54 protein-coding genes and 1 pseudogene (2 of these 55 cut by a window edge) are annotated in these 54,729 nt (G+C 65.6%); 24 read left to right on the forward strand and 31 right to left on the reverse strand.

The window, feature by feature from the left end; translation table 11 throughout:
* The 3 genes and pseudogenes from ACE3RX_RS06095 to ACE3RX_RS06105 all read right to left on the reverse strand — a co-directional run.
* Window positions 1-401 carry the 5' portion of a CZB domain-containing protein gene (locus tag ACE3RX_RS06095; RefSeq protein ID WP_374481573.1) on the reverse strand. The gene continues 16 nt to the left of window position 1, outside the view, so 401 of the gene's 417 nt are visible here — the first part of the coding sequence; the start codon lies at window positions 399-401; its stop codon lies off the left edge, out of view.
* Window positions 396-1,079: pseudogene (locus tag ACE3RX_RS06100) on the reverse strand (methyl-accepting chemotaxis protein); the annotation flags it as partial. The gene ACE3RX_RS06095 and the pseudogene ACE3RX_RS06100, both read right to left, overlap by 6 nt.
* A gap of 108 nt (window positions 1,080-1,187) precedes the next feature.
* Entirely contained in the window at window positions 1,188-1,646 is a 459-nt protein-coding gene (locus tag ACE3RX_RS06105) for an Rrf2 family transcriptional regulator (RefSeq protein WP_374481379.1), read from the reverse strand.
* Window positions 1,647-1,762: 116 nt separating this feature from the next.
* Between ACE3RX_RS06105 and ccoG the strand changes: the two genes are divergently transcribed.
* Window positions 1,763-3,175 carry a cytochrome c oxidase accessory protein CcoG gene (ccoG, locus tag ACE3RX_RS06110; RefSeq protein WP_374481381.1) on the forward strand — a complete coding sequence of 471 codons (1,413 nt, stop codon included), beginning with the start codon at window positions 1,763-1,765 and terminating at the stop codon, window positions 3,173-3,175.
* Window positions 3,176-3,193: 18 nt separating this feature from the next.
* On the opposite strand, the gene ACE3RX_RS06115 is transcribed toward ccoG, so the two are convergent.
* Window positions 3,194-3,682, reverse strand: coding sequence for a nucleoside deaminase (locus tag ACE3RX_RS06115; protein ID WP_374481383.1), 489 nt, complete (start codon window positions 3,680-3,682; stop codon window positions 3,194-3,196).
* Between the two features lie 161 nt (window positions 3,683-3,843).
* Here ACE3RX_RS06115 and ACE3RX_RS06120 point away from each other — a divergent pair, with 161 nt between their 5' ends.
* Window positions 3,844-4,923, forward strand: a complete 1,080-nt coding sequence (locus tag ACE3RX_RS06120) for a BMP family ABC transporter substrate-binding protein (protein ID WP_374481385.1) — start codon at window positions 3,844-3,846, stop codon at window positions 4,921-4,923.
* A gap of 79 nt (window positions 4,924-5,002) precedes the next feature.
* Here the strand turns inward: ACE3RX_RS06120 and ACE3RX_RS06125 are convergent, their stop codons facing one another.
* The gene (locus tag ACE3RX_RS06125) at window positions 5,003-5,620 is read right to left on the reverse strand and encodes a PEP-CTERM sorting domain-containing protein (RefSeq protein WP_374481387.1); all 618 of its coding nucleotides are present in this window, start codon (window positions 5,618-5,620) and stop codon (window positions 5,003-5,005) included.
* 167 nt (window positions 5,621-5,787) lie between these two features.
* Here ACE3RX_RS06125 and ACE3RX_RS06130 point away from each other — a divergent pair, with 167 nt between their 5' ends.
* The 3 genes from ACE3RX_RS06130 (at window position 5,788) to ACE3RX_RS06140 (ending at window position 8,482) form a co-directional block, all read left to right on the forward strand.
* Complete coding sequence (locus ACE3RX_RS06130) at window positions 5,788-6,810, forward strand: adenosine deaminase (RefSeq protein WP_374481389.1); 1,023 nt, start codon at window positions 5,788-5,790, stop codon at window positions 6,808-6,810.
* A gap of 239 nt (window positions 6,811-7,049) precedes the next feature.
* Window positions 7,050-8,228 carry a glycosyl hydrolase gene (locus tag ACE3RX_RS06135; protein ID WP_374481391.1) on the forward strand — a complete coding sequence of 393 codons (1,179 nt, stop codon included), beginning with the start codon at window positions 7,050-7,052 and terminating at the stop codon, window positions 8,226-8,228.
* The gene (locus ACE3RX_RS06140; protein WP_374481393.1) at window positions 8,225-8,482 is read left to right on the forward strand and encodes a MoaD/ThiS family protein; all 258 of its coding nucleotides are present in this window, start codon (window positions 8,225-8,227) and stop codon (window positions 8,480-8,482) included. Before ACE3RX_RS06135 ends, ACE3RX_RS06140 begins: the two co-directional genes overlap by 4 nt.
* A 178-nt stretch (window positions 8,483-8,660) precedes the next feature.
* Here ACE3RX_RS06140 and aldA read toward each other — a convergent pair whose 3' ends face one another.
* From aldA to ACE3RX_RS06165, 5 genes are all read right to left on the reverse strand, one after another.
* Window positions 8,661-10,097, reverse strand: coding sequence for an aldehyde dehydrogenase (gene aldA, locus ACE3RX_RS06145; protein WP_374481395.1), 1,437 nt, complete (start codon window positions 10,095-10,097; stop codon window positions 8,661-8,663).
* A gap of 44 nt (window positions 10,098-10,141) precedes the next feature.
* Window positions 10,142-10,612: a DUF1097 domain-containing protein gene (locus tag ACE3RX_RS06150; protein ID WP_374481397.1), complete on the reverse strand. Its 471-nt coding sequence runs from the start codon at window positions 10,610-10,612 to the stop codon at window positions 10,142-10,144.
* Window positions 10,613-10,643: 31 nt separating this feature from the next.
* On the reverse strand, window positions 10,644-11,510 hold the full coding sequence (locus tag ACE3RX_RS06155; protein WP_374481399.1) for a transporter: 867 nt from the start codon (window positions 11,508-11,510) through the stop codon (window positions 10,644-10,646).
* A gap of 101 nt (window positions 11,511-11,611) precedes the next feature.
* On the reverse strand, window positions 11,612-13,330 hold the full coding sequence (locus tag ACE3RX_RS06160) for a methanol/ethanol family PQQ-dependent dehydrogenase (protein ID WP_374481402.1): 1,719 nt from the start codon (window positions 13,328-13,330) through the stop codon (window positions 11,612-11,614).
* A gap of 56 nt (window positions 13,331-13,386) precedes the next feature.
* Entirely contained in the window at window positions 13,387-14,004 is a 618-nt protein-coding gene (locus ACE3RX_RS06165) for a ubiquinol-cytochrome c reductase iron-sulfur subunit (protein ID WP_374481404.1), read from the reverse strand.
* A 429-nt stretch (window positions 14,005-14,433) separates the two neighbouring features.
* Between ACE3RX_RS06165 and ACE3RX_RS06170 the strand changes: the two genes are divergently transcribed.
* Together ACE3RX_RS06170 and ACE3RX_RS06175 are read left to right on the forward strand one after the other, a co-directional pair.
* Entirely contained in the window at window positions 14,434-16,395 is a 1,962-nt protein-coding gene (locus tag ACE3RX_RS06170) for a sigma-54-dependent Fis family transcriptional regulator (RefSeq protein ID WP_374481406.1), read from the forward strand.
* 55 nt (window positions 16,396-16,450) lie between these two features.
* Complete coding sequence (locus ACE3RX_RS06175) at window positions 16,451-16,600, forward strand: hypothetical protein (RefSeq protein ID WP_374481409.1); 150 nt, start codon at window positions 16,451-16,453, stop codon at window positions 16,598-16,600.
* Window positions 16,601-16,773: 173 nt separating this feature from the next.
* Here ACE3RX_RS06175 and ACE3RX_RS06180 read toward each other — a convergent pair whose 3' ends face one another.
* The gene (locus ACE3RX_RS06180; RefSeq protein WP_374481411.1) at window positions 16,774-17,772 is read right to left on the reverse strand and encodes a LysR substrate-binding domain-containing protein; all 999 of its coding nucleotides are present in this window, start codon (window positions 17,770-17,772) and stop codon (window positions 16,774-16,776) included.
* A gap of 496 nt (window positions 17,773-18,268) precedes the next feature.
* Between ACE3RX_RS06180 and ACE3RX_RS06185 the strand changes: the two genes are divergently transcribed.
* Together ACE3RX_RS06185 and ACE3RX_RS06190 are read left to right on the forward strand one after the other, a co-directional pair.
* Window positions 18,269-19,147: a hypothetical protein gene (locus tag ACE3RX_RS06185; RefSeq protein WP_374481413.1), complete on the forward strand. Its 879-nt coding sequence runs from the start codon at window positions 18,269-18,271 to the stop codon at window positions 19,145-19,147.
* 77 nt (window positions 19,148-19,224) lie between these two features.
* Window positions 19,225-19,791 (forward strand): papain-like cysteine protease family protein, encoded by a 567-nt coding sequence (locus ACE3RX_RS06190; protein WP_374481415.1) that lies wholly within the window; start codon window positions 19,225-19,227, stop codon window positions 19,789-19,791.
* 183 nt (window positions 19,792-19,974) lie between these two features.
* Here the strand turns inward: ACE3RX_RS06190 and lipA are convergent, their stop codons facing one another.
* The 4 genes from lipA to ACE3RX_RS06210 all read right to left on the reverse strand — a co-directional run bounded on the left by lipA (window position 19,975) and on the right by ACE3RX_RS06210 (window position 23,070).
* Window positions 19,975-20,922, reverse strand: coding sequence for a lipoyl synthase (gene lipA, locus ACE3RX_RS06195; RefSeq protein ID WP_079434726.1), 948 nt, complete (start codon window positions 20,920-20,922; stop codon window positions 19,975-19,977).
* A gap of 5 nt (window positions 20,923-20,927) precedes the next feature.
* On the reverse strand, window positions 20,928-21,557 hold the full coding sequence (gene lipB / locus ACE3RX_RS06200; RefSeq protein WP_374481418.1) for a lipoyl(octanoyl) transferase LipB: 630 nt from the start codon (window positions 21,555-21,557) through the stop codon (window positions 20,928-20,930).
* Window positions 21,554-21,823, reverse strand: coding sequence for a YbeD family protein (locus ACE3RX_RS06205; protein WP_374481420.1), 270 nt, complete (start codon window positions 21,821-21,823; stop codon window positions 21,554-21,556). The genes lipB and ACE3RX_RS06205 overlap by 4 nt, the downstream gene beginning before the upstream one ends.
* A 122-nt stretch (window positions 21,824-21,945) precedes the next feature.
* Entirely contained in the window at window positions 21,946-23,070 is a 1,125-nt protein-coding gene (locus ACE3RX_RS06210) for a D-alanyl-D-alanine carboxypeptidase family protein (protein WP_374481422.1), read from the reverse strand.
* 128 nt (window positions 23,071-23,198) lie between these two features.
* Between ACE3RX_RS06210 and ACE3RX_RS06215 the strand changes: the two genes are divergently transcribed.
* From ACE3RX_RS06215 to ACE3RX_RS06235, 5 genes are all read left to right on the forward strand, one after another.
* Complete coding sequence (locus tag ACE3RX_RS06215; protein WP_374481424.1) at window positions 23,199-23,516, forward strand: hypothetical protein; 318 nt, start codon at window positions 23,199-23,201, stop codon at window positions 23,514-23,516.
* Window positions 23,517-23,657: 141 nt separating this feature from the next.
* The gene (locus ACE3RX_RS06220; protein WP_374481426.1) at window positions 23,658-24,863 is read left to right on the forward strand and encodes a TolC family protein; all 1,206 of its coding nucleotides are present in this window, start codon (window positions 23,658-23,660) and stop codon (window positions 24,861-24,863) included.
* A 14-nt stretch (window positions 24,864-24,877) separates the two neighbouring features.
* A complete protein-coding gene (locus ACE3RX_RS06225; protein ID WP_374481428.1) occupies window positions 24,878-26,074 on the forward strand; it encodes an efflux RND transporter periplasmic adaptor subunit in 1,197 nt (398 codons plus the stop codon).
* Window positions 26,075-26,083: 9 nt separating this feature from the next.
* Complete coding sequence (locus ACE3RX_RS06230; RefSeq protein ID WP_374481430.1) at window positions 26,084-29,185, forward strand: efflux RND transporter permease subunit; 3,102 nt, start codon at window positions 26,084-26,086, stop codon at window positions 29,183-29,185.
* 57 nt (window positions 29,186-29,242) lie between these two features.
* Window positions 29,243-29,581, forward strand: coding sequence for a P-II family nitrogen regulator (locus ACE3RX_RS06235; protein WP_374481432.1), 339 nt, complete (start codon window positions 29,243-29,245; stop codon window positions 29,579-29,581).
* 12 nt (window positions 29,582-29,593) lie between these two features.
* Here ACE3RX_RS06235 and ACE3RX_RS06240 read toward each other — a convergent pair whose 3' ends face one another.
* Entirely contained in the window at window positions 29,594-31,618 is a 2,025-nt protein-coding gene (locus ACE3RX_RS06240; RefSeq protein WP_374481434.1) for a TonB-dependent receptor plug domain-containing protein, read from the reverse strand.
* A 196-nt stretch (window positions 31,619-31,814) separates the two neighbouring features.
* Window positions 31,815-33,320 (reverse strand): DegQ family serine endoprotease, encoded by a 1,506-nt coding sequence (locus tag ACE3RX_RS06245; protein ID WP_374481436.1) that lies wholly within the window; start codon window positions 33,318-33,320, stop codon window positions 31,815-31,817.
* Between the two features lie 201 nt (window positions 33,321-33,521).
* Between ACE3RX_RS06245 and ACE3RX_RS06250 the strand changes: the two genes are divergently transcribed.
* Window positions 33,522-34,439, forward strand: a complete 918-nt coding sequence (locus tag ACE3RX_RS06250) for a hydrogen peroxide-inducible genes activator (protein WP_374481438.1) — start codon at window positions 33,522-33,524, stop codon at window positions 34,437-34,439.
* Here ACE3RX_RS06250 and ACE3RX_RS06255 read toward each other — a convergent pair.
* Window positions 34,429-35,046 (reverse strand): 5-formyltetrahydrofolate cyclo-ligase, encoded by a 618-nt coding sequence (locus tag ACE3RX_RS06255; RefSeq protein ID WP_374481440.1) that lies wholly within the window; start codon window positions 35,044-35,046, stop codon window positions 34,429-34,431. The genes ACE3RX_RS06250 and ACE3RX_RS06255 overlap by 11 nt on opposite strands.
* A gap of 41 nt (window positions 35,047-35,087) precedes the next feature.
* Between ACE3RX_RS06255 and ACE3RX_RS06260 the strand changes: the two genes are divergently transcribed.
* From ACE3RX_RS06260 to ACE3RX_RS06275, 4 genes are all read left to right on the forward strand, one after another.
* Window positions 35,088-37,052: a transglycosylase SLT domain-containing protein gene (locus ACE3RX_RS06260; RefSeq protein WP_374481442.1), complete on the forward strand. Its 1,965-nt coding sequence runs from the start codon at window positions 35,088-35,090 to the stop codon at window positions 37,050-37,052.
* A gap of 70 nt (window positions 37,053-37,122) precedes the next feature.
* The gene (locus tag ACE3RX_RS06265) at window positions 37,123-38,076 is read left to right on the forward strand and encodes a complex I NDUFA9 subunit family protein (RefSeq protein WP_374481444.1); all 954 of its coding nucleotides are present in this window, start codon (window positions 37,123-37,125) and stop codon (window positions 38,074-38,076) included.
* The gene (locus tag ACE3RX_RS06270; protein ID WP_374481446.1) at window positions 38,073-39,359 is read left to right on the forward strand and encodes a multifunctional CCA addition/repair protein; all 1,287 of its coding nucleotides are present in this window, start codon (window positions 38,073-38,075) and stop codon (window positions 39,357-39,359) included. The genes ACE3RX_RS06265 and ACE3RX_RS06270 overlap by 4 nt, the downstream gene beginning before the upstream one ends.
* 49 nt (window positions 39,360-39,408) lie before the next feature.
* Window positions 39,409-41,442: a transglycosylase domain-containing protein gene (locus tag ACE3RX_RS06275; RefSeq protein ID WP_374481448.1), complete on the forward strand. Its 2,034-nt coding sequence runs from the start codon at window positions 39,409-39,411 to the stop codon at window positions 41,440-41,442.
* Here ACE3RX_RS06275 and ACE3RX_RS06280 read toward each other — a convergent pair.
* Complete coding sequence (locus ACE3RX_RS06280) at window positions 41,407-41,604, reverse strand: DUF2905 domain-containing protein (RefSeq protein ID WP_374481450.1); 198 nt, start codon at window positions 41,602-41,604, stop codon at window positions 41,407-41,409. The genes ACE3RX_RS06275 and ACE3RX_RS06280 overlap by 36 nt on opposite strands.
* Before the next feature lie 190 nt (window positions 41,605-41,794).
* On the opposite strand from ACE3RX_RS06280, the gene ACE3RX_RS06285 reads away from it, so the two are divergent.
* Together ACE3RX_RS06285 and ACE3RX_RS06290 are read left to right on the forward strand one after the other, a co-directional pair.
* Window positions 41,795-42,598: an alpha/beta hydrolase gene (locus ACE3RX_RS06285; protein ID WP_374481452.1), complete on the forward strand. Its 804-nt coding sequence runs from the start codon at window positions 41,795-41,797 to the stop codon at window positions 42,596-42,598.
* A gap of 216 nt (window positions 42,599-42,814) precedes the next feature.
* Complete coding sequence (locus ACE3RX_RS06290) at window positions 42,815-43,021, forward strand: hypothetical protein (RefSeq protein WP_374481454.1); 207 nt, start codon at window positions 42,815-42,817, stop codon at window positions 43,019-43,021.
* 60 nt (window positions 43,022-43,081) lie between these two features.
* Here ACE3RX_RS06290 and ACE3RX_RS06295 read toward each other — a convergent pair whose 3' ends face one another.
* Window positions 43,082-44,242 (reverse strand): class I SAM-dependent methyltransferase, encoded by a 1,161-nt coding sequence (locus ACE3RX_RS06295; RefSeq protein ID WP_374481456.1) that lies wholly within the window; start codon window positions 44,240-44,242, stop codon window positions 43,082-43,084.
* A 113-nt stretch (window positions 44,243-44,355) separates the two neighbouring features.
* On the opposite strand from ACE3RX_RS06295, the gene ACE3RX_RS06300 reads away from it, so the two are divergent.
* From ACE3RX_RS06300 to ACE3RX_RS06310, 3 genes are all read left to right on the forward strand, one after another.
* Window positions 44,356-45,105, forward strand: a complete 750-nt coding sequence (locus ACE3RX_RS06300; protein WP_374481458.1) for a pteridine reductase — start codon at window positions 44,356-44,358, stop codon at window positions 45,103-45,105.
* A gap of 67 nt (window positions 45,106-45,172) precedes the next feature.
* Complete coding sequence (gene ttcA, locus ACE3RX_RS06305; protein WP_374481460.1) at window positions 45,173-46,108, forward strand: tRNA 2-thiocytidine(32) synthetase TtcA; 936 nt, start codon at window positions 45,173-45,175, stop codon at window positions 46,106-46,108.
* A gap of 88 nt (window positions 46,109-46,196) precedes the next feature.
* Window positions 46,197-47,060, forward strand: coding sequence for an FHA domain-containing protein (locus tag ACE3RX_RS06310; protein WP_374481462.1), 864 nt, complete (start codon window positions 46,197-46,199; stop codon window positions 47,058-47,060).
* An 82-nt stretch (window positions 47,061-47,142) separates the two neighbouring features.
* Here ACE3RX_RS06310 and ACE3RX_RS06315 read toward each other — a convergent pair whose 3' ends face one another.
* From ACE3RX_RS06315 to thiL, 11 genes are all read right to left on the reverse strand, one after another.
* Window positions 47,143-47,445 carry a PsiF family protein gene (locus tag ACE3RX_RS06315; protein WP_374481464.1) on the reverse strand — a complete coding sequence of 101 codons (303 nt, stop codon included), beginning with the start codon at window positions 47,443-47,445 and terminating at the stop codon, window positions 47,143-47,145.
* 125 nt (window positions 47,446-47,570) lie between these two features.
* The gene (gene hprK, locus ACE3RX_RS06320; RefSeq protein WP_374481466.1) at window positions 47,571-48,506 is read right to left on the reverse strand and encodes an HPr(Ser) kinase/phosphatase; all 936 of its coding nucleotides are present in this window, start codon (window positions 48,504-48,506) and stop codon (window positions 47,571-47,573) included.
* Window positions 48,475-48,960 carry a PTS IIA-like nitrogen regulatory protein PtsN gene (gene ptsN / locus ACE3RX_RS06325; protein WP_374481468.1) on the reverse strand — a complete coding sequence of 162 codons (486 nt, stop codon included), beginning with the start codon at window positions 48,958-48,960 and terminating at the stop codon, window positions 48,475-48,477. The genes hprK and ptsN overlap by 32 nt, the downstream gene beginning before the upstream one ends.
* 159 nt (window positions 48,961-49,119) lie before the next feature.
* Window positions 49,120-49,443: a ribosome hibernation-promoting factor, HPF/YfiA family gene (gene hpf, locus ACE3RX_RS06330; protein ID WP_374481471.1), complete on the reverse strand. Its 324-nt coding sequence runs from the start codon at window positions 49,441-49,443 to the stop codon at window positions 49,120-49,122.
* A gap of 16 nt (window positions 49,444-49,459) precedes the next feature.
* Window positions 49,460-50,920: an RNA polymerase factor sigma-54 gene (locus tag ACE3RX_RS06335; RefSeq protein ID WP_374481473.1), complete on the reverse strand. Its 1,461-nt coding sequence runs from the start codon at window positions 50,918-50,920 to the stop codon at window positions 49,460-49,462.
* Window positions 50,921-50,935: 15 nt separating this feature from the next.
* On the reverse strand, window positions 50,936-51,658 hold the full coding sequence (gene lptB / locus ACE3RX_RS06340) for an LPS export ABC transporter ATP-binding protein (protein ID WP_374481475.1): 723 nt from the start codon (window positions 51,656-51,658) through the stop codon (window positions 50,936-50,938).
* On the reverse strand, window positions 51,645-52,097 hold the full coding sequence (gene recX, locus ACE3RX_RS06345) for a recombination regulator RecX (RefSeq protein WP_374481575.1): 453 nt from the start codon (window positions 52,095-52,097) through the stop codon (window positions 51,645-51,647). Before recX ends, lptB begins: the two co-directional genes overlap by 14 nt.
* Window positions 52,098-52,122: 25 nt before the next feature.
* Entirely contained in the window at window positions 52,123-53,154 is a 1,032-nt protein-coding gene (recA, locus tag ACE3RX_RS06350; protein WP_374481477.1) for a recombinase RecA, read from the reverse strand.
* A 215-nt stretch (window positions 53,155-53,369) separates the two neighbouring features.
* Window positions 53,370-53,855: a nicotinamide-nucleotide amidase gene (gene pncC / locus ACE3RX_RS06355; RefSeq protein WP_374481479.1), complete on the reverse strand. Its 486-nt coding sequence runs from the start codon at window positions 53,853-53,855 to the stop codon at window positions 53,370-53,372.
* Window positions 53,855-54,334, reverse strand: a complete 480-nt coding sequence (locus ACE3RX_RS06360) for a phosphatidylglycerophosphatase A (protein ID WP_374481481.1) — start codon at window positions 54,332-54,334, stop codon at window positions 53,855-53,857. Before ACE3RX_RS06360 ends, pncC begins: the two co-directional genes overlap by 1 nt.
* Window positions 54,331-54,729, reverse strand: the 3' end of a protein-coding gene (gene thiL, locus ACE3RX_RS06365; protein ID WP_374481483.1) for a thiamine-phosphate kinase. 570 nt of this gene lie beyond the right edge of the window; only the last 399 of its 969 coding nucleotides appear in the window; its start codon lies beyond the right edge, outside the window — the gene reads right to left on this strand; it ends in the stop codon at window positions 54,331-54,333. The genes ACE3RX_RS06360 and thiL overlap by 4 nt, the downstream gene beginning before the upstream one ends.

Genomic DNA, 54,729 nt, shown 5'->3' on the forward strand with positions numbered 1-54,729 from the left:
AGGATGCGCTCCATGCCGGCCATCACGGTCAGGTTGGCTTCCTCCATGCGGGCGAGGGCATCGAGGGCGCCGCTGAGGTCGCCGCCGCGGTAGCGTTCGACGGCCTGGCGGGCGAGGTCATGCACTGCCTTGTGCGGGGCTTCCATGTCCCGGTAGCCGGGCAGGCGGGAGAATTCCGTGCGCCCCTCGCCCTCGTAGTACCAGCGTCCGAGGCGGCACTGGGTCTCGTCGGGCAGGTCTCGCGGCTGCAGGTCGGAGAGGCCCAGCAGCACCTTGTACACCTCCAGCTTGAGGGTCAGCTCCTCGATGTTGGCCAGTTCGGCATTGGCCAGCTGCGATGACCCGGCGATGCTGTCCTGCATGTGGCGGGACAGTTCGAACAGGCGCTGCATGCTGTGCATCGCCGTTTCGCTGTCGGCGCCGTGGCTGGCCGCATCGCCGGCACCGATCTCCATGATCTTGCGAGCTTCAGTGGTTTCCGCCTGGATGCCGGTGACCAGGCCACCGATCTCCGTGGTGGCCTTGGCGGTGCGTTCGGCGAGCTTGCGCACTTCGTCGGCCACTACCGCGAAGCCGCGCCCGGCTTCGCCGGCCCGGGCCGCCTCGATGGCCGCGTTGAGCGCCAGCAGGTTGGTCTGCTCGGCGATCTCGCGGATCAGCTGGACGATGCCGCCGATCTCCGTGGCGCGCTGGGAAAGACCGGCAACGCTTTGGCCGGCGGCCTGGATGCGCGCAAACATCGTGCGCAGGTTATCGGCAATCTTCCCGAAGGCGGCCCGGTTGGTCTCGGCTTCGCTGGCGGCACTCAGCGCGGAGGCCTTGTCCTCGCCGAGCCGTTCCGACAGGCCGGCAAAAGACTGGCGGATGCCGCTCAGGGATTCGCCGAAGCGCGGGATGTTGCCGGCCACGCCGTCGAGCAGGCTGTGCCGGGCCTGGAGCTGCTGCCGGCCATCCTCGGCGTCGCCGAGGCGCCGCTGCAAATCGGCCAGCTCGTCGCGCAGGGCCTGGTTCTGGGCCTTGAGGGCGGCGTTGTCGGCGAGGGCGGTGGCCAGTTCCCGCCGGGTTTTCGAACCGAGCATTGCGTGTACTTTCTGCTGAGTTAATGTTGAGTAATTTGCTCGGGTATTGGATTGCAGGCCTTGATCCGCATCAAGGCGGCGCGGAGATCGCTGGTGCTTCGTGCGGCCTCAGGCGTCGCCGGTGGCGGCCGGCGGAAACAGGTGGATCGTCTGCCACTCGCCGCGGGGCCCGCATCGGATCAGGTCCGCCAGGGTGTAGCCGTCCATGACCTTGAGCAGCGCGGCCAGGGCCTCCTGCAGGATGCCCTGCAGCTCGCAGTTGCCGCCAAGGCGGCACGAGGATGCGTCGCCCATGCATTCGACCAGCGCAAAGTCGGTCTCGGTCTGGCGGATCACTTCGCCGAGGACGATCTGCCCCGGATCGCGGGCCAGCCGCATGCCGCCGCCCTTGCCGCGCTGGGTGTCGATGAAGCCGCTGCGCGACAGGTGGTGGGCCACCTTCATCAGGTGATTCTCGGAGATGCCGTGGGCCTGGGCGATCTCCCCGATGGTCACCAGGCGCTCGCGTTCCGCGCCCACGTACATCAGCGTACGCAGGCAGTAGTCGGTGAAGGTGCTCAGTCGCATCGGCGTTGTCCGTCGGGCGGTTTAAAAGATGTACGCAGGATGTTGATTATCGCCCAAGCGGTTGTTAGCATAAAGCTGTACAAAACATACATCTTTATAAGGCGCCGGTTATATTCATGTCCGATCAGCCCCAACCCCAACGCGTCATCCCGATCCAGCCGCTGTTCAAGGCGGAGCCGAAGGTCTATCCCCGTTCCATCCAGGGTTTCTTCCAGCGTTGGCGCTGGGGTTTCGTGGCCCTCACCCAGCTGATCTTCTATGGCCTGTGCTGGTTGCCCTGGCACGGTCGGCAGGCCGTGCTGTTCGACCTGGAGGCGCGCCGCTTCTACCTGTTCGACCTGGTGCTGTGGCCGCAGGACACCATCTACCTGGCGCTGCTGCTGGTGCTGTCGGCGCTGGCCTTGTTCCTGTTCACCGCGGTGGCCGGGCGATTGTGGTGCGGCTACACCTGTCCGCAGACGGTCTATACGGAGATCTTCCTGTGGATCGAGAAGCAGATAGAAGGTGACCGCCAGCAGCGCATGAAGCTCGACGCGGCGCCGATGAGCGCCGCCAAGTTCGGCCGCAAGACGGCCAAGCACACGATCTGGCTGGTGCTGTCCCTGTGGACCGGTTTCACCTTCGTCGGCTATTTCACGCCGATCCAGGATCTCGGCCACGAGGCGCTCACCGTATCGATGACCGGCGCGGAGATCTTCTGGATACTGTTCTACGGTGCCGCCACCTACGGCAACGCCGGTTTCCTGCGCGAGCAGATGTGCAAGTACATCTGCCCCTACGCCCGCTTCCAGTTCGTGATGTTCGACTCCGACACGCTGATCATCACCTACGACGAGCAGCGCGGCGACCCGCGCGGCAGCCGCTCGAAGAAGGCCGATCCGCGCCAGCAGGGGCTTGGCGACTGCGTGGATTGCGGTATCTGCGTGCAGGTCTGCCCGACCGGCATCGACATCCGCAACGGTCTGCAGGTGGAATGCATCGGCTGCGCGGCGTGCATCGACGCCTGCGACCAGGTGATGGACAAGATGAGCTACCCGCGTGGCTTGATCCGCTATTCGACGGAGAACGCCCTGAAGGAAGGCCTGGTGCGCAAGGACATCGTGAGGCGTGCCTTCCGGCCGCGCACGCTGATTTACTCGGCGGTGTTCCTGACCCTGACGGTGGCTACCGGCTGGTCGCTGCTGACCCGCCCGCCGCTGAAGGTGGACGTGGTGCGCGACCGTGGCGTGATGGCCCGTGAAGCGGACGACGGCAGCATCGAGAACGTCTTCCAACTGCAGCTGATCAGCACCAGCGAGACCGAGCGCAGCTACACCGTCGGGGTGGCCGGCATTGACGGCATCCGCCTGGCTGCGCCGGTACAGGTGAAGGTGCCTGGCGCCGCCAGCACGGCGGTGACGGTCACCGTGCGGGTCGCGCCGGAAGCGGTGGAGAACCAGCACGGCTCGAAGCCGATGCACTTCGTCCTTACCGACAGTGCGGCGCCCGACGTGCGCATCGACGAGCCGGCCAAGTTCTGGCTCCCCTGAAGACTCCCGCAGCCGGCTTCAGCGTTTCCAGAAGCCGGCGTGGGGGGCTGCCGCCTCGGCCTCCAGCCACGGCCCGTGCACTTCGATGCGGCGCTGGCCGCGGGCGAACACCTCGCGGCACGGCAGCGAGAAGGTCGGGTTCTCCGGGTGATCGCCGGTGAGGCCGAGCAGCGCGTGCTCCGACAGCGCATACACCACGCGGCCGATGCCGCACCAGTAGATCGCGCCGGCGCACATCGCGCAGGGCTCGGCGCTGGAATACAGCGTGGCCTTGGCCAGCTCTTCCGGTGTCAGGCGGCGCGCCGCCAGCGCCGCGGCGACCAGCTCGGCGTGGCGGGTCGGGTCGCCGTCGGGGGGCAGTGAATCGTTGCCGGCCTCGGCGACGATGTTCCCCGCAGCGTCGACGACCAATGCGGCGAAGGGGTGCTTGCCGCTGTCGCGCACGCGGCGGGACAGCTCGATGGCGTAACGCAGGAAATGTTCGTCCTGGGACGTGGGAAAGGACATGCTCGTGCTCCGCTTGAAGGTGGGCGGATTATGGCCGCCGCCGCGAGCCGCTTTGTGCGCCGAACCATATACCGGTCATAACGGAACCGGGATGGGTTGCAGGATGTCCGGTTGTTACAGTGGCTCCCACGACGCACAACCCTGCCCACGGAGATTGCCCCATGTCCCTGTCCCGCTTCAAGACCGCCGCCACCTGTGTCTTCGTGACACTGGGGCTGGCCAGCCAGGCCTTCGCCGCCGATCCCGCCAAGATCGGCTTCGTGTACATCGGCCCGACCGGCGACCACGGCTGGACCTTTTCCCACGACCAGGGTCGCAAGGCTGTGGACGCCAAGTTCGGTGACAAGGTGAAGACCACCTTTGTCGAGAACGTGCCGGAAACCGCTGACGCCGAGCGGGTCTTCCGCGACCTGGCCCAGCAGGGCTACAAGATCATCTTCGGCACCTCCTTCGGCTACATGAACCAGGAGGTGAAGGTCGCCAAGGCCTTCCCGAACACCAAGTTCATGCATGCCACCGGCTACAAGACGGCCCCCAACCTGGGCGTCTACGACGTGCGCACCTACGAGGGCGCCTACATGCTCGGCGTGGTGGCCGGCAAGATGAGCAAGACCGGCAAGCTCGGCGTGGTGGCGTCGATCCCCATCCCCGAGGTGATCCGCAACATCAACGCCTTCACCCTCGGCGCCCGCAGCGTCAATCCGAAGGCCACCACCCGCGCGATCTGGGTGAACAGCTGGTTTGATCCGGGCAAGGAGCGCGAGGCCGCGCTGACCCTGATCGCCCAGGGCTCCGACGTGCTGATGCAGAACACCGATTCGCCGGCCGTCGTGCAGGCCGCCCAGGAGAAGGGCGTGCTGGCCTTCGGCTGGGATTCCGACATGACCAAGTTCGGCGGCAAGGCCCACCTGGCGGCCTCGGTGCTGCACTGGGACGTGATCTACACCAAGGCCGTCAGTGAAGTGCTCGACGGCACCTGGAAGTCCGGCGACATCTGGTGGGGCGTGAAGGAGGGCGCGGTGAACATCGAGTCCTTCGGCCCGGCGGTGCCCGCCGACGTCAAGAAGCTCGCCGAGGAGCGCCGCGACGCGATCAAGGCCGGCAAGCTGCATCCCTTCACCGGTCCGTTGAAGGCCCAGGACGGCAAGGAAGTGCTGGCCGCCGCCAAGACCATGGGCGACCCGGATCTGCGCAAGATGAACTTCTACGTGGAAGGCGTGGAAGGCTCGATTCCCAAGTAAGCGCTCCGGCGTTGTCACGTGCGGCCAGGCAGAGCCTTCGGGGCTCGTGGCCTGCCGCGCGGGGTGCCGCCCCGGCCGGTCAGCGTCGCCGCCGCGCCAGCAGGCCGGTGCCGGCCAGGGCTGCCAGGGCCAGGCTGCCGGGTTCGGGGACGCTCTGCAGCGACAGGGTCATCGGCGTGAAAGCCAGGTCGATGTTGCCGTTTGCATCCGAGGCCGTGCCAAAGGCGCTGACCGAGGCGATGCCCAGGGTGTCCGGACCTGCCGCGGCGGCTGCGGCAGGGTTGTTCGCGATGGGGGCGGCCGATATCGAATCCAGCGGATTGCCGTCAGCGTCGAAGTTGAACACCATCAGCATGCCGTCGGAAAGACCGTTCAACTCGGTTCCGAGCGTCGTCGAGCCAAGCCGGTAGATCAGCCCCCAGCCGATCGACACCGTTTGCAGGAAATCCGCATAGTCGACGCTGAAGGCGCCGACCGCGGCATTGCCGGTGAAGGACAGCTGGAAGCCATCGATTTCCCCGTGTGTGCCGACGAGGTAGCCGTCGCCGTTCAGGTCCGTTCCGCTGAAGTAGCCGCTCACTGCGCCTCCGCCGGTGTAACCTGCCTGGTGAAACTCGTAGGTGGCGGCATGGCTGAAGGTGGCGAGAACCAGCAGGCCAAGGCCTGCGACGGCACGGCGGAGCGTGAATTTATGCATGGTGAGTCCCCGGTTGATTAGGTGGTTGCAGCCCCGTGTGCACGATCCGTCTATGCATTCGGGGTTTTGGAGTGTATGCCTTGTGAATTTATGCGGGCGTCTTTGATTACCCGTCCCGGTCACCTGCCGATCTACAATCGAAGCGTTCCTGTAGTGGAGAACCGAAAATGACTGCGCGCGATGCCCTCTCCCTGGCCCTCGGCATGCCCAAGGCCGAACTGCACGTCCATATCGAAGGCACCCTCGAGCCCGAACTGGCCTTCGCGCTGGCCCGCCGCAACGGTGTCGCGCTGCCCTATGCCGACGAGGCGGCGCTGAAGGCGGCTTACGCCTTCGACAGCCTGCAGAGCTTTCTCGACCTGTACTACGCCTGCGCCGACGTGCTGCGCACCCGCGAGGATTTCCGCGACCTGATGCTGGCCTACCTGGAGCGTGCCGCGGCGGATGGGGTGATCCACGCCGAGATCTTCTTTGACCCGCAGACCCACACCGCGCGTGGCATTCCCTTTGTCACCGTGCTCGATGGCCTTGAGGACGGGCTGGCCGAGGGCGCGCGGCGCTGGGGCATCTCGGGGCAGCTGATCCTGTGCTTCCTGCGCCATCTCAGCGAGGACGAATGCCTGGCCACGCTGGCCGAGGCCGAGCCCCACCTGGCGCGCATCCACGGCTTTGGGCTGGACTCGTCCGAGCGCGGCCACCCGCCGTCCAAGTTCGCGCGCCTGTTCGCCCGCTGCCGCGAACTCGGCAAGCCGGTGGTCGCCCACGCCGGTGAGGAAGGCCCGCCGGAATACATCACCGAAGCCCTCGACCTGCTCGGCGCTCGGCGCATCGACCACGGCGTGCGGGCGGTGGACGACCCGGCGGTGCTGGCCCGCCTGGCCAGGGACGGCATTCCGCTGACCGTCTGTCCGTTGTCCAACACCCGCCTGTGCGTGTTTAAGGAGATGCGCGAGCACAGCCTGCCGCGCCTGCTCGCCGCCGGCGCCAAGGTCATGCTCAACAGCGATGACCCGGCTTATTTCGGCGGCTACCTCAACGCCAACATCCGCGCGGTGCATGAAGCCTTCAACTTCGACGCCGACACCTGGTATCGCCTGGCGCGCAACAGTTTCGAGGCAAGCTTCGCCAGCGACGCCGAAAAAGCCACCTGGATCGCTCGCCTCGACGCCTACTTCGCCGCCGCCCGCTGAAGGCTTCGGCGCCTTCCCCGTAGGGGCGAATTCATTCGCCCTCGGTCGCCTGCGCGAAGTCCGCGGGCGAATGAATTCGCCCCCACAGCCTCCTCCCGGCCCGCGAACTCCGCGCCGCCGGCGTGATCGAAGTCAGGCATTCCCGTACCTACGGGGCTGCCGGCGGCCCTGACACGCGCAGCGGACGCGTGCCGCAGCCGCTCTCCCGCCACAGCGGCGGTCTTTTGGAGGAGCGAGCGATGGCAAGCGAGATCGACAAGGGGGCCGCGCAGTGCGGTCCTGGCAGCGTCCTGGTGCTGGTGGCCACGCGCAAGGGCGCCTGGCTGTACCACGGCGATGCGACCCGCCAGCACTGGCGGGTGGAGGGCCCCCACTTCCTGGGCCACATCATCAACCACCTGGTGCTTGACCCGCGCGACGGGCGCACCCTGCTGGCAGCGGCCAAGACCGGCCACCTCGGGCCGACGGTGTTCCGTTCTACTGACCTGGGGCGCAGCTGGCAGGAAGCCGCCCGGCCGCCGGCCTTCGCGCCGGCCCCCGAAGGCCAGGGCGGGCGCTCGGTGGACCACACCTTCTGGCTGACCCCCGGCCACGCCGACCAGCCCGGCGTGTGGTACGCCGGCACTTCGCCGCAGGGCCTGTTCCGCTCGGAGGATGGCGGCGTCAGCTGGGCGCCGTTCTCGCCGATCAACGACGATCCCCAGTACCGCAAGTGGATGGGCACCGTGCAGGACGGCACGCCGGACGGCCCCAAGCTGCACTCCATCATCGTCGACCCGCGCGACGCCGAGCACCTGTACTTCGCCATGTCCGGCGGCGGCGTGCATGAGTCGGGAGACGGCGGCCGCAGCTTCGCGCCGCTGCTCAGTGGCATCGAGGTCGTCGAAGGCTTCGACGGCAGCGACCCGACCTTCCACGATCCCCACTGCGTGCGCCTGTGTCCGACCAATCCGGACCGGCTGTACCAGCAGAACCACTGCGGCATCTACCGCCTCGACCGCCCGTCCGACACCTGGCAGCGCATCGGCCGGGCGATGCCGGTGGAGGTCGGTGACATCGGCTTCCCGATGGTCGTCCATCCCCGCGACGCGAATGCGGTGTGGGTCTTCCCGATGGACGGCACCAGCGTGTGGCCGCGCACCAGCCCCGGCGGCAAGCCGGCGGTGTATGGCACCCGCGACGGCGGCGACAGCTGGCAGCGCCTCGACGCCGGCCTGCCGGCCGAGCAGGCGTGGTGGACTGTCAAGCGCCAGGCCATGACGGCCGACAGCGCCGACCCGGTCGGCCTGTATTTCGGCACCACCAGCGGCGAGCTGTGGATGAGCGGCGACGAGGGCCGCCAATGGACGTGCATCGCCGCCCACCTGCCGGAGATCTACGCGGTGGAGGTGGCTATGGGGGTGGAGGGCGCGCCGTGAAGGTGCTGATCCCCAGCGCGCTGCGCTCCTACACCGAGCAGGCTTACGCCGCGGCGGGCGGGGACACGTTGGCGGCGGTGCTGGCTGAACTGGACCGCAGCTATCCGGGTATCCGCTTCCGCATGATCGACGAGCAGAACCGCATCCGCCCGCACATCCGCTTCTTCGTCGATGGGGAGCAGGTCTTCGACCTGGCCCGGCGGCTCGACGGTGTGCAGGAGCTGGTCATCGTGCAGGCCCTCAGCGGCGGCTGAGGCGGGGCAAAAAAGGAGGGACGACGGGCGAGAGGGAGGATTCGCCCGCCGTCCCGGCGGCACGGCCGAGGGGTCGGCGGCCGCCGTAACAACAACGCGGAGAACAACGAGGAGAAAACTTTCAATCAGCGGCACGGACCGGCGAAGGCCCGCGCCGCCGAAGGGGGGAGTGCCGGGGTCAGTTCTGCATGTACACCACGTGGGTCTCGGTGTACTCGTAGAGGCCGTGCTTGCCGTCGGCACCGCCGATGCCGGACTTGCGGCGGCCGGCGTGGAAGCCCTGCATGGCCTCGAAGTGCTCGCGGTTCACATAGGTCTCGCCGAAGCGCAGCTCGCGGCAGGCCTGCATCGCCGCGTTGAGATCCTTGGTGAAGATCGACGAAGTCAGGCCGTACTCCGAATCGTTGGCCAGCGCGATGGCCTCGTCGAGGCCGCTCACCGCCTGGATCGGCAGCACCGGCCCGAAGATCTCCTTGCGCATGATCTCCATGTCGGCGCTGCAACCGGTGATTACCGTCGGCTCGTAGTGGAAGCCCGTCGGGCGGTCCGCCACGCGGCCGCCGAGGATCACCTCGGCGCCCTGCTCGCGGGCCCGGCTGACCATCGCCGCCACCTTGTCGAGACCGATCTGGTTCACCAGCGGGCCCATGTGCACATCCGGCTCGGCCAGCGGGTCGCCGTAGCGGGTGGCGGCCATCAGCGTGCGCACCTTGGCGGTGAATTCATCGGCCACCGACTTTTCCACGTAGACCCGTTCGGCGCAGTTGCACACCTGCCCGGTGTTGATCACGCGGGAGTCCACCACCGCCTTGGCGGCCAGGTCCAGGTCGGCGCTGGCCAGCACGATGGCCGGCGCCTTGCCGCCCAGTTCGAGGTTCACGCGGGTCAGGTTGCGGCCGGCCGCCTGCATGATCGTCGAGCCGGTGGCGACGCTGCCGGTGAAGCTGATCAGGCCCACGTCCGGGTGGGTGCACAGGCTGGCGCCCACGTCGGCGCCGCGCCCGCCGACCAGGTTGAAGACCCCCGCCGGCAGGCCGGCTTCGGCCACCAGGCGGGCAAACTCGAAGGCGTTGATCGGCGTCTCCTCGCTCGGCTTGACGACGATGGTGTTGCCGGTGACCAGCGCCGGCGCCATCTTGCGGGCGATCAGGAAGAACGGGAAATTCCACGGCAGGATGCCGACGGTCACGCCGATCGGCTTGCGATGCACGAAGATCGTCTCGCCCGGGCGGTCGCTCTGCAGGATCTCGCCTTCGATGCGGCGCGCCCACTCGGCCATGTAGTCCATGTAGTCGGCGGTGAAATCCACCTCCACGCGGGCCAGGCCGAGGACCTTGCCCTGCTCGCGGGTGATGATTTCGGCGAGGCGCTCCTTGTTCTCCCGCACCTTGGCGGCGATGGCCTTCAGGTGGGCGGCGCGCTGGATCGCCGGCAGGCGCTCCCAGCCCGGCTGGGCGCGGCGGGCGGCGTCCACCGCGGCATTCACCTCGTCGCTGCTGGCAGTGGGGATGCGCGCCAGCAGGGTGTGGGTGGCCGGGTTATGCACGTCGATGGCGGTGGTGGCGTCGGCGGGCACGAAGCGGCCGTCGATGTAGTTCTCGTAGAGGGTCGTCACGTTAGGTCTCCTGAGGTGTGTCGGGGTTGGGGGGCGGGGAAAGGTCAGGCGGCGGGGCGGGCGAGCTTCTTGCCGACGCTCTCCGATACGTAGCCGAAGGCGAGGCCGGCAATCCAGGTCAGGGCGACGAGGGCGATGCTGAGATCGATCTTTCCGCCGGAACCGAAGAAGGACGCCGCGCCGAGGAAAGCCGCCGGCGTGTAGGACAGGGCGCCGATGTCGGCCATCGCCACCAGCACGAAGGCCAGCACGGCGACCAGCCCGATCAGGGGGCCGAGGCCGCCGCCCAGCGCCTGCACCCCGGCGAGGGTCACGGCGGTGAGCAGGATGCCGGCCAGGCCGGCGCCGAGGGCCTTGCTCAGTCCGCCGCTGCCGCCACCGGCGGCGAAGAAGGCGGCCCAGGCAACGAAGCTGATCCACGGGTTGAAGCCGAGGTCCGGGTTGCCGACGCTGAGATACACCCAGGCGGCGACGAGCACGGCGATGCTGATGGCGAGGGCATGCAGGATCTTCATGGGAACACTCCTTGGCGCGAGTTCGGGGGAATCACCACACGTAGGCGTACTTGATGTTCACGCTGTTGTTGGCGGCGTGGTTCTTGCCGTCGATGCTGGACGAGTAGCGCAGGCTGATGGACTGGTTGTCGAAGGTGTGGAACATCACCCCGACGCCGCCGTCCAGCACGCGGGCGCTGGGCTGGTTGTTGCGGCTGCTGGTGCTCTCGTAGTCGAGGGCGATGAAGGGCTCGAGCAGGCCGGTGACGCGGTAGCCCAGGCGGTGGTTGGTGTGGAAGGTATTGCCGGGGCGGCTGCCGTCCTTCTTCTCGCTCTGGAAGACCATGCCGGCGTCGGCGGTCCACCCCAGCTTGTCGGTGAGGCGCACGTCCCACAGGAAGCTCGACAGGTTCTTCCAGTTGGTGTCGCTGACCCGGTCGTCGCCGACCGGCACCTGCAGGAAGGACTGGAAGCCGAAGGTGGACTCGGGGCTCGGCTTCATCCACACCGCGAAGCCGGTGAGCGGGTCGCCGATGCCGCTGATGTGGCGGTCGGCGGCATTGGCGGCGTGCTGGTTGCGCACGCCGATCTCCGGCACGATGACCTCGTAGGCGAGGCCGATCTTCGGGTTGCCTTCCGGCGTCCAGAAGCGCACGTACTTGGACATGCCGACGATGGTCTGGCTGCCGTCGCCCTTCACCTTGTCGCCGTTGGCGTTGAAGGTGTCCTTGTTGTTCTGCACGTAGCCGTACTGCACGAAAACGTTGAAGGGCTTGAAGTCCACCGGCAGTTCGTATTCGTGGGGGCCGATGACGTCGAAGGTGGTCTGGGCGAAGACGGCGGGGGCAACGGTAGCGCCGAGGCCGGCCAGTGCGGTGGCGGCCAGCAGGCGGCGGAAGGGGGTGTGAAGGGTCTGCATGAATGTCTCCTTTGTCGTTTTTGGGCGTGAGTCCTCTCCCCGCGCCGCCGGAGGGCGGCGCGGGGTGGATTACGCGGGTGGGCTGAACCGGGGTGGGGGGCTTACTTCTGCAGCTTGTAGACCAGGATCGTGCCGCCCTGGGGTACGACGGTCTTGTGGTCGAGCACCGCGTCGAAGGCACCCTGCATGCGCTGGGCATCGACGCCCCAGCCGGACTGCACGGCCACGTACTGCTCGCCATTCACCTCGAAGGACGAGGGCACGCCGGTGACGCCGGACGGGGTCGGGGTCTCCCACAGCACCTTGCCGCTCTTGGCGTCGAGGGCGCGGAACATGCGGTCGTTGGTGCCGCCGCCGAACACCAGGTTGCCGGCGGTGGTCATCAGCGGGCCCCAGTTCATCTCGGGGTAGGTGTGGGTCCACACTTTCTTGCCGGTCTTCAGGTCCCAGGCCTGCACTTCACCGATGTGCTGGCGGGATTTCTCGGTCATCCGCACATTGGTCAGGATGTTGTCGAGGGATACGCCGATGTACAGGCTGCCGGCCTTGTACTTGACCGGTTCGCCGGTCAGCTCGGAACACAGGTTGTTGTTGGCCGGGATGTAGAGCAGGCCGGTCTGCGGGTTGTAGGCTTCCGGCGGCCAGTCCTTGCCGCCCCACAGAGACGGACAGAAGTCGGTCTTCTTGCCGGTGCCGGGAATGCGCTTCGGGTCATAGGTCGGCCGGCCCGTCTTGGGGTCGAGGCTGGTGAACACGTTCTGCGTCACGTAGGGCCAGGCATCCACGTAATTGACCTTGTCCTGGGTGCGCTCCAGCAGCCACAGGTAGCCATTGCGGCCGGCGTGCACCAGGGACTTGAACTTCTTGCCCTTGTGTTCCAGGTCGATCAGCAGTGGCGCGGAGACTTCGTCCCAGTCCCAGGCATCGTTCCAGTGGTACTGGTGGTGGCCCTTGATCTTGCCGGTATCCACGTCGAGGGCGATGGTGGAGTTGGCGTAGAGGTTGTCGCCGGGGCGGGTGTCGGGCATCCACGGGCCGGCGTTGCCGACGCCCCAGTAGGCGATGTTGGTCTGGGAGTCGTAGGTGCCGGTGATCCACACCGAGCCGCCGCCGGTCTTGTAGGTCTCGCCGGGCCAGGTTTCGGCGCCCGCTTCGCCGGGGCCGGCGATGGTGTAGGTGCGCCAGGCTTCCTTGCCGCTCTCCGCGTCGAAGGCAGCGACGAAACCGCGGATGCCCAGCTCGCCGCCGGACGAGCCGACCATGATCTTGCCCTTGGCGGCCAGCGGAGCGAGGGTCATGTAATAGCCCTTTTTCCAGTCGGCTACGGGCACCTTCCACAGCTCCTTGCCGGTGGCCGCGTCGAGGGCCACCAGGAAGGCGTCGGTGGTGGCCAGGTAGAGCTTGTCGCCGTACAGCGCCACGCCGCGGTTGGTGGGGTGGAGCTGCATCAGCTCATCGGGGATGGTCTTCTTGTAGCGCCACAGCTCCTTGCCGGTGGCGGCTTCCAGCGCGATCACCTGGTTGTTGGGAGTGGACACGTACATGTAGCCGTTATTGACGATGGGTGGCGCCTGGTGGCCCTCGGTCATGCCGGTGGTGTAGGACCAGGCCGGCACCAGCTTGCCGACGTTCTGGTTGTTGATCTGTTTGAGGGGGCTGTAGCCCCAGCCTTCGTAGTTGCCGCGGTACATCAGCCAGTTGCCGGCCTCGGGCTTGGTCAGGCGGGCGTCGGTGACGGGGCTGTAGGGGGCCAGGCTGGCGCCGGCCAGCATGGGGACGAAGGTCAGGCTGGCACACAGGGCCTTGAGTCGGGTTTTCATTTGCAGATGTCTCCTTTATTGCTTTGGTGTGGGCGAGCGGGTGAGGCGGGGAAAAATCAGGCGGACTTGGCGACGCCGGGGTGGGAGGTGAAGGGGCCGGCCACCACCAGCACGCCGTTCTCCTCCTTCAGCGGCAGCAGCGGCAGGGTGCGCGGAGCCGGGCCGGCGACAACCTGGCCGCCCTGGCTGGGGGAGAACTTGGAGAAGTGGCAGTAGCACATCAGGGTCTTGTCCTTGGGGACCCATTCGGAGATCTCGCAGCCCTGGTGGGTACACACCGCCGAATAGGCCAGCACGCCGCCGGCGGCGTAGGCGCGGGTTTCGTCGGTGAGCTCCTGCGGATCGACGCGGACCAGGATCACCTTGTTGAGGCGGGAGCCGTCGCGCACTTCGCCGCTGGCCGGCTCGAAGGGAAAGGCCGGCACCGGCTTGGCGCCGGGCTGGATTTCGCTGCAGCGCAGGGGCTGGGCCTTGCCCTCGCTGTCGCTGCGCGCCAATTGATCGCCGACTTTCGGTTTCGAATTGGCGTCGTCATCGGCAAGGGCATTGCGGCCAATTCCCAGCCCGGCGCAAAGGAGCAGTGCCGAGGTGGCTTTCAGCGTTTCCCGTCTATTTGGATTGGCCACGTTCTCCGGCGTGGTCTCGACAATCGGTGTGGAAGGCGTCCTGTTCATATTCCTGTCCTGCGTTCTGGTTTGTGGCCAGGTCTATTAGGCAAGGCCTGTGCCACGGAGTTGAAATTGCGCTCAGGAAGGGTGGGGTTGATTTGCCTTGTTGTTGTTAATAAATGGTTTTTTATTTTTTTCGGAGGTGCGGAAGGTTTTTTAAATTCCAATTGGATTGAATTGGAGGTCGCGCGCCGTCCGCCCGTGCACTACAGGTGTAGCGGGGCGTGAATCAGGTGTCGTGTCGCAAAACCGTAATTCGCTACAGCGCATTATTTTGTTGCGACGCGGTATTCGTTCGGGTATTTCCTTATTCGCCGCTTTTATTCGCAGCAGCAATTTCCATGCGCTATCATCCAGCCACAAATGGCAGCCGCAGCGGTGGATTCCGCCAGCGCGGCGCGCACCTTATAAGCGGGTGGAGACGAGGAGATGGATATGCAGGGCAGGCACACCGATGCCTTGGCCGGGGGGCTCTTGCCCGGCGGAATGCTGAGCCTGGCGGCCACCGAGGCGCGCTTGCGCGAATCGTGGCGGCGCTCGGAGGAAACCTACCGCATCGATCCCTCGACGCGTTCCAGCCCGCGGGTGCTGTCGGCCGCCGAGTTCCGCGACCTGCGCGACCGCGCCGCCATCTTCCTGCGCATCGCCCAGCTGGGCGTGGCGCGCCTGCATGAACAGGTGCGCGATTCCGGTTATTGCGTGCTGCTCACCACCGGCGACGGCACCAGCGTGGACTTCCGCGGTACGCCCAGCCTGGATGCGGAGTTCCGGCGCCGTGGCTTCATTGCCGGGGCTTGCTGGTCGGAATCCGACGAAGGCACCTGCGGTGTCGGCACCGCCATCGTGGACCGGGCGGCGATCCTGGTGCACCGGGAGGAGCATTTTCGCAACCACAACCACGGCATCACCTGCAGCGCGGCGCCGGTGTTCGGCCCCCGCGACGAGCTGGTGGGCGTGCTGAACGCGTCGGCCTTTGCGGCGCCGGAGAACCGCAACAGCCAGTCGGTGGTGTTCCGGTTGGTCCAGCAGAACGCGCTGGCCATCGAGAATGCGCTGTTCGTGGAGAGCTACAAGACGGCCTGGATCCTGTCGATCAGCGGGCCGGGGGATTGCTGGAGCCTCGGAGAGGCGCACTGCCTGGCCTTCGACGATGGCGGGCGCATCCTCGCCGCCAGCCGGCGCCTGCGGGCCGGGCTGTTTCCGGGTGCGGAGTTGCCGTCGCGGCGCGTCGAGGACGTCTTCGACCTGTCCGCCGACGAGTTGGTGAAGCGTGCCCACGAGCGCCCCGGCGCGCCGATTCCGCTGCGCTGCCTGGCCAACGGGGTGCGCTTCGAGGCCCAGTTGCGCGCGCCGGTGCGCGAGGCGGGGGTGCCGGCGACGTTATCGGTGAAGCGCGGCTTCGATGCGCTGGCGGCTGAAGACCCGCGGGTGCTGGAGAGCATCGAGCGGGTCAAGCGGGTGGTGGACCGCAAGCTGACCATCCTGCTGCTCGGCGAGACCGGCTCCGGCAAGGAAGCCTTCGCCCGCGCGATCCACGGCCACAGCCTGCGCCGCGACAAGCCCTTCGTGGCCCTCAACTGCGCGGCGATCCCGGAGAGCCTGATCGAGAGCGAGCTGTTCGGTTACAAGGAGGGCGCCTTCACCGGCGCCAAGGCCAAGGGCTCGAAGGGCAAGGTCCAGCAATCCAGCGGCGGCACCCTGTTCCTCGACGAGATCGGCGACATGCCGCTGGCCCTGCAGACGCGCCTGCTGCGCGTGCTGGCCGAGGGCGAGGTGGTGGCGCTGGGCGCGTCGGAACCGGAGGCGGTGGACCTCAACGTGGTCTGCGCGACCCACCGGGACCTGGCCGCGATGGTGCGCGCCGGCCAGTTTCGTGAAGATCTGTACTACCGCCTGAATGCGGCGGTGTTTCGCCTGCCGGCGCTGCGCGAGCGCTCCGACCGGCGGGTGGTGATCCGCCAGGTGCTGGCCCAGGAGCTGGCCACCGCCGGGCGGCAGCTGAGCCTGCCCGACCCGGTGCTCGAGCAGCTGGCCGCCTACCCGTGGCCGGGCAACATCCGCGAGCTGCGCAACGCGCTGCGCTTTGCGGTGGCGGTATGCGACGACGGCGTGCTGGCGACGGCGCATTTTCCCGACGGGCTGCAGGCGCCGGTGCTCAGCCCCGCCGCGCCGCCGCTGGCGGTCGCCATGTCCGCACCCGCCACCGGGGCGAGCCGCCCGGCCGGCGGTGAACGGGACGCCCTGCTCGACGAATTGCGCCGCTGCCACTGGAACATCTCGGCTGCCGCCGCCGCCATCGGCGTGTCCCGCTCCACCCTGTACCGGCGCATGCAGCGCCAGGGCATCGTCGCCCCCAACACCGCCGACGTGCTGGAGGCCGGCAACCGGATCCATTGAGGGCTGCTTGGCCTGGGCCGCTGCTCAAGGGAAGCGGGTAGAAAGGATCTGCCACATGATTTTTCATGCCGAAAAATGGTTTTTCCATCTGGCAAAACCGTTTATTCATATGGAAAAAACGCTGCGCCATATGGCAAAACCACCGGGGCGCATGACAAAACCACTGCGACACGCCGCCGGATCATTCAGCCATATGCCGGAATGACTGCGCCACGCGTCGCGGTGATTTTGTCATGTGCCGCAGTCATTGCGTGGCGTGACGCAGGCTTTCAGCGGCGTGTCGCAGGCTTTCTGTTATGTAAAAAAACCTTTCCGTCACGTGACGCAGTGTTTTTGGCATATGACAAAAGATCTTTGTCATGTGGCGGAGCGATTTTTTCAGGCCGCCGCGCAGGCGGTGCTGTCGGCAGCGCGACCCTTCGGCGGGGTGACGGGCAGGGCTTTCTGCAGGGCCGGCGAGTTGCGCACCACCGAGATAATCTGCTCACGGAACCAGCGGCATTCCTCCTCGTAGTGGCTGCGGTCGTGCCACAGCAGGTAGAAGCTCATCTTCGGGAATTCGATGGGCGGCTCGGCGACGGCCAGCGGCATCATCTTGGCGCAGTGCTCGGCGAAGATCCGCGGGCTGGAGAACAGCATGTCGGTTTCGAGCAGCAGGTAGGGCACCAGGCCGAAGTAGGGCACGTAGGCCACCACATTGCGCTTCATGCGCTCGCGGGCCAGGTGCAGGTCGATGACGCCGCGCTGGCCCACCGCATAGGGCGTCGGCACCAGGTGCTCGGCGGCCAGGTATTCGGCGGTGCCCAGCGGCTTGCCGGCCAGCGGATGGCCCTTGCGCATCAGGCACACCACCTCGTCCTCGAACAGCGGCGCGATGCGCAGGTTTTCCGGCGGCTGCGGCCAGTTGCCGATCACCACGTCGAGCTCGCCGTTCTCCATCGCGCGGGCGTAGTCGTAATCCGGCCCGAGGGAATGGAAGGCCACCTGGCTGTGCGGCGCCAGCTTGCGCAGGCGGGCGACGATCTCGCCGAGCAGCACCGCGTTGAGGTAGTCCGGCGTGGCGATGTTGAAGATGCGCCGCGAGCTGGCGGCGTCGAACTTGACCTGCCGCACCGCGATCGCCTCGATCTGCTGCAGCGCGATCTTGACCGGCTCGAGCAGCCCGGCACCGCGCTCGGTGGGCGTCATGCCGTTACGACAGCGCACCAGCAACTGGTCGCCGGTGATGTCGCGCAGCCGCCGCAGCGCGGTGCTGACCGCCGGCTGGGACTGGTTGAGACGCCGCGCCGCCTTGCTCACGCTGCACTCGGTCAGCAGGGCGTGCAGTACGCGCAGCAAATGGACATCCATGGAATCCCAGGTGCAGTTCGCGGCCATGTCGGCTCTCCGATGAACGATTGATTGCGTGTTGCGGTGCAAAAAACGTTCCATGGGGAAAGGCCCCCATTTCGGGGCTACGGGGTGGCGTTTGCCCTGCCATGGAGGGCCGATGTGGTGCGGGGCAGGGGCACGGGCACTGGGCTGGTGCGTGAGGGGCTGAAGCTTAGGAGAACTCTAAGAAGACCTGATTCTTACAGACATTACTCCATCCCTATGAGGCGACGGGCGCTTACGGTCACGATGCTGAGAAAGTAGTACCGGCACAGAACGGTTGAGATCGTTACATTTCACTTGTAGGTCGATTGCATTCGTCTATGTTGAAAGAATGATCTGCAGCCAGGTTTGTAACGGCAAGGAGTCGTCAGAGGCAGTTGTTTTTCAATTGAGGTAAGTTTTGGCTCATATATGTAGAGTGTGTTCATAAAATCTAAACTGAATTGAACTAAACCGCTAAAACGATAGGCGCGGTTGTCTTTCATTGAGAGGTGCTTACATGGCTGAAGATGCTCCTCAGAAAAGCGTCGGTACGACAACCGATCGCGACGCTCTAATCGCATTAACTCTGAACGCCTTTAACGAACGGTTGAAGCAACTTGAAAATCCAGAAGAAAAAAGTCGTTCAGAAAAGATACAGAAAAATGCGAGTTTTATCGCTCTAATTATCGGTATTGCTCTGAGTTTAGTGTCTCTTTTTGATGTTTTTTTGATTAAGCCTAGAGAAGCACTTTTTCGAGACATAGATGAGTTTAATAAGGCTGTCAACTCGGTAGCGAATCTGCGCCAGAGCATGATTCAGGTCCAGTTTCAGTCGAATAATCCTCAAATGATTCTAGCAATGAACTCTATGGTAACACCGCAAGTGCTAGCCCATATTCAGTATGCTACGGAGCTTCTTCCCCGGCTTGGTGATTATGCTGGGATTCCACAATTAATCGTTTTGATATCGGAGGCGATGAATATTTACGATTGGAAAAGTGCGGAGATATTGGTTGATCGTGCCGTTGCTGCTAAGGGAGCTGTACCCTCGCTGCAAGCTGAGGCTAGGCGCTACAAGGCTCGATTGATGTTTTTTACCGGAAGAGTGCAAGAGGGACGTAAAGCTTATGAGGATGCATTAAACGTTATTCGCAACGAATCTGCATTTGGGATTAATGGTTCACGCGCATACATTGTTTCAGACTGGATAGTCGCAGAGTTCTCATTGGGAGACTGCAATATTGCAAATGAACGAGTCCGGCAGTTTATGGAGTTTGTCCAAAACCCTCAGGTTACATCGCCAGCACGTTCTGGATTGATTTCTACTTTAAAAAGCCAACTTGGCCAACTGCAGGAAGGGGAAAAACGATGCCCTTTTCCAAGTTCCCTCCTGTGATGAGCTAATTCATTTTATTGTAAGAGTAATATATCTAACATGGATTGGGCGAATGGTGGGGATTGGAGGTATATGAAATGAAAAAATCATCAATTTTTTTTGCATTTTTTATTATCTTTTTTTCGTCTCAGGTTCGTTCTCAATTGCTACCACCTGTAGATCTTGGAATTCAGAATATTCCCCAAGAAACACCGGTGTGGTGCTGGGCGGCAGTGGCGCAGCAAATAATTCTTGCTGTGCGTGGGCTCAATGGCACCCCGCCTCAATGTGGGCTTGTCGCTATAGCCAGCAATGTTCCCCCGCAGTATTGTTGTCAAGCGCCTATGTCGTGCATGAGAGGCGGGAGTTTGACAGAAATTCAGAATTTGATTCAGTATTTTGGCGGGCGATTTTCTAGCATTGCACCGCCCGCAGATCCGATGACAATTTACCAAACACTTTTGGCTAGAAATGCCATTATCATGGCTGTACAATCGTCGCCATTTTCTGGGCATGTTGTTGTTATTCGCGGAATGGAGTGGGTGGCAACATCGTCGGGGATTCAACCAGTTCTTTATATAAATGATCCTATGGGGTTTTTTACCCAGCCTGTACCGTTTATGAGCATCCTCCCATATTGGCGAGCGGCGATAGTAGTGAATTGACGATGAGTTCTCTATGTCGGAATTTTTAGAGACCTTTCGTTCATGTGAACAGATTCTTCGGGCGGCTTAGGCTCTCTTCATGCAACGGCTCAACTCCAAACTGAAGGTACGAAATGTAAAAGGCCAGCTCGCATAGCGAGCCGGCCTTTTACCGTGCATAACCTAGGAAGTAGCAGGTGCGGTTTACACCACCCCCGCCCCATGCGCCTGCTGATCCGCCCAGTAACTGGAGCGGACCATCGGGCCGCAGGCGGCGTTTTTGAAGCCCATCTTCAGCGCTTCGGTCTCGAACATCTTGAAGGTGTCGGGATGGACGTAACGCAGTACCGGCAGGTGGCCGCCGGAGGGCTGGAGGTATTGACCGATGGTGAGCATGTCCACGTTGTGGGCGCGCATGTCGCGCATCACTTCGAGGATCTCTTCGTCGGTTTCGCCGAGGCCGACCATCAGGCCGGACTTGGTGTTGACCTCCGGGTGGCGGGCCTTGAACTGCTTGAGCAGTTCCAGCGAGTAGGCGTAGTCGGCACCCGGGCGGGCCTGCTTGTAGAGGCGCGGCACGGTTTCCAGGTTGTGGTTCATGACGTCCGGCGTGGACTGGTCGAAGATGTCCAGCGCCACGTCCATGCGGCCACGGAAGTCGGGCACCAGCACTTCGATGGTGGTCTTGGGGCTGGCTTCGCGGGTGGCGCGGATGCACTCGACGAAATGCTGGGCGCCGCCGTCGCGCAGGTCGTCCCGGTCTACGCTGGTGATCACCACGTAGTTGAGGCGCATCGCGGCGATGGTCTTGGCCAGGTTGGCCGGCTCGTTGGCGTCCAGCGGCTCGGGGCGGCCGTGGCCGACGTCGCAGAAGGGGCAGCGGCGGGTGCAGATGTCACCCATGATCATGAAGGTGGCCGTGCCCTTGCCAAAGCATTCGTGGATGTTGGGGCAGGAGGCTTCTTCGCAGACGGTGTGCAGCTTGTGCTCGCGCAGGGTGTCCTTGATCTCGTTGAAGCGTTCGGCTTCGACGCCCGCGCCGAGCTTGATGCGGATCCAGTCGGGCTTCTTGAGGCGCTCGGCGGGAACGATCTTGATGGGGATACGGGCGGTTTTTTCGGCGCCGCGTTGCTTGCGGCTCTCGGAATCCATTGAATCTAATCCTTTGGTAAGGCGGTGGGCGGTACTTCGGGAAAATGCCGCTGGAGGTGGCCGAGAAGCCGTTCGGCGACTTCGTCGGGGCCTTCAGTCACGCCGAAGTCCTTGAGTTGTATTGTCTTGAGCCCACTATAGCCGCAAGGGTTGATCCACGTAAACGGGGTTAAATCCATGTCGACGTTAAGGGAAAGGCCGTGATAGCTGCAGCCGTTGCGTACGCGCAGGCCGAGGGCGGCGACCTTCTCGCCGGCGATATATACGCCGGGGGCGCCGTCCTTGCGCTCGGCCGTGAGGCCGAAGTCGGCGACGCAGTCGATGATGGCCTGTTCGAGCAGGTTCACCATTTCGCGCACCTTGAGGTGGCGGCGGTGCAGGTCGAGCAGCAGGTAGGCGACGACCTGGCCGGGGCCGTGGTAGGTGATCTGGCCGCCGCGGTCGATCTTGACCAGCGGGATTTCGGTGGCGTGCAGCAGGTGTTCGGGCTTGCCGGCCTGGCCGAGGGTGTAGACCGGCGGGTGCTGGACCAGCCACAACTCGTCCGGGGTGGTGTCGTTGCGGCTGGCGGTGAATTCCTGCATGGCCCGCCAGGTGGGCTCGTAGGGCACCAGGCCCAGGTGGCGGATAATCACAGTACGACCTTGACCAGCGGGTGGGCGGTCAGTGCGCGGTAGAGGTCGTCGAGCTGGGTCTGGGAGGTGGCGTTGACAGTACAGGTGATGGACAGGTAGTTGCCCTTGGCCGACGGGCGCATTTCCATCAATGTGCCGTCGAAGTCCGGTGCGTGCACCGTCACTACTTCCAGCACCGCCTGGGCGAAGCCATCGACCCGCGCGCCCATGATCTTAATGGGGAATTCGCAGGGGAATTCGAGCAGGGTGGTGCGTTGTTCGGTCATGGCAGTTCCTGTTTTGGGGGAGGGCGTCGGGGCGGGTGGGGCGCGCTGCGACCACCTTTACAAGATGTGGGCGCAGCAGCGCAACTTCAAGTGCCCGACGCAATCCTCAAATGCCGCGGCTGTCAGAGGTTCTTGAACCACAGGCGGATGGCGTCCCACAGGCGGCCGAACCAGCCGGCTTCCTGCACCTCGTCGAGGGCGACCAGCGGGTATTCGCCGATGGTCTTGCCGTCGATGGACAGCTGCACGCTGGCGATCTTCTGGCCCTTGGTGATCGGTGCAATGAGGTCCGGCGGGGTGACGATGTTGGTCTTGAGCTTCTCTGCGTCGCCCTTCGGCAGGGACAGCACCAGGTCGCTCAGCACGCCGACCTTGACGCTGTTCTCGGCACCCTTCCAGACGCGGAAATCGCTGACGGCCTGGTTGGCGGAATAGACCTTGGCGGAGTCGAAGGCCAGGTAGCCCCAGTTGAGCAGCTTCTGGGATTCCTGGGCGCGCACGTTGTCGCTGGTGGTGCCGACGACCACCGAGATCAGGCGGCGGTCGTTACGCTTGGCGGAGGAGATCAGGCAGTAGCCAGCGCTTTCGGTGTGGCCGGTCTTGAGGCCGTCGACGGTGGGGTCGAGGGAGAGCAGGCGGTTGCGGTTGGGCTGACGGATCTTGTTGTAGGTGTATTCCTTGATGGAATAGATCGGGTAGAAATCCGGGAAGTCGCGGATGATCGCGGCGGAAAGCGTGGCCAGGTCGCGCACCGAGGCCAGGTGGGTCGGGGCGGGCAGGCCGGTGGAGTTCTCGAAGTGGGTGTTCTTCAGGCCGAGACGGGCGGCTTCCTTGTTCATCAGCTGCACGAAGTTCTCTTCGGAGCCGGCGATGGCTTCGGACAGCGCGATGCAGGCGTCGTTGCCGGACTGGATGATCATGCCGTGGATCAGTTCCTTCACGGTGACCGGCATGTTGGGCTCGATGAACATCTTGGAGCCGCTGATCTTCCAGGCCTTTTCGGACACCGGCACGACCTGGTCGAGGGTGATGGTCTTGTTTTTGATGGCCGCGAAGGTGAGGTAGGCGGTCATCAGCTTGGTCAGCGAGGCGGGCTCGATACGCTCGTCGGGTTTCTCGGCGGTGAGCACCTGGCCGGAGCCAACATCAAGGAGCAGCCAGGCCCGTGCGGCGACGGTCGGCGGGACCATCTGGGCGAAGGCGAGGGTAGGAATCAGCAGCAGGAGCAGGATGAAGCGACGCAACATGGTGGGGGTGGGGAGAAGCAAAAGCGCAATTATAGACACCCCGTCCACCGCCCGATGCCGTAGTTTGTAATGGTTTTTTTGCGCTGCAGCGGGAACTCCAGTAGTGTCTCCCTGTCTGGCTTGATGCAATGCTCCTTATTCGTCGCGGTCTCTCTCTCGTGCTGGCCTGTCTCGTGCTCATCTGGGCAGGGGCGGCCTTTGCCGACGATTGCGTCGAGGCGGCCGAAGACCTGGCCGACTACATGCAGAGCGCGGAGCAGCTCCACCTGCAGGCCGATCCGTTGGTCCTGGATCTGCATGGCGCCGATCCGCAGGACTGCCCGGCACTCGCCAGCGGCATTCCGCTCCCCATCCTGCACCTCATGGAGGTCCGCCCGGAAGCGATTCCGCCGGTGTGGCACTCCGTCCTGCCGCAGCCCGCGGCACCGCCTCCCAGGCAATCCTGAACGGCCGGCCCGGCAGGGCTGGTTGCGCCTTCACGTCTTGTTCCAGACGGGCCCTGTGTCGCCTGTCGGTTGTCGAATAACAAAACGGGAGCAGCGCCCGCTGGGCGCTGATGAATCCGCATGTTCAGGAAGTCCTTTTTGGTGGCTGCCCTTTTGCTGGCCGCCACCCATGCCGTCGCCGACGGTGTCGCCACCTATTCCCTGCCGGCTCTGCGTGACGCCGCGCGGGCCGCCCATCCTTCCCTCGCCGCTGCCCGCGCGGCCGTTGAGGCGGGCAGGGCGCAGGTGATCACCGCCGGGGCCTACCCCAACCCGGAGGTGGAGTTTCTTGCCGGCCGCACCCGCGCCCGCGCCCCCGGCGCGACCACCGGCTCGGTGCAGAGCCTTGAGATCACCCAGCGCATCGACAACCCCTGGCAGCGGGAGGCCCGCATCGACGCCGCCGGCTTTGCGCTGAATGCCCGCGAGGCCGAGCGGCGCAGTTTCGAGAACGATCTGCTGGCCCGCCTCGATCAGCGTTTCTATGAATTGCTGCGCCGGGAGGCGGAGCTGCGCGCGGCCCGGGAGGATCTGGGTCTCGCCGAGCAGATCCGCTCCCGCGTGGCGGTGCGCGTGAAGACCGGCGAGTCGCCGCGCTATGAACTGATCAAGGCTGACACCGAGCTGCTCAATGCGCAGAAGTCGGCCGAAGGCGCTGCGCTGCGGGTGTCCCAGGCGCGGGCCGGCCTGCGGGCATTGGTCAGCCCGGCGCTGCCGGCGGAGTTCGCGGTGGAGGGCTCGCTGGCGACCAGCCCGGTGGTGCCGAGCCTCGACAGCCTGCGGGCCGAGGTGCTGGCCCGCAACCCGGAGCTGGCGCGCAGCCAGGCCGAAGTGAGGCGTGCCGAGCGCCAGTTGGAGCTGGAGCGCCTGCGCCGCCAGCCCGAGCTGGCCGTCAAGGTGACCGAGGAGCGTGACAGCGAGATCCGTGACAACCGCCTCGGGGTGATCCTCAGCGTGCCCCTGTGGGACCGCCGCCAGGGCCCGGTGGCCGAGGCTGGCGCCCTGCTGAGCCGGAGCCGCAGTGAGCAGGCCGGCCAGGAGCTGGCCCTGACCCAGGCGCTGGAAGGCGCCTACCGCCAGTACGAGATCGCCCGCACCCAGGTGAATGCCCTCGAGAACGGGATCATCCGGGAGGCGGAGGCTGCACTGAAGGTGGCAGAAGCCGCCTACCGCTTCGGCGAGCGCGGCATCCTCGACTACCTGGATGCCCAGCGGGTCTTCCGCGCCGCCCGCAATGAACTCATCGCCGCCCGCTACGAACTCCAGCTGGCCGTCATCGAAATCGAGCGCCTGCGCGCTGCCCAATGATCCGGAACGCTTCCATGATGCTTCGACCGACTACCCTGGCCACCCTGCTGGCCGCCCTCATGATTTCCGCGTGCAGCAAGGATGCTGCACAGACTACCGACAAACCCGCCGCCGACGCCACGGCTGCCATCGCCGAAGGCGGTGTGGTCAATGCCAAGGCGGCGCCGGTCGACCCGGCCCTGGTCACGGTGCCGCCGGGTTTCGGCGCCGAACTGAAGGTGTCGCCGGCCGGTCAGAGCGCCGTCGCCGACACCCTGCGGGTGGCCGGCAAGGTGGACTTCGACGCCCAGCGGGTGACCCGCATCGGCGCGACGGTGACCGGCCGCGTGATCGACATCCAGGCCCACTTGGGCCAGTCGGTGAAGGTCGGTGACACGCTGGCGACGATTAACAGTACCGAGCTGAGTGCCGCCCAGCTGACCTACCTGAAAGCCCGCGCCCAGGCCGATCTGCAGGCCCGCAGCGTGGAACGGGCGCGCCAGCTGTTCGCCGCCGACGTGATCGGGAAGGCCGAGCTGCAGCGCCGCGAGAGCGAGCTGGCGATCGCCTCCGCCGAGCAGCGTGGTGCCGCCGACCAGTTGCGCGTGCTGGGCATGTCGTCCGCCGCCATTAACCGGTTGGGCAGCTCCGGCAGCATCAATTCCGTGACTTCGGTGGCATCGACGATGGCTGGCGTGGTGGTCGAGCGGCCGGTGGCCCAGGGCCAGGTGGTGCAGCCCGCCGACGCGTTGTTCGTGGTCGCCGACCTGTCCCGCGTGTGGGTCACCGCCGAGGTGCCCGAGCAACAGGCGGCGCTGGTCAAGGCCGGCCAGGCGGTGGATATCGAGGTGCCGGCTCTAGGCACACGCCTGACGGGCAAGCTGATCTACGTCGCCGACACGGTCAATCCGGAAACCCGCACGATCGCCGTGCGCAGCGTGGTGGACAACGCTTCCCGCCAGCTCAAGCCGGCGATGTTGGCGACCATGCTGATCCAGGCTGCGCCGGTGGAGCGGGTGGTGGTGCCGTCCCAGGCGGTGGTGCGTGACGGTGACGCGGACAATGTCTTCGTCGAGGTTGGGGCGCAGCAGTTTCGCCTGACCCCGGTGCGCCTCGGTCCCGACATGGATGGCCGCCGCGCGGTGCTGTCGGGCCTGAAGGCCGACCAGCGGATCCTCGTGTCGGGGGCTTTCCATCTCAACAACGAGCGCAAGCGCAAAGAGCTGGAATAAGGACGGACCATGATTGAATCCCTTGTCCGTGCTGCGCTCCGCCAGCGTCTGGTGGTCGTGGTGGTGGCCGTGGTGCTGCTCGCCTTCGGCCTCAACGCGGCGCGCAAGCTGTCGGTGGATGCCTTCCCCGACGTGACCAATGTGCAGGTGCAGATCGCCACCGAAGCCAAGGGGCGGTCCCCCGAGGAAGTGGAGCGCTTCGTCACCGTGCCGCTGGAAATTGCCATGACCGGCCTGCCCGGTCTGGAGGAAATGCGTTCCCTCAACAAGCCCGGCCTGTCGCTGATCACCCTGGTGTTCACCGACGCGACCGACGTTTACTTTGCCCGCCAGCTGGTGATGGAGCGCCTGCTCGAAGTGGGCAGCCGGATGCCGGAAGGGGTGGTGCCGGTGCTTGGCCCGGTGTCTACCGGCCTCGGCGAGGTCTACCAGTACACCCTCGACCGTCCGGACGACGGCAACCGGGAGCTGACCGAGAAGGAGCTGACCGAAAGGCGCATCGCCCAGGACTGGGTGGTGCGCCCGCTGCTGCGCTCGATCCCGGGCGTGGCGGAGATCAACTCCCAGGGCGGCTTTGCCCGCCAGTACCAGGTGCTGGTGAACCCCGACCGGCTGCGCCACTACCACATCACCGTGCGTGACGTGTATGAGGCGGTGGCCCGCAACAACGCCAACTCTGGCGGCGGCGTGCTGCCCCAGTACGCCGAGCAGTACCTGATCCGCGGCGTCGGCCTGGTGAAGAGCCTGTCCGACATCGGCGCCATCGTGCTGAAGGAGGTCGGTGGCACGCCGGTGTATGTGCGCGACGTGGCGGAGGTGACCTTCGGCCACGAGGTGCGCCAGGGCGCGGTGGTGAAGAACGGTGTCACCGAGTCGGTCGGCGGCGTGGTGATGATGCTGCGCGGCGGCAACGCCAAGGAAGTGGTCAGCCGCATCAAGGCCCGCGTGGCGGAGATCAACGAGAAGGGCATGCTGCCCGACGGCCTGCAGATCGTGCCCTACTACGACCGTTCCGAGCTGGTCGATGCAGCGCTGCACACGGTCATCAAGGTGTTGCTGGAAGGCATTGCGCTGGTGGTGGTGGTGCTGTTCCTGTTCCTCGGCGATGTGCGTTCGAGCCTGATCGTGGTGGCTACGCTGGTGCTGACGCCGCTGCTCACCTTCCTGGCGATGAATCACTACGGCATCTCGGCCAACCTGATGTCCCTCGGCGGCCTGGCGATCGCCATCGGCCTGATGGTGGACGGCTCGGTGGTGGTGGTGGAAAACGCCTTTGCGCGCCTCGGCCATGCCACCGACAGGGGCGAGAGCAAGGTACGCATCATCTTCGACGCGGTCCGCGAGGTGTCTACGCCGGTGATCTTCGGGGTCAGCATCATCATCCTGGTGTTCCTGCCGCTGATGACCCTGCAGGGCATGGAGGGCAAGATGTTCGCGCCGCTGGCCTATACCATCGCGATCGCGCTGGCGGTGTCCCTGTTCCTGTCCCTGACCCTGACGCCGGTGCTGTCGTCCTACCTGCTGAAGGGCGGCGCCGAGCACGACACGTGGCTGATCGCCAAGATCAAGGCGCCCTATCTGAAAATGCTGCACTGGGCGGTGGCCAATAGCCGCAAGACAGTCACCGGCGGGGTCGTCCTGCTGGTCGTCACGCTGGGCATGTTCCCCTTCCTCGGTACCGCCTTCATCCCGGAAATGAAGGAAGGTTCGGTGGTGCCCGGTATCAACCGGGTGCCGAACATCTCGCTGGATGAGTCCATCAAGATGGAAATGGAGGCGATGCGCCTGGTGATGCAGGTGCCGGGCGTCAAATCGGCGATCTCCGGCGTCGGACGCGGTGAATCGCCGGCCGACCCGCAGGGCCAGAACGAGTCGACCCCGATCGTCAGCCTCAAGCCCCGTGACGAATGGCCGGCCGGGTGGACCCAGGACGACATCGCCGCGGCGATGCGCGAGAAGCTGAAGGCCCTGCCGGGCGTGCAGGTGGTGATGGCCCAGCCGATCTCCGACCGGGTGGACGAGATGGTCACCGGTGTGCGCTCCGACGTGGCGATCAAGGTCTTTGGTGACGATCTGGATGAGCTGAAGAAGAAGGCCGAGGAGATCGCCCGCGTGGCAGGTGGCATCACCGGTTCCGAGGACATCCGTGTCGAGCGGGTTACCGGCCAGCAGTACCTGTCCATCGAGATCGACCGCCAGGCCATCGCCCGCCACGGCCTCAACGTGTCGGACGTGAATGACACCATTGAGGCGGCCGTCGGCGGCAAGCAGGCGACCGAGGTGTACGAGGGCGAGCGGCGCTTCGCGTCGGTGGTGCGCCTGCCGGAGAGCTTCCGCGACAACGTCGAGAAGATCGGCGACATCCTGATCAGCACGCCGGGCGGTGCCCAGGTAGCGCTGGAAAACCTTGCGACGATCCGCGTTGCCGACGGTCCGGCACAGATCTCCCGCGAGCTCGCCAAGCGCCGCATCGTGGTCGGCGTGAACGTGAAGGACCGGGATCTGGGCGGCTTCGTCGCCGAGCTGCAGAAGGCGGTGGATGCCAAGGTCAAGCTTAAGGAAGGCTATTACCTGGAGTGGGGCGGCCAGTTCCAGAACCTGGAGCGGGCCATGGGCCACCTGACGATCATCATCCCGGTGACTGTCGGAGCGATCTTCTTCCTGCTGTTCCTGCTGTTCGGCTCCCTCAAGCTGGCCAGCCTGATCATCCTGGTGCTGCCCTTCGCGAGCGTCGGCGGGGTGATCGGCCTCCTGGTGACCGGCGAATACCTGTCGGTGCCGGCCTCGGTGGGCTTCATCGCCCTGTGGGGGATCGCGGTGCTCAACGGGGTGGTGCTGGTGAGCTACATCCGCAGCCTGCGTACCGAGGGTGTGCCGCTGGCCGAGGCGGTGGTGAAAGGGGCGACGCTGCGCTTTCGTCCGGTGATGATGACCGCGACGGTGGCCCTGCTGGCGCTGGTGCCCTTCCTGTTCGCCACCGGTCCGGGCTCGGAAGTGCAGCGCCCGCTGGCCATCGTGGTGATTGGCGGGCTGATCACCTCGACGCTGCTGACCCTGGTGGTGTTGCCGACCCTCTACAAGTGGTTCGACGACACCCCCTACGAAGCCTGATCAAGACTTGAAAGGGCCGCCCTGCGGGGCGGCCCGCTGCAGTACGAAGGAGACATCATGAAAGAGATACGTGCCGTCATCCGGCCCCAGAAACTGCCCCGCCTGCGCGAGGTGCTGCGGGCCGTGCCGGGTTTTCCTGGGATGACCATCAGCAAGGCGGTGGGCTGCGGCGCCACCGTGCGTCACACTCCTGCGAGCATCAAGGACGAGCTGACGGATTTCAGCGATAAGGTGCGGGTCGAGATCATCGCCCCGGACGAGCTGGTGGATGCGCTGGTCGAGCAGATTGTGCAGGTTGCCAGCACGGGCCAGACCGGTGACGGGCTGGTGTGGGTCGTCGATGTGACTCGCGCGGTCTTTATCCGCAAGACGGTGGACGGCGCCTCACAGCCCTGAGGCGTCTGCCGTTTACAGATCGACGGAGACGGATAACCAGACCATGCTGGAGGCCGGATTGACTGGCCGCCCGGGATGCAGGAACTGTTCCGAGCGGTCGGTGATTTCCTGGTGGGGGGAGCCGAGGTTGATGCCGTTCAGGGCCACCTCCATCAGGTGTCCGTCCAGGCGGAAACTGCGCGCGATGCGCAGGTCGAGCGTGGTGTAGGGGCGTGAAACGTAGTCATAGCGGGGCACGTAGCCATAGCCGCCGGCCAGCGGTCCCATGCGCAACAGGCTGGCGGTGCTGCTCCAGCCGCTGCCGTAGTTCTGCAGCCAGGTCAGGCTGGCCGTATAGGGCGAGGTGCGCTCGGCGATCGCCCGGTCGTTCACGCGCCGGTCGATCAGGGTGTGGCTGAACAGGACCTCGGCGCCGGCCCACGGCTTGCTGCGGAACTGGTATTCGATGCCGCGCAGTTCGACCGGGAAATCGACATTCACGAACTGGGAGCTGGGTAGCGGCAGCGGCAGCGGGCCGGCCGGCGAGGGTACCGTCTGGCGGACCACGAAGTCGGTGATGCGCTCGTTGAAGATGCGGACATCCAGGGTCGCGTCGAGGGCAGGGAAGCGGCCGAGGTAACCCAGTTCAACGGTGTCCACGTAGGGCGTGCGCAGATTCGGGTTGGACACGTAGGGCCAGGACAGCAGGGCACCCGAGCGGGGGTCGTGGGCCCGCACGTCACCATACAGGTCGAACAGGTTGCGCTGCTGCCAGGCGCGGGCGTAGCCGGCCCGGAAGGTGTCGCGGGGGCTGGCCTGCCAGTTGAGGAAGGCGCGCGGGATGAACTGGGCGGCCATCCCGCTGTTCTTTTCCAGCAGACTGCCAAGATTGAGCTGCCAGGTCGGGGTCAGGCGCCAGTCGAAGTTGGCGAACGCCCGATACAGGTCGAGGACCGGCGGCTTCTGGCCGCCGAACAGGAAGGAGGATTCCGTCTCGTCGCGCCGTGCCTCGACGCCCCATACCATGCGGGCCTGGGGCGTCAGTGCGAAGCGGTGCTGGATCTCGGCATTGGTGCGATCGCTGTCACGGTTGCGGTTGAGCGGGACATTCGGAAAGGCAGGGGCCGCCGCCAGCCACTTCTCGATGCCGCTTTCGTGGTTGCGGTAGAGGCTGACGAGCCACTCCTCGTCCTCGCTGAGGGTCCGGCGCCAGGTCAGGTGAATGGTGGCGGCTTCGGAGTCGGCATCCCGCTCCGCATTGTTGCCGAAGACCGAGTCCGGATAGCCAAGGCCGCGCTGGGCGTGGCTGTAGCCAGCCCGCAGCATCAGTTCGTCACGGGCGTTCAGGCGATAGTCGCTGCGCAGGCTGAGGGTCTGGCTGCGTCGGGAGTCGTTGAGGCCGCTGAAGCCGTTGTCGCGGACTTGGGCGGCCGACATGCGGACCCCGAGTCCGTCGCCGCCACCGGTCCAACTCGTGTAAAGGTCGGCCATGCCGTGCTGGCCGGCATTGACCTGGCCCGATACGCCATGCTCCTGGTGGCTGTGGCGGGTGATGATGTTGATGACGCCAAGGAAGGCGTTGGCACCATAAGCGTTGGAATTGGTGCCGCGGACAACCTCGATGCGTTCGATTTCCTGTACGGCGAGGGGCAGCGCCGACCAGTCGACGCCGCCGAAGGAGCTTGGCGCATATACCGAGCGGCCGTCGATGAGCACCTGGATTTCGGTCGGATAGTCGCTGCCCAGGCCGTGGTAGGTCACCCACTGGGAATGGCCACGCTCCTGGCCGATCTGCATGCCGGGGACCAGGCGAAGCAGGCGCGCCACATCCCGGTAGCCGGTGGCGCGGATGAACTCGCGGTCGAGGATGGTGACCGCGCCGGGGGCTTCATTGAGGACCTGGGGCAGGCGGGAGGCCGACAGGACCGTCGGGAGATCTTCGAAAAAGGGGGATTCCGAGCTGTCCGCCCGGCTTTGAGCCTGGGCATGAAGTGCGGTCAGGCACAGCACACCGGCCAGTGCGGCAGGCAAGACTTGCCGAATATGCAGCGAGGGCATCGAGCGATTTTTTCTTGGTGGAAACGGGGGCCTCCCAGACGTCTTCCTTGCCACCCCCTAACCTCCCGATTATATCGGCACCGCTCGGGCCGGGCTGTGAATCATTTCATTTTTGGGAAATCCGCTATCACACAATTTTATGGCTGCGCTGGGCAGGCCGCGCTGTCGGTCAGCAGCGCGGCCTGCCCAGGCCGGATCAGCTCAGGCGCACCGCCACGAAAATCCTGCTGCCGCCGCGCTGGACGAGCAGCGCAAAGCGGTTGCCGGCAGCGTCGAGGAGTTTGCGGAATTGTTCGATGCCGGTGATCGGCTGGTTGTTGATGCCGAGGATCACGTCGCCGTTCTGCAGGCCGGCCTTGGCGGCCGGGCCAGTGGCCCCTTCGACCAGCAGACCGCCGGGCACGCCGAGACGGGATGCTTCCTGGGCGCTCAGGGCGCGGCCGGTGAGGCCCAGCTTGCTGCTGGTGCCCTCAGCCTTGCGTTCGGGGGTGGCGGCGAGATTGCGTTCGGCGGCCTGTTCGCCGAGGGTGACGTTCACGTCGCGGGTCTTGCGGTCACGCCAGATCGACAGGCGCACCACCGAGCCGGGTTTGAGTTCGCCGATGATCCGCGGAAGGTCGGCGGAACTGTCCACCTTTTGGCCGTTGACGCCAAGCACCACGTCACCGGCCTGCAGGCCGGCCTTCTCGGCCGGTGAGCCGGCTTCGACGTTGGCAACCAGCGCGCCGGCCGGCTTGTCGAGCCCGAAGTTCTGGGCCAGGTCGGCGTCGAGGCCCTGAATGGCCACGCCAAGGCGTCCGCGAGAGACCTTGCCGAACTTCTGCAACTGGTCCTTGACCTTCAGCGCCACGTCGATGGGGATCGCGAACGAGATACCCATGAAGCCCCCGGAGCGGGAGTAGATCTGCGAGTTGATGCCAATCACCTCGCCGGCCAGGTTGAACAGCGGGCCGCCGGAGTTGCCCGGGTTGATCGCCACGTCGGTCTGGATGAAAGGCACGTAGGTCTCGTCGGGCAGGCGGCGCGCCTTGGCGCTGATGATCCCGGCGGTCACTGTGTTCTCGAAGCCGAAGGGCGAGCCCATTGCGACGACCCACTCGCCGACCTTGCTGTGCTCGGCGTCGCCGGCCTTCACGAAAGGCAGGCCGCTGGCGTCGATCTTCAGCAGCGCCACGTCGGTGCGCTTGTCGGTGCCAACCACCTTGGCCTTGAACTCGCGCTTGTCGGTGAGCCTGACGGTGACCTCGGTGGCGCCATCCACCACGTGGGCGTTGGTCAGCACGTAGCCGTCGGCGCTGACGATGAAGCCGGAGCCGACGCCTTGCTGGATCTGCTCGGGCGCCCGGCCGCCGCGTCCGCCGCCGTTGCCCGGCATGCCGGGAACGGGTACGCCGAAGCGGCGCAGGAAGTCGTAGAAGGGGTCGTCGGCGAAGGGATCATCGCCGGATGCGCCGCCACCGCGGGTGACCTTCTGGGTCACGCTGATATTGACGACCGCCGGCCCGACCTGTTCAACCAGTCCCGAAAAGTCTGGCAGGCCGTAGCGGTTGGCCGCGGCGACGGAAGGCGCGGCCGGGGCGACCGCTGGCGGCGTGCTGACCGCGTGGGACGGGGAAATGGCACCGCCCTCCTGCAGGCAACCCGTCAGGGCCAGGACGATGGCGGAGAAGGCGAGACTGGAACGAACCACGGCAGTTTTCATGCGTAACTCCTGTAATTTTTATCCGACTTATGGACGCCGGGCCGCGGCGTCGTGTTCCCTGTGACTACAAACGCTTACAAAAGTGGGGTTGATCGGACAGACTGCAAGAGGTGCAAGCCGATACCGGTTTGCAGACGTGGGGGCTGCTTTTTGGCGCAGGCGTTGTATAGTTAATCTCTATCGCCATTGCGGATATGCCCTATGACGCTGACCGATCTCCGTTATCTCGTTGCGCTGGCCCGGGAGCGTCATTTCGGGCATGCCGCCGAGCGCTGCAATGTCAGCCAGCCGACCCTGTCGGTGGCGATCAAGAAGCTCGAGGAAGAGCTGGCCGTGACCCTTTTCGAGCGCAGCGCGGCCGATGTGAAGATCACCGATATCGGTGCCCGCATCGTCGCCCAGGCCGAAAAGGTGCTGCTCGAGGCCGGCCAGATCAAGGAACTCGCTACCGCTGGTCGCGATCCCCTGTCCGGTCCGTTGAAGGTCGGCGTGATCTACACCATCGGGCCCTACCTGCTGCCGCACCTGATTCCGCGCGTGCATGCGGCGGCGCCGTCGATGCCCCTGCTGATCCAGGAAAACTACACCGCCCGCCTGGCCGAGTCCCTCAAGCGCGGCGACCTCGATGTGATCGTCGTGGCCTTGCCCTTCGAGGAGCCAGGCATCGTCACCCAGGCCGTCTATGACGAGCCCTTCCGCGTGCTGATGCCGGCGGGGCACACGTGGGAGAAGGAAGACGCGATCACCGCGTCCAGCCTGGCCGAGGCGCCGTTGCTGCTGCTGGGCGCCGGCAACTGTTTCCGTGACCAGGTGCTGGAGGTGTGCCCGATGTGCCGCAGCGGCGAAGGCCTGCAGCGCACGCTGGAAGGCAGCTCGCTGGAGACCATCCGCCACATGGTGGCTACCGGGGCTGGCATCACGGTGTTGCCGAGCAGTGCCGCCGATCCGTTGCCTGACGGCAATCCGCTGCTCCGCGTGCGTCCTTTCGTGGCGCCGGAACCCTTCCGTCGCGTCGCGCTGGCCTGGCGGGTCACTTATCCGCGCAGCGGCGCGATCGACGTGATCCGCTCAGCCATTCTCGCCAGCCCGCTGGCGGGCGTGCGGCCGGTCAATCGCTGACCGCTCGGAAGGCCCCGGCCTCGGTGACGATCCAGTCCATCGGCTGGTCGTGAGGCTGGGGGTAGGTGTTGTCCACCCGCGCCAGTTCGAAGGCCACGCCGACGCACAGCGGCGCCGGTTGCAGCGCCGCCAGCGTGCGGTCGAAATAACCACCGCCATAGCCGAGCCGGTAGCCGGCCGCATCGAAGACATTGAGCGGCACCAGGATCAACTCGGGCTGGATGATCTCCGTGCCGGCCGGAACCGGAATGTCGTGGTGATCCGTTTCCATCGGTACCTCCGGGTGCCAGCGCAGGAAGATCATCGGCTGGCCCGGTGTCCGCACCACCGGCAGCGCCATCTGCCGCTGCGTATCGGCGGCGAGCCAGCGCTGCGCCCATTGCACCAGGTCCACTTCGCCGCGCCACGGCCAGCAGAAGGCAACCGACCTTGGTGAGAGCTGCGCCAGCAAGGTATCCAGGTGCGCTTCGATACGCCGGGTGAGGGGCGCGCGCTCGGTGTCCGGCAGCCGCTCCCGTGCGGCGATGCGGGTTTTTCTTAAATTTTGTCGCACTGCGGCAACGGTGGCGTCCGAATCCGCGCCTGGGCGGGGGAGGGGGGGATTCACTGTGCTATTCTCCGACGGCATCGATGCAGAACGTAAAAGCAATGAAGAATAGCGTGTGGGCCGTGCTGGCGGCAGTGTTGTGGATGGCCTTGCCGGCCGGTGGCGATCCTGGCGACGAGCGAATCCTGCTTGCCAAGGATGCCGCGCGCAGCGGTGACCGAAACCGCTTGGTGCAGCTGGCGCCCCCCACGGGCCACGTCCTCGACCCCTATCCCGAATACTGGGCGCTGTCCAATCAGGTCGCCCGGCCCGCCGAAGTGGATGCGGCCCGCATCCAGGACTTCCTGCAGCGCTACGCCGGCAGCTGGCTGGCCGAGAAACTGCGCGGTGAATGGCTGCGCAACCTCGGCAGGCGCGGTGATTGGGCCCAGCTGGCGGCCGAATTCCAGAACATGGAGCAGCCGGAGCAGGACCTGAAGTGCTACCAGTTCCAGGCTCGCCTGCAGAACGGTGACCGCAGCGCGCTCGAAGAAGCCCGTCCGCTGTGGTTCTCGCTGGTGGATACCCCCGAAAGCTGCGTGCCAGTGCTGCAGACCTTGGTTCGCGAGGCCCTGGTCAGCCCGGACGAAACCTGGTTCCGCGTTCGCCGCCTGATGGAAGCCAAGCGCCTCGCCGGCGCTCGCGCGGTGGCGAGCTGGCTGCCGGCCGACCAGCAGCCCGGACCGTCGGACCTGGACAAGGCCAGCGCCAATCCGACGACTTATTTCGATCGCCTGCCGATCAACTTCTCGGCGTCACGCCAGGGGCGCGAGCTGGCGCTGATCGCCCTGGCGCGCATCGCCCGCGACGATCCGCAGGCGGCCTACGTGCGTTATGCGCGCATCGACGAACGTCTGTCGAGCACCGAGCGTGGCTATGTGCTGGGCCAGATCGCCTGGCAGGCCGCGGCGCGCCTGCTGCCCGATGCGAATGCCTGGTTCAAGGCCGCCGGTGATACCCCGATGTCCGACGAGCAGGCCGCCTGGCGCGTGCGTGCGGCCCTGCGAGCAGGGGACTGGCGTGCGGTGCGCAGCGCCGTCGAGGCCATGCCGCCAGCCCAGCGCGAACAGGCGGACTGGAGCTACTGGCTCGGTCGCGCCCACCAGGCCCTCGGCAACCGGGAGGCGGGCCGCAAGGAGTTCGCGCGCATCGCCGGCCATCCGACTTTCTACAGCATCCTGGCCGGCGAGGAGCTCGGCCAGACCTTCACGCTGCCCGCCAAGGCGCGCGCCACCAGCGTTGACGAGGCCGACATGGCGCGCCAAACGCCTGGCCTGCAGCGGGCCATCGCATTGTTCCGTCTGGACCTGCGCACTGAAGGCACCCGCGAATGGAACTGGACCCTGCGCAACAAGGACGACCGCTTCCTGCTCGCCGCTGCCCAGCTGGCCCAGCAGCTCGGCATCTACGACCGGGCCATCAACGCCGCCGACCGCACCCGCAACGAGCACGACTACAGCCTGCGCTACCTGGCACCTTTCCGCGACCGCATCGAGCCCAACGCGAAGAGCCGCGACCTGGACACCGGCTGGGTCTATGGCCTGATGCGCCAGGAGAGCCGCTTCGTCACCGCCGCTCGCTCCGGCGTCGGCGCCCAGGGGCTGATGCAGATCATGCCGGCCACCGGCCAGTGGGTCGCCGGCAAGCTCGGCATGAAGGGCTTCAACGTCGGCTGGCTGCAGGATCCGGACACCAACGTGATGCTCGGCACCACCTACATGCGCATGGTGCTGGCCGGCCTCGACAACCACCCGGTGCTGGCGTCGGCTGCTTACAATGCCGGCCCAGGCCGGGCCAAGAAGTGGAAGGACAGTAAACCCCTCGAGGGCGCGGTGTACGCGGAAACCATCCCCTTCAATGAAACTCGCGACTACGTGAAGAAGGTGATGGCCAACAGCGTCATCTACGCGGCCTTGCTCGAGGGAAGGGCACCGTCCCTGAAGGGGCGCCTCGGCACCATTTCGGCCAGCGATGGCCGTGGCGGGAGCGACCTGGGGAGCCCCGCGCCGGGAGCTGGTCTGGAATGAGTACCGGCGCGGGAATTCTTCCGCGCCATTGCGATCTGTAGAGCAATCTCTTCGCCCGGGAGTCGCCACCATGTCCATCCGCACAGTCCTCCTTATCGGCGGTAGCGGTTTCGTCGGCAGCGCCGTCGCCGCCAAGCTCGCCGCCGCCGGCAAGACCCTGCTGATTCCCTCCCGCCGCCGCGAGCACGCGCGCCACCTGATGTGCCTGCCGGCTGCCCAGGTGATCGAGGCCGATGTCAGCGATCCGGCCACGCTGGTGGCGCTGATGAGCGGCGTCGACGCTGTGGTGAATCTGGTCGGCGTGCTGCACTCCCGCCCGGGTCGGCCTTACGGCCCCGATTTTGCCCGTGCCCACGTGGTGCTTCCCGAGCGTATCGTCGCGGCCGCCCGCGAGGCCCATGTGCGGCGCATCGTGCACATCAGCGCCTTGGGCGCGGCGGCGGACGGGCCGTCCGAGTATCAGCGCTCGAAGGCCGCCGGCGAGGCGGCGATCCATGCCGCCGGGCCGGACATTGGCTGGACCATCCTGCGCCCATCGGTGATCTTCGGGCCCGGTGACAGTTTCCTGAACCTCTTTGCCGGTCTGCTCAAGGCTTTCCCGCTGCTGCCCCTCGGCGGCGCGAAGGCGCGCTTCCAGCCCGTGTATGTGGGCGATGTGGCGGACGTGGTGGCGGAGGCCCTCGAACGCGCGGATGCCGTTGGCCAGACCTTCGAGATGGCTGGCCCGCGGCAGTACAGCCTGCAGGAACTGGTCGAATACGTCGGCGTCCTGACCGCCCATCCGCGCCCGGTGATTCCGTTGCCGGAGGGCCTGGCCATGTTGCAGGCCGCGGCCCTCGAATGTTTGCCGGGACCGCTGATGAGCCGTGACAACGTGCGCTCGATGCGCGCGCCGAATGTGGCCAGTGGCGTGCCCCAGCCGTGGGGCCGCCGCCCGACTGCCCTCGAGGCGGTGGCACCGTGTTACCTGGGATCCCTCAATAAGCGCGGACGCTACACCGCCTTCCAACTGCATCGCCCATGAAAATCTACTGTGTCGGCGGTGCCATCCGCGACGAACTGCTCGGCCTGCCGGTCAAGGACCGGGACTGGGTGGTCGTCGGGGCCACCCCAGAGAGCCTGCTGGCCCAGGGCTATACGCCGGTCGGCAAGGACTTCCCGGTGTTCCTCCATCCCCGCAGCCACGAGGAGTACGCGTTGGCCCGCACCGAGCGCAAGACTGCGCCCGGCTATGCCGGCTTCGTCTTCCATACTGCGGCGGACGTTACCCTGGAGGAAGACCTGGCCCGCCGTGACCTGACCATCAACGCGATTGCCCGCGGTGACGACGGCGTGCTGGTGGATCCCTACGGTGGGCGCCGCGACCTGGAACGCCGGGTGTTCCGCAATGTCAGCCCGGCGTTTGCCGAGGACCCGGTGCGCATCCTGCGGCTGGCGCGATTCGCGGCCCGCTTTGCCGACTTCACGGTGGCGCCGGAAACCCTCGAACTGATGCGGGCGATGGTCGCCGCCGGCGAGGTGGATGCACTGGTGCCGGAGCGGGTCTGGCAGGAGATTGCCCGCGGCCTGATGGAGGCGCGGCCGGCGCGGATGATCGAGGTGCTGCGCGACTGTGGTGCGCTGGCCCGCCTGCTGCCGGAACTGGACCGCCTGTTCGGCGTGCCGCAGCCGCTGCAATACCACCCGGAAGGCGACACCGGCGTTCATGTGCTGATGGTCCTCGACCGGGCTGCCACCGATGGCCTTGCCTTGCCCGGGCGCCTGGCCTGCCTGCTGCACGATCTGGGCAAGGGCGTCACGCCGGCCGAGACCTTACCCCACCACTATGGCCATGAGGCGAGCAGTGAGAAGTTGGCGCGGGACGTCTGCCAGCGCCTCAAATGCCCCGTTGATTGCCGCGACCTGGCGCTGATGATGGCCCGCGAGCACGGCATCGTCCATCAGGGCATGAGCTTGCGCGCCGAGACGATGGTCAAGCTCATCGAGCGCTGCGACGGCTTGCGCCGGCCCGAGCGCTTCGTTGCATTGCTTGAAGCCTGTGCCTGCGACTACCGGGGGCGCAGCACCTACGCGGCGCGCCCCTATCCCCAGCGCGAGCGGCTGCTTGCGGCACTGGCCGCGGTGCGTGGCGTCGACGCGGGCGCCATCGCCCGGGGTGTGGCGGACAAGGCGCGCATTCCGCTCGAAGTCCATGCGGCACGGGTGGCGGCGGTCCGCGATCTGGTCCGCCACGAAAAGGGTGAGGGCGAGGGCGAACGTGGTGGTGCGTGCGGCAGCTCGAGCGCCTGTCAGGCGGAAACGCGTTAGCCATTCCACGCACGGCCGCGTCGTTGCAACCTACAATGCGCGCACTTTCATGCGCTTGCCGATCGATTTGCCCGTTGCATCCCTCCTGGTCCGGCGAATAGCCCTGCTGGCGGCCGGCCTGGGCTTGGCCGTCTCCGCTTCCGCCGTGCAGCCCATCCCTGCCTTTGCCGAGGTGAAGGCCGCGGCCGTGCCGTCGGTGGGGGTGCTGCTCGCCCGGGACGGCACGCCGCTGGCCGAGCGGCGCCTCAATCCCCACGTACGCCGTCTCGAGTGGATTGGCCTGCACAGCCTGTCGCCGGCCCTCAAGGAGGCTTTGCTGGCGGCGGAGGACAAGCGTTTCTTCGAGCATTCCGGGGTGGACTGGAAGGCCTTCGCCGGCTCCCTGTGGCACAACCTGTGGTACGACCGCAAGCGCGGCGCATCGACCTTGTCGATGCAACTGGCTGGCCTGCTCGATCCGGAGCTGGCCCTTGGCCGCGACGGCATGCCCCGGCGCAGCCTGGGCCAGAAATGGGACCAGGCCCTCGCTGCCCAGGCGCTGGAGGCGCGGTGGACCAAGGAACAGATCCTCGAGGCCTACCTCAATCTGGCACCTTTCCGTGGCGACCTGCAGGGCGTCCATGCGGCGGCCCGGGCGCTGTTCGGCAAGTCGCCGGCCGAGTTGGGGCGGCCCGAGGCGCTGATCCTGTCCGTGCTGCTACGCGGGCCCAACGCCAGGCCCGAAGTGGTGGGCCGCCGCGCCTGTGTGCTGGCCGAGCGCATCAATGCGCCGGCGGCTTGCGGGCCGGCCCAGCGGCTGGCCGCCAGCAATCTCGACCGGCAGCACACCGGACCGCGCTGGGAGCTGGCCTCCCATGCCGGGCGCCTGCTGCTCCAGCATCCGGGCGAGCGCCTGACCAGCACCCTCGACGTAGAGGCCCAGCGGGGGGTGACCGCGGTGCTGCATCGTCTCGGCACGCTGGAGGCGGCGGCGGTGGTCCTCGACAACGCCAGCGGCGACGTGCTGGCCTATGTCGGGGCGCCCGACTACGCGGCGCCGGACCATGCGCCCACCCCACGCAATCCGGGCAGCCTGCTGGCGCCCTTCGCCTACGGTCTCGCCCTCGAGCGCCGGGTGATCACCGCCGCGAGCTTGCTGGAGGAGGCGCTGGCCAATCATGCGCCGACGGTTCCCGACGAGCGCATGTGGGTCAGCGTGCGGCGGGCCCTGGCCGAAGGCATGAGCGATCCTGCGCTGGCGGTGGGCCGGCTGGTGGCGGACGGCCTCCCGGAGCGACTGCGCCAGGCCGATGTGGATCTGCGCGGCGGTAGCGCTGATGTGGCCCTGCTGCCCCTGGCAGCCCTCTACCGCAGCCTGGCGGTGGGCGGGCAATGGCAGGCACCACGCTTCCTGGCCGCGTCGGAGCGGGTCCAACGTCGCCTGCTGCGTCCCGAGGCCAGCTTCATCGTCGCCGACATGCTGGCGCCGCTCGATGTGGACGGCAGCCCGCAGCCTTTCGCCTTCCGGCAGTATGCGGCGGATAGCCGCGAGACGCTGGCGGCGGGCTTCTCCGACCGCTTCACGATCGTGCTGTGGGTCGCCGGGGTCCGTAACGCGCCGCAGCTTGGCGCACAGGCCTGGAACGACATCCTGCGGGTCTTGATGCGGGGGCAGCCGCTCGTGCGGCCGGTGCCGCCGGCGGGCGTGGTCTCGAGCGTGGTGGTCTTCGAGCCGCCGGTCGAGAGTCCCCGGCGGGAATGGTTCATCCGCGGCACCGAAGTGGAACGGGTGGCCGTGCCGCGGGTGCTGCCACGCATCGTCCAGCCCCTCAACGGCGTGCTGGTGGATGCGATGGCGTTGCTGCGTGACGACGCTTACAAGGTGTATTTCGAGGGGACCCACCTGCCCACCGGGGCCTGGTGGCGCCTCAATGGAGATTCGCTGGGTAGCGGCGAGCGCATTGCCTGGCGGCCAATGGCCGGCCGGCACGTGCTTGAGCTGATGTCCGCCGAGGGCCAGGTGCTCGACAGCGTGATCTTTGCCGTGCGGGCGCCCCTGGAGCCGGCCCTACAGCGCCCGGAGCAGCAGCCAGGCAGCCAGTGACATCAGCAGGGTGCTGGTGAATGGAATGTGGATGTGCCGCCCGAAGACGTCGAAATGCAGGTCGCCGGGCAGGTGCCCGATGCGCCAGCGCCGCCACGGCAGGCCGGAACCCAGTCCGGAAACAACCGCCACGATTACGATGGCGAGCAGCCACTTGAGCATCGTTCCTCGCCCTTGCGCGTTGAAAGACCGCATTTAACCGCAGTTTGTCGAGCCGCAATACGTTTTCTGCTATCGCTGCGCGGCCGGGTGCGGTAAGTTCTGCCCCCACAACAATACAAATTCATGTCCACGCCATGACCCCAACCCCCTGCCAGCCTTGCCGTCCCGCCATGCTCCGGAGGGGCTGCGCATGAACCGCTCCCGTTTCGGTGACCTGGAGGTCCTCTGCCGCACGCCGGTCGGCAGGGCTCACCCCACGCCCCTGTTGTTCGTCCATGGTGCCTATACCGCGGCCTGGTGCTGGGACGAGTACTTCCTGTCGTGGTTCGCCGAGCAGGGCTACGCGGCCTACGCCTTGTCCCTGTCCGGCCATGGCAAGAGCCGCGGGCGGGCTTACCTGGACAGTTTCTCGATCGCCGACTACGTGGCCGACGTGGCCGAGGTGGCGGCCGCCTTGCCGGCGCCGCCAGTATTGGTCGGGCACTCGATGGGCGGCATGGTGGTGCAGAAATTCCTCGAGAACCATTCGGCGCCCGGGGTGGTGCTGATGTCCTCGGTGCCGCCCCAGGGTTTGCTCGGTTCGGCTTTCGGGCTGGCTTTCGCCCGACCCCATCTGCTCGGTGATCTCAACCGTTTGATGGGCGGTGGTCAGCCGCAGATGGAAACCCTGCGCGACGCGATGTTCCATGAGGCGATCGAACTGGATCGCCTGCAGCGCTATTACCACCTGTGCCAGCCGGAATCCCACCGGGCGATCTGGGACATGTCCCTGTTCGACCTGCCCTTCCTGTCGCGCATGCAAATTCCGCCGATGCTGGTGCTCGGCGGCGAGTACGACGTTCTGATCCCACCCGAGCAGGTGCGCATGACGGCGGCCCGCTATGGGGTCAAGGCGAAGATCCTGCCGGGTCTCGGTCACGGCCTGATGATGGAGTCGGACTGGCGTCTGGCAGCGGAGCCGATCGTGCACTGGATGAAGGAAGCAGGCCTGTAGGCGGCGAGTGGGTAGCGCCTGACGCCGCCCGTGAAGTCCGTCATTGCACCCGGTGCGACCGTCGACCATGCTGGAAATGCAAGCAAGACGGTGCGGAGCGGCTGCACAGGATTCCGTGCCGAATTTCCTTCAACCTTTGGAGGCTGCAGCCGTTAGAAACATCAGCGGGCTTTATTTTCCCCTGTACCCGCAACGGAGGCCGATATGGTGATCAGCATGGATATGGAAAGCGGAGCACGGATCTACGGCGAACCGGTGGAAGAAACCGGCCTGGCGTATGGTGACGAGGTGCTGAATGCCAACCCCTTGCCTCCCGAACTGGCGCTGGGGCTGCAGGAGGTGGCAAGCGTTGGGCGAGAGCAGCATGCCGTTCCGACGGATGTAGAAGCCTTCCTGGCAGCGGTCTATCGCTATCAGGAGTAAGGCGTCAGCTACTCTAGGCAAGGCCTGCCGGCTCAATGAGCCTGCAGGCCTTTTTGCTGTTTACAGCGTGTGGAGGCGGTCGCCGCGCAGGAAGCCGATGAGCGGCTGGGTGAGATCCTTGCCCAGGGCGATGACCTTGAACAGCTCGCCCATTTCGTGGGGGCCGGTGAGGCGCTGCACTGCCTTGGCGGCGCGGATGTAATCGACGCTGTCCTCCGGCGCCCGGCGGGCCAGGCATTCCAAGACCCCACAGTTGAACAACAGCGTCGCCTGGTTGGTGTAGCCGAGTACGTCGAGGCCGGCCTCGAAACCGGCTTCGGCTACCGCGGTGAAGTCCACGAAGGCGGTGATGTCGTTGAGCCCAGGCCACAGGAAGGGGTCGCCGTGGGCGTGGTGGCGGAAGTAGCACAGCAGGGTGCCGGTGCCACGGCTGTCGAGGTAATACTCAGCCCGCGGATAGCCGTAGTCCACCAGCAGCATGGCGCCGCGTTCCAGGCGCGCCGCCCATTCGGCGATCCAGGCCCGCCCGGCGAGGTTGATCTCGCTGACGTACTCGCCTTCGTCGGGCAGCGGCACGTCAAGGGCGGCGGCCGCCTCGGCGACCTTGCCGCCTGCCGGCTTGTCTGCCCAGACGAAACTACCGTCGGCGCCGAGGGCCACGCCACGCTCGAAGATGCCGTCCGGTCGCCAGGCGACGAGGTGCACTGGCATTACATCGAGCACTTCGTTGGCGACCAGTGCGCCGGAGAAGTGTTCAGGCAGACTGTCCAGCCAGCGGACCCGGGAGGCCAGATGGGGCGCTTTGGCGGCGAGCGTGTCGAACTGGCGTTCGCGCAGTTCGCCGGAGACTTCGAGGATGCCGTAGCTTTCAGGCAGCGCCCCGCGGTGTTCCAACTCGAGCAGCAGGTCGGCGGCCAGCAGGCCGGTGCCGGCGCCGGCCTCGATGATGTGGGGCGCCGACAATTCCATGACCTGCTGGACTTGGGCCGCCAGTGCCTGGCCGAACAGCGGGGTCAGTTCAGGCGCGGTGATGAAGTCGCCACCGGGGCCGAATTTGTGGGCGCCGCCGCTGTAGTAGCCGAGGCCAGGCGTGTACAGCGCTTCGGCCATGTAGGTGGCGAAGGAGATCCAGCCGTCCTGGGCCTCGATCAGGCTGCGCAGGCGGGAAACGAGGCGTGCGCTCTGTTCGAGGGCGTCGGCGGAGGGCTGGGGCAGGTTCATGGCGGGGGCGGATAGGGGAAAATCTGTATTTTACCCGTTCGTTGCAGTGCACCGTCGAGGGGTCGGGGGCCGTATGATTACGCCCTTCGCTTGGATTTGCTCCCCTGGTAGTCATGATTGAAGATCCGATCGCCCCGGTCGTGCTGGTGACGGGAGGCGCACGGCGCGTCGGCGCCGAAATCGTGCGTTGCCTGCACGCCGCCGGCGCGCAGGTGGTGGTGCATTATCGCCATTCCCGCGACGAGGCCGAGGGCCTGGTCGCCGACCTCGGGGGGCGGCGTCCCGGCTCGGCCGTAGCCCTGTGCGCTGACCTGCTCGATGGTGCGGCGCTGCCGGGCCTGGTGGAGGCCGCCGTGGGTCATTTCGGTAGGCTTGATGGGCTGGTCAACAACGCATCGAGCTTTTTTCCGACGGCCCTGGGGGATATCGACGAAACGGCATGGTTCGACCTTATCGGTTCCAACCTGAAGGCACCTCTGTTTCTTGCCCAGGCGGCGGCCCCCCACCTGACGGCGAGCGGCGGGGCGATCGTCAATATCGTCGACATTCACGCCGAGCGGCCCTTGAAGGGCTACCCTTTGTACTGTGCGGCGAAGGCCGGACTGCTCGGCCTGACCCGTGCCTTGGCGCTGGAACTGGCGCCGCGAGTACGGGTGAACGGTGTTGCGCCGGGGGCGATCGAGTGGCCCGACGACGGGCAGTTTCCGCCGCTGGAGCGGGAGCGCATCGTCGCCCATACGCTGCTGGGGCGGGTCGGTTCGCCGGCCGACATCGCCCGCACGGTGCGCTTCCTGCTGTTCGATGCGCCCTATGTGACCGGGCAGATCCTGTCGGTGGACGGTGGCCGCAGCGCCCACCTTTGAGCTAATTAACATTTATGCCGATCGGCATTGAGGCGATCGGACTATAATTTTCGGAAATTTAATTGACATGGAAAATGTAGTGCCAGCCCTTGCCAACCAGGCCGTTGATCAGCCCGAGACGGAAAGCCGTCATTCCAACACCTTCCTGCGCCTGAAGAAGTTCCTGATGCGCAAGGTGGGCGAGGCCATTGGCGATTACCGGATGATCGAGGACGGTGATGTGGTGATGGTCTGCATGTCCGGCGGAAAGGATTCGTTCACCCTGCTGAGCCTGCTGATGGAGCTGCGGGAGCGGGCGCCGATCGATTTCCGCATTGTCGCGATGAACCTCGATCAGAAGCAGCCCGGTTTTCCGGATCACGTGTTGCCGGCGTACTTCGAATCCATCGGGGTGGAATACCGGATCGTTACCGAAGATACATATAAAATTGTCAAGGACAAGATTCCGGAAGGCAAGACGACCTGCTCACTGTGTTCGCGCCTGCGGCGGGGCATCATCTATCGCACCGCGAAGGAAGTCGGCGCGACCAAGATCGCCCTTGGCCACCATCGCGATGACATGATCGAGACCCTGTTCCTGAACATGTTCTTCGGCGGCAAGATGAAGGGCATGCCCCCCAAGTTGGTCAGTGACGACGGGCAGAACGTAGTCATCCGGCCGCTGGCCTACTGCTCGGAGAAGGACATCGAGCGTTTTGCGCGGGGCATGGAGTACCCGATCATTCCGTGCAACCTGTGCGGCAGCCAGGAAAATGCCCAGCGCAAGCAGATCAAGACCATGCTGCGCGACTGGGATGAGCGTTTCCCTGGGCGTATCGTGTCGATCGCCACGGCCATGAAGAACATCGTGCCGTCGCATATGGCGGACGCGGAGCTGTTCGACTTCCGCAATGTGTCGCGGGATACCCAGGTCGAACAGGGCGACATTGTTTTCGACAACCCGGAGCTGCCGGCTCATGCCGACGACAAGGCAGCCATTCCGATCGGAATCTGGAAGAACTGATTGATGAGTCACCGTCCTGCCCCCGCCGGGAGCCGACAGCTCCGGTGCCAGCCCAAGCTGTCCGCTGCAGATCGCGGAGCCGTCCAGCATGCATGATCGCGCCAAGGTGCCTTGCCTCCTCCTTGCTGAAATCGCCGGCGGCGTTCACCTTGCCGAAAAGCTGGGCGAGGCCGAGGCTGCCTACGCGGTCGAGCGCAGTCTGAACCGCATGTCCCGCTGCGCGGAGGCCTATCAGGCGCTTGGTTTTGCGGTAAAGAGCGACTCCCTGGTAGCCCATTTCCCGGATGCCGATTCGGCCCTGCTGGCGGCCCGGGAGATGCGGGAGCGGGTGCGCGCCTTGCCGCCGATGAGCGGCATTAAGCTGGTACTGAAGGCTGGCGTGGTGCTGGAGACGGAGGCGGAAGGGCTTGGGCTGGATGCCGAGAAGCTCGCTGTGCTGCTAGTCGAGAGCCATGGCCCGGACAGCATTGCGGTGTCGGAAAACCTTGGGCGGGTATTGACGCCCTCCCTGCGGCGCCTGTTGGGGCATGCGGAAGACAGCCTGGGTGAAATGCCCATCCCGGTTCTCGAACTCGGAGAGGCGCCGCCGCCGAGCCCCGCCGAGCTGCGCCAGGAGGCCCAGCATGCCCAGAAGCAGATGCGCGTCAGCTACCGCGGGCAGAACTGGGTGGTTGACGGGACTCGGCCAGCGCTGTTGTTTGGGCGCGATACCGGCAACGATATCGTGATTTCCGATCCGCGCGTGTCCCGCCGGCACGCCCGCCTTGAGCTGCGGAATGGCTTGTTCTATCTGGCCGATTCGAGCACCAACGGTACCTTCCTGCTCGAGGAGGGCACGCCCGAGCATTGCGTCAAGCGCGAGGAATTCATCCTCGGTGAGAAGGGGCACATCGGCTGTGGTTTTTCCGTCAACGACAACATGTCGGACGTGGTCGCCTTCGCCCTGGATTGAGCAGTCCACTGCTTCCTGCTCAAAAGAAAAAGGGCCGCTCTTGCGGCCCTTTTCATGTGCGTAAAGCCGGCCTGGCGGCCGCTCAGCCCTTCAGGCAGCTACTCATGAACTTCTTGCGTTCATCACCCTTCAAGGCCTTCTCGCCGGCTTCCTTGTTACAGGACTTCATCTTGTCCTGCTGGGTGGTCTTACCATCTTTGGCGGCAGCGGCGGGTTTGGCCGACAGACAGTCCTTCATGAAGGCCTTGCGTTCATCGCCCTTTTTGTCGGCGGCGGAGGCATTGCATTCCTTCATCTTGTTTTGCTGGGCGGTCGCAGCAAAGGCTGCGGGCGCCAGGCTGGCAGCAAACAGGGAAACGGCGACGCTCAGGATCATTTTTTTCATTGTGCCACTCCTCGTATGGACGGTTTGTCGGTACTGCGCATGCATCATAAACGCAGCGCGGGACAAACTGTTGACAGCGGAGAGGCGCGCCAGTGCTTTGTTTGCGACCGGATGTGACAGGGCGGCTAGAAGCCGCTCTCTTCCATCGCACGACGCTGGCGGTCGACGAATTCCTGGGTCGAGTCGATGCCGCGCAGCAGCAGGATCGTTGAACGCACCGCGGCTTCGAGCAATACGGCCAAGTTGCGGCCGGCGGCCACCGGCAGCACGACGCGGCGCACCGGTACGCCGAGGATCGGCTGCTGCTCACCATCCAAAGTCAGCCGCAGGGGGTCTTCCTGGCCCGGCTGGCGGCGCTGAAGGTGAACCACCAGCTTGAGCTTCATCTTTCGCCGGCAAGCGGTCTCGCCGAAGATCGTGCGGATGTTGAGGATGCCAAGACCGCGCACCTCGATGACGTCCTGCAGCAGCTCCGGGCAGCGCCCTTCCAGCACGGTTGGGGCGATGCGCGAGAACTCGACGATATCGTCGGCGACGAGGCCGTGGCCGCGGGAGATCAGCTCCAGCGCCAGTTCCGACTTGCCGGCCCCGGAGTCGCCGGTGATGAACACCCCGAGGCCCAGCACGTCCATCAGTACCCCGTGCAGCGCGACTCGTTCGGCCAGCTGGCGCGAAAGATAGTTACGCAGGAGGTCGATGACGTTCGCGGAGGGTAGCGGGCTGGCGAAGAGGGCAATGTCCTCGTTCGCGCAGAGGGTGCGGATGATGCTCGGGATCTCTTCGTCGTCGGCCACGATGAGGGCCGGCGGGGCGTAGGAGAGGATTTCCCGAACGTGGTGGATGACCTTCTCGCGGGTCTGGCGGCGGGCCCAGGCGAGCTCGGAGGAGCCGAGGATCTGCAGGCGGTCCGGGTGGATCAGGTTGAGGTGGCCGACCATGTCGGCAGGCCAGATACGGTCTTCCGAGACCGAAATGCGGGTCGCCAGGCTGCCGCAGATGTGGCGCAGCCGCAGGCGCTCCAGGTTGTCGTCAAACAGCCGGCTGACCGTCGTCTGACGCATGGCTGCCCCATTGGGCGAAAAGGGCATGGGCAGCCTGTGCATCGGCTGCGCTCATCAGTTGCTCGCGGAAATTGCGGTCGCTAAACATCTGGGCTAGCTCGGACAGCAGCTGGAGGTGGTGCTCGTTGGCCTGTTCGGGAACCAGCAGCACGAACAGCATCGAGACGGGGCGTCCGTCGGGGGCGTCGAAGGGGACAGGGTCGGCGAGGCGGATGAAGGCTCCCAGCGCTTCCTTGAGGCCCTTGATGCGGCCGTGGGGAATGGCGATGCCCTGGCCAAGGCCGGTGGAGCCGAGCTTCTCGCGGGCAAACAGGCTGTCAAAGACGGTGCTGCGGCCGATGCCGTGGTTGTTCTCGAACAGCAGGCCGGCTTGCTCGAAAGCACGCTTCTTGCTGCTCGCCTCGAGTCCGACGACCACATTGGTCGGCGGCAAAAGTTTGGCGATGAGGTTCATGCGAGGACTCTCCCGTGTGCGGAGCGGGCCGACACAGGTTGCCGGTGAAAGGCGATTCAGGAAGATCCGGAGGCGAGGGCCGCCGGGGCCGTTGTGTCAATTGGGGCGCATTATAGCCACAACGGTCCCGGGGAAAAGCGTATTACTTAGCGCCGGGAATCAGGACTCGGCGAGGTGCTGCTTCAGGGAGTCGTGACCGTGGTCGCTGGTCTTGTCCTTGTACTTCAGGACCTGACGGTCGAGCTTGTCGATCAGCCCGTCGATGGCTGCGTACATGTCGGCATCTTCGTTCTCGACGTAGATGTCCTTGCCGCGCACGTGCACGGTGACTTCGGCCTTCTGACGCAGCTTTTCCACCGAGAGGATCACGCCGACGCTGGTGACGTTGTCGAAGTGGCGGATTACGCGATCGAGCTTGGTCGTGACGTACTCGCGGATGGCCGGCGTAACTTCGACGTGATGCCCCGTGATGTTGAGGTTCATGGTTGCTACCTTTCTGTCAGATGGTTTTGCGCAGACTGACCGGCGGAATATCGAGGGACTCGCGGTATTTTGCAATTGTCCGACGTGCCACGACGATACCCTGCTGGCCCAACAACTCGGCAATCTTCGCGTCGGACAAGGGCTTCTTCTTGTCTTCCGCCCCCACGAGCTGGCGAATCAGCGCCCGAATCGCCGTCGAGGAAGCAGCCCCACCGCTGTCGGTGGCAACGTGACTGCCGAAAAAATACTTGAATTCGAAAATGCCCCGCGGCGTGGCCATGTACTTTTGGGTGGTCACTCGCGAAACGGTGGATTCGTGTAGATCCAGCTGTTCGGCAATTTCCCGCAGGGTAAGCGGACGCATTGCCACATCGCCATAATCGAAGAACTGGCGCTGGCGGTCAACGATCGCTTGCGAAACTCGCTGGATGGTGTCGAAACGCTGCTGCACGTTCTTGATCAGCCAGCGCGCTTCCTGCAGGTGGCTCGACAGGGAGCCGCTGGCGCCGCGGTTGTCGCGCAGGATCTGGGCGTACAGCTGGTTGATGCGCAGGCGCGGCATCGCATCCGGGTTGAGGCTGACGACCCAGTTGCTGCGCTGCTTGCGGACCACCACGTCGGGTACCACGTAGCGAGTATCGGCCTGGGAGAACTGGGCGCCGGGGCGCGGGTTGAGGCCGAGGATCAGGGCATGCGCCTCGCGCAGGGTGTCGTCGCTGCAGCGCAGTGCGCGCTTGATCTTCAGGAAGTCGCGGGCGGCCAACAGTTCGAGATGTTCGCTGACGATGGCGATGGCGAGGTCGCGGGCTTCGCTGGTGGGCAGGGTGTGCAGTTGCAGGGCCAGGCACTGGCCCACGTCTTGGGCGCCAATGCCGGCTGGGTCAAGGCTCTGGATCTGGCGGAGAGCGATCTTGAGGTCGTCGAGCTCGATTTCCAGTTCGGGCGGGAGCAGCGGCAGCAGATCGGCCAAGTCCTGGCTGAGGTAGCCGTCGTCGTCGAGTGCCTCGATGAGGAAACGCACCAGGGCCCGGTCCCGGTCGGACAGGGGCGTGAGAGCGACCTGGGCGTCGAGGTGGTCGCGCAGGGACGGCACGGCAGCCTGGAATTCCTGAAAGTCGGTCTCGTCGTCGTCGTCGCGTTGTCCGCCGCTGCCAGCCGCAGCCCATTCGCCAGCTTCGCCGCCGTTGTCGAAATCGTGATCCGGCTCGCGTTCCCGCTCAGCCTCGCGGGATTGCTCCTGCTCGCGTTCGTGGGCGGCCTCGCTGCCGGCCGGCGCCAGCGGGCCGGGTGCCTCGACGCGGCTCGAGCCGAGGTCACCCTCGGGCTCTTCCCGCTCGAGCATGGGGTTCTCCAGGAGGATCTTCTCGATCTCCTGGTTGAGTTCGAGGGTCGACAGCTGCAGCAGCTTGATGGATTGCTGCAGCTGGGGCGTCAGCGCGAGATGCTGGGAGAGTTTGAGCTGGAGGCTGGGCTTCATGAGTCGTATCGGGCCTCAGAGCCTGAAGTGCTCGCCAAGGTACACCTGGCGGACCTGTTCGTTATGAACGATCTCGTCCGGGCGGCCACTGGCCAGCACTTCGCCGGCGTTGATGATGAAGGCACGGTCGCAGATGCCAAGGGTTTCACGGACGTTGTGGTCGGTGATCAACACACCGATCCCCTTGTCCTTCAGGAAGCGGATGATCTTCTGGATGTCGATGACGGCGATCGGATCGACGCCGGCGAAGGGTTCATCCAGCAGGATCAGGCGTGGGTCAGTGGCCAGCGCGCGGGCGATTTCGCAGCGCCGGCGTTCGCCGCCGGACAGGGAGATCGCAGTGCTGTCGCGCAGGTGATCGATGCCCAGTTCGTTCAGCAGCTCGTCGAGGCGGCTGGCGATCTGCGGCTTGGAAAGGTTCTGCAGCTCAAGTACAGCCTGGATGTTCTCGGCTACCGTCAGCTTGCGGAAGACGCTCATCTCCTGCGGCAGGTAGGACAGCCCGAGGCGCGCGCGCTGGTGGATGGGCCGATGGGTCAGCACCTCGTCGTCGAGGGTGATCTCGCCGCCGTCGGCGGCCACCAGGCCGACGATCATGTAGAAGCAGGTGGTCTTGCCTGCGCCATTGGGGCCGAGCAAACCCACTACCTCGCCGCTGCCGACGTTGAAGGAAACGTCGTGAACGACCGTGCGGGCCTTGTACTTCTTGCGCAGGTTGCTGACTTTAAGCAGGCTCATCGCCGGGTTGTTCTTTCAGGACTCTACGAATGATTTCGGTGGAAAAGCCGCGACCTTGAAGAAATCTCGCCTGCCGTGCCCATTCTCGCGCGTCTGCGGGCGGCGTGGCGAACTTTCGGCGGTGGATGTCGCGCGCGCGTTCGAGTTCGCTGTCTGTGGTGTTTTCCTCGATTGCGTCGCCGATCAGTTCGGCGGACACGCCACGGCGGCTCAGTTCCAGTTTCAGGCGGGCGGCGCCGAAGCGGCTGGCCTTCGCGCGCACATAGGCATCGGCGAAGCGGGCGTCGGACAGCAGGCCAAGGTCCACGAGGCGGTCGAGCTCGGCATCGACCTCCTCGGGGCTGCCGAGTGCGCCGAGCTTACGTGCCAGCTCCATGCGGGAGTGCTCCCGTTGGGCCAGGCAGCGCAGCGCGCGCTCATGCAGGTTCATCGCCATCAGGCCGGCTCTCCGGACGCCCCGGGCTTCAGGCGGCCGCCTGGCCGGCGGAGCTGATCACCGCCATTTCGGGCAGACCAACCGCCACGCGGATCTTGTTCTCGATTTCGCGGGCGATGTGCGGGTTGCTCTTCAGGAACTCGCGGGCATTGTCCTTGCCTTGGCCGATCTTCTCGCCGTTGTAGGCGTACCAGGCGCCGGACTTGTCGATGAACTTGTGCTGGACGCCCAGATCGATGATCTCGCCCTCGCGGGAGGTGCCTTCACCGTACAGGATGTCGAACAGGGTCTCGCGGAACGGCGGGGCGACCTTGTTCTTGACGACCTTGACCTTGGTCTCGGAGCCGATTACCTCGTCGTTCTTCTTGATGGTGCCGATGCGGCGGATGTCCATGCGCACGGACGCATAGAACTTGAGCGCGTTCCCGCCGGTGGTGGTTTCCGGGCTGCCGAACATCACACCGATCTTCATCCGGATCTGGTTGATGAAGATCACCAGCGTGTTGGTGCGCTTGATGTTGGCGGTGAGCTTGCGCAGGGCCTGGGACATCAGACGGGCTTGCAGGCCAGGCAGCTGGTCGCCCATCTCGCCTTCGATTTCGGCCTTTGGGGTGAGGGCGGCGACGGAGTCGATGATGACCACGTCCACGCCGCCGGAACGCACCAGCATGTCGGCGATCTCGAGGGCCTGTTCGCCGGTGTCCGGCTGGGAGATCAGCAGGTCGCCGATATTGACGCCGAGCTTCTGGGCGTAGGTGACGTCCAGCGCGTGTTCGGCGTCGATGAAGGCGGCGGTGCCGCCGAGCTTCTGCATTTCAGCGACGACCTGCAGGGTCAACGTGGTCTTGCCGGAGGATTCGGGACCATAGATTTCGACAACCCGGCCACGGGGCAAACCGCCGATGCCGAGGGCGATGTCGAGGCCCAGGGAGCCGGTGGAAACAGTCTGGATGTCATGCTCTACCTCGCCGTCGCCGAGGCGCATGATCGAGCCCTTGCCGAACTGCTTTTCGATCTGCGAAAGGGCAGCGGCGAGGGCCTTAGCCTTGTTGTCATCCATTTGTCTTGATCCTTGTGATAAGGGTTTTGGAGATTATGGCACAGAGTTTGCGTAGGAGTGGACGCAGGTGCCGCAGCAAATTTTCACCACGAGGCATGTGGCGATGCTGTTATTTTATACAGTCACTGGCGGGCGTCCAGCGAAATTGCTCAGCAATATCGCAAACCGTATGCCGGTTGACTTTTTTGTGCTGTGCGCGCCAGCGTCGGAGATCTTCAGCGGTAGCGGCGGAGCAGCTCTTCGAGGGCGAAGATGACGGCCTGGCGGCGCACCGCTTCACGGTCGCCGTCGAAGTGGCAGGTGGCAGTCTGGGCTGCTTCGCCAGTGCGGACCCAGCCGAAACAGACCGTGCCGACGGGTTTTTCCGGCGAGCCACCGGTGGGGCCGGCGACACCCGAGATCGACAGGGCCAGGTCGGCCTCCGAACGCTCCAGCGTGCCGCGGGCCATTGCTGCGGTGGTCTGCTCACTGACTGCGCCATAGCGCGCCAGGGTCATCGGTGAGACGCCGAGCAGCGCACATTTGGCATCGTTGGAGTAGGTGATGAAGCCGCAGTCGAACCAGGCCGAACTGCCGGCCGTGGCGGTGACCACTTCGGCGACCCAGCCGCCGGTACAGGATTCGGCGCTGGCCAGCCGCCAGCCCTTGGCCTGCAGGTGCTCACCGACGAGGCGGGACAGGGTTTCCAGTTGAGCTTCCATCAGCCGATGATCCTCATCAGGATGGCCAGCACCAGCAGCGAATAGCCGGCGGCCAGCAGGTCGTCGAGCATTACGCCGAAGCCGCCGCGAGTGCGCTCGTCCACCCAACGGATTGGTGGCGGCTTGACGATGTCGAAAAAGCGGAAGGTCACGAAGGCGGCGGCCTGCCAGGCCAGTGTGGCGGGAGTCAGCCACAGTACCAGCCAGATCGCGACGATCTCGTCCCACACGATGCTGCCGTGGTCGGCCACGCCGAGGGCCCGGCCGGTGCGTTCGCAGGCCAGGATACCGAACAGGAAGCAGGCTACAAGCAGCGCGGCGAACATCGGGTCGGACAGCGGTGCCGACACGAAGGGAAACAGCAGCCAGCCGGCCAGCGTGCCGAAGGTGCCGGGGGCTTTCGGCGCGAGGCCGGAGCCGAAGCCGAGGGCAACGAAATGGGCTGGGTCGGAAACCAGGAAGCGCGGCGTGGGTTTCATGCGTCGCGGCCGAAATGGTCGTAGCCGCTGGCTGTTACCGGCCGCAACTGGCCGTCGCGGGCGAGCAGCGAAACCTGTTCGGCCTGTGTGGTGATCCGGCCGATGCGGTGCAGTGGTAACTGCAGGCGCTGCGAAATGGCTTCTATGTCGCTGCGGTGCTCGGTGGGTGCGGTGAATAGCAGTTCGTAGTCATCGCCGCCGGCGGTGCAGGCGGAGAACGCCCGTTGCGCATCGCCGCAGGCGGCGTTCAGCGCGGCGACCGGCAGTGTGGCCTCGTGGATCTCTGCGCCGACGCGGGACAGTTCAAGGATGTGGTTCAGGTCGCCGAACAGGCCGTCGGAGACGTCCAGCATAGCGCTGGCCAGACCGCGCAGGGCCAGGCCGAGAGCGACCCG

The organism is Zoogloea sp. (genome assembly GCF_041914405.1).
GTDB lineage: Bacteria > Pseudomonadota > Gammaproteobacteria > Burkholderiales > Rhodocyclaceae > Zoogloea.

Coding starts and splice junctions, on each gene's coding strand:
- ACE3RX_RS06105 (WP_374481379.1), bottom strand. CDS start 1,646: ATGCGACTGAGCACCTTCACCGACTACTGCCTGCGTACGCTGATGTAC.
- ccoG (WP_374481381.1), top strand. CDS start 1,763: ATGTCCGATCAGCCCCAACCCCAACGCGTCATCCCGATCCAGCCGCTG.
- ACE3RX_RS06115 (WP_374481383.1), bottom strand. CDS start 3,682: ATGTCCTTTCCCACGTCCCAGGACGAACATTTCCTGCGTTACGCCATC.
- ACE3RX_RS06120 (WP_374481385.1), top strand. CDS start 3,844: ATGTCCCTGTCCCGCTTCAAGACCGCCGCCACCTGTGTCTTCGTGACA.
- ACE3RX_RS06125 (WP_374481387.1), bottom strand. CDS start 5,620: ATGCATAAATTCACGCTCCGCCGTGCCGTCGCAGGCCTTGGCCTGCTG.
- ACE3RX_RS06130 (WP_374481389.1), top strand. CDS start 5,788: ATGACTGCGCGCGATGCCCTCTCCCTGGCCCTCGGCATGCCCAAGGCC.
- ACE3RX_RS06135 (WP_374481391.1), top strand. CDS start 7,050: ATGGCAAGCGAGATCGACAAGGGGGCCGCGCAGTGCGGTCCTGGCAGC.
- ACE3RX_RS06150 (WP_374481397.1), bottom strand. CDS start 10,612: ATGAAGATCCTGCATGCCCTCGCCATCAGCATCGCCGTGCTCGTCGCC.
- ACE3RX_RS06155 (WP_374481399.1), bottom strand. CDS start 11,510: ATGCAGACCCTTCACACCCCCTTCCGCCGCCTGCTGGCCGCCACCGCA.
- ACE3RX_RS06160 (WP_374481402.1), bottom strand. CDS start 13,330: ATGAAAACCCGACTCAAGGCCCTGTGTGCCAGCCTGACCTTCGTCCCC.
- ACE3RX_RS06165 (WP_374481404.1), bottom strand. CDS start 14,004: ATGAACAGGACGCCTTCCACACCGATTGTCGAGACCACGCCGGAGAAC.
- ACE3RX_RS06170 (WP_374481406.1), top strand. CDS start 14,434: ATGCAGGGCAGGCACACCGATGCCTTGGCCGGGGGGCTCTTGCCCGGC.
- ACE3RX_RS06175 (WP_374481409.1), top strand. CDS start 16,451: ATGATTTTTCATGCCGAAAAATGGTTTTTCCATCTGGCAAAACCGTTT.
- ACE3RX_RS06180 (WP_374481411.1), bottom strand. CDS start 17,772: ATGGCCGCGAACTGCACCTGGGATTCCATGGATGTCCATTTGCTGCGC.
- ACE3RX_RS06185 (WP_374481413.1), top strand. CDS start 18,269: ATGGCTGAAGATGCTCCTCAGAAAAGCGTCGGTACGACAACCGATCGC.
- ACE3RX_RS06190 (WP_374481415.1), top strand. CDS start 19,225: ATGAAAAAATCATCAATTTTTTTTGCATTTTTTATTATCTTTTTTTCG.
- lipA (WP_079434726.1), bottom strand. CDS start 20,922: ATGGATTCCGAGAGCCGCAAGCAACGCGGCGCCGAAAAAACCGCCCGT.
- ACE3RX_RS06205 (WP_374481420.1), bottom strand. CDS start 21,823: ATGACCGAACAACGCACCACCCTGCTCGAATTCCCCTGCGAATTCCCC.
- ACE3RX_RS06210 (WP_374481422.1), bottom strand. CDS start 23,070: ATGTTGCGTCGCTTCATCCTGCTCCTGCTGCTGATTCCTACCCTCGCC.
- ACE3RX_RS06215 (WP_374481424.1), top strand. CDS start 23,199: ATGCTCCTTATTCGTCGCGGTCTCTCTCTCGTGCTGGCCTGTCTCGTG.
- ACE3RX_RS06225 (WP_374481428.1), top strand. CDS start 24,878: ATGATGCTTCGACCGACTACCCTGGCCACCCTGCTGGCCGCCCTCATG.
- ACE3RX_RS06230 (WP_374481430.1), top strand. CDS start 26,084: ATGATTGAATCCCTTGTCCGTGCTGCGCTCCGCCAGCGTCTGGTGGTC.
- ACE3RX_RS06235 (WP_374481432.1), top strand. CDS start 29,243: ATGAAAGAGATACGTGCCGTCATCCGGCCCCAGAAACTGCCCCGCCTG.
- ACE3RX_RS06240 (WP_374481434.1), bottom strand. CDS start 31,618: ATGCCCTCGCTGCATATTCGGCAAGTCTTGCCTGCCGCACTGGCCGGT.
- ACE3RX_RS06245 (WP_374481436.1), bottom strand. CDS start 33,320: ATGAAAACTGCCGTGGTTCGTTCCAGTCTCGCCTTCTCCGCCATCGTC.
- ACE3RX_RS06250 (WP_374481438.1), top strand. CDS start 33,522: ATGACGCTGACCGATCTCCGTTATCTCGTTGCGCTGGCCCGGGAGCGT.
- ACE3RX_RS06260 (WP_374481442.1), top strand. CDS start 35,088: ATGAAGAATAGCGTGTGGGCCGTGCTGGCGGCAGTGTTGTGGATGGCC.
- ACE3RX_RS06265 (WP_374481444.1), top strand. CDS start 37,123: ATGTCCATCCGCACAGTCCTCCTTATCGGCGGTAGCGGTTTCGTCGGC.
- ACE3RX_RS06270 (WP_374481446.1), top strand. CDS start 38,073: ATGAAAATCTACTGTGTCGGCGGTGCCATCCGCGACGAACTGCTCGGC.
- ACE3RX_RS06275 (WP_374481448.1), top strand. CDS start 39,409: ATGCGCTTGCCGATCGATTTGCCCGTTGCATCCCTCCTGGTCCGGCGA.
- ACE3RX_RS06280 (WP_374481450.1), bottom strand. CDS start 41,604: ATGCTCAAGTGGCTGCTCGCCATCGTAATCGTGGCGGTTGTTTCCGGA.
- ACE3RX_RS06285 (WP_374481452.1), top strand. CDS start 41,795: ATGAACCGCTCCCGTTTCGGTGACCTGGAGGTCCTCTGCCGCACGCCG.
- ACE3RX_RS06290 (WP_374481454.1), top strand. CDS start 42,815: ATGGATATGGAAAGCGGAGCACGGATCTACGGCGAACCGGTGGAAGAA.
- ACE3RX_RS06295 (WP_374481456.1), bottom strand. CDS start 44,242: ATGAACCTGCCCCAGCCCTCCGCCGACGCCCTCGAACAGAGCGCACGC.
- ACE3RX_RS06300 (WP_374481458.1), top strand. CDS start 44,356: ATGATTGAAGATCCGATCGCCCCGGTCGTGCTGGTGACGGGAGGCGCA.
- ttcA (WP_374481460.1), top strand. CDS start 45,173: ATGGAAAATGTAGTGCCAGCCCTTGCCAACCAGGCCGTTGATCAGCCC.
- ACE3RX_RS06310 (WP_374481462.1), top strand. CDS start 46,197: ATGCATGATCGCGCCAAGGTGCCTTGCCTCCTCCTTGCTGAAATCGCC.
- ACE3RX_RS06315 (WP_374481464.1), bottom strand. CDS start 47,445: ATGAAAAAAATGATCCTGAGCGTCGCCGTTTCCCTGTTTGCTGCCAGC.
- hprK (WP_374481466.1), bottom strand. CDS start 48,506: ATGCGTCAGACGACGGTCAGCCGGCTGTTTGACGACAACCTGGAGCGC.
- ptsN (WP_374481468.1), bottom strand. CDS start 48,960: ATGAACCTCATCGCCAAACTTTTGCCGCCGACCAATGTGGTCGTCGGA.
- hpf (WP_374481471.1), bottom strand. CDS start 49,443: ATGAACCTCAACATCACGGGGCATCACGTCGAAGTTACGCCGGCCATC.
- ACE3RX_RS06335 (WP_374481473.1), bottom strand. CDS start 50,920: ATGAAGCCCAGCCTCCAGCTCAAACTCTCCCAGCATCTCGCGCTGACG.
- lptB (WP_374481475.1), bottom strand. CDS start 51,658: ATGAGCCTGCTTAAAGTCAGCAACCTGCGCAAGAAGTACAAGGCCCGC.
- recA (WP_374481477.1), bottom strand. CDS start 53,154: ATGGATGACAACAAGGCTAAGGCCCTCGCCGCTGCCCTTTCGCAGATC.
- pncC (WP_374481479.1), bottom strand. CDS start 53,855: ATGGAAGCTCAACTGGAAACCCTGTCCCGCCTCGTCGGTGAGCACCTG.
- ACE3RX_RS06360 (WP_374481481.1), bottom strand. CDS start 54,334: ATGAAACCCACGCCGCGCTTCCTGGTTTCCGACCCAGCCCATTTCGTT.